53 protein-coding genes, 5 pseudogenes and 1 riboswitch (1 of these 59 running past the window's edge) are annotated in these 57,671 nt (G+C 37.5%); of the genes and pseudogenes, 43 read left to right on the forward strand and 15 right to left on the reverse strand.

The window, feature by feature from the left end:
- Positions 1 to 44: 44 nt before the first annotated feature.
- The 5 genes and pseudogenes from JCM9140_RS23065 to JCM9140_RS07065 form a co-directional block, all read left to right on the forward strand.
- A pseudogene (locus tag JCM9140_RS23065) lies at positions 45 to 242 on the forward strand (response regulator transcription factor); the annotation flags it as partial.
- A 24-nt stretch (positions 243 to 266) separates the two neighbouring features.
- The gene (locus JCM9140_RS07050) at positions 267 to 1,658 is read left to right on the forward strand and encodes a PAS domain-containing sensor histidine kinase (RefSeq protein WP_235715300.1); all 1,392 of its coding nucleotides are present in this window, start codon (positions 267 to 269) and stop codon (positions 1,656 to 1,658) included.
- A 1-nt stretch (position 1,659) separates the two neighbouring features.
- Entirely contained in the window at positions 1,660 to 2,988 is a 1,329-nt protein-coding gene (locus JCM9140_RS07055; protein WP_052002124.1) for a globin-coupled sensor protein, read from the forward strand.
- 114 nt (positions 2,989 to 3,102) lie between these two features.
- Entirely contained in the window at positions 3,103 to 4,824 is a 1,722-nt protein-coding gene (locus JCM9140_RS07060) for an ABC-ATPase domain-containing protein (protein WP_034744301.1), read from the forward strand.
- A gap of 158 nt (positions 4,825 to 4,982) precedes the next feature.
- Positions 4,983 to 6,443: an aldehyde dehydrogenase gene (locus JCM9140_RS07065; protein ID WP_034744304.1), complete on the forward strand. Its 1,461-nt coding sequence runs from the start codon at positions 4,983 to 4,985 to the stop codon at positions 6,441 to 6,443.
- A gap of 174 nt (positions 6,444 to 6,617) precedes the next feature.
- Here JCM9140_RS07065 and JCM9140_RS07070 read toward each other — a convergent pair whose 3' ends face one another.
- Positions 6,618 to 7,037 carry an ATP--cob(I)alamin adenosyltransferase gene (locus JCM9140_RS07070; RefSeq protein ID WP_034744307.1) on the reverse strand — a complete coding sequence of 140 codons (420 nt, stop codon included), beginning with the start codon at positions 7,035 to 7,037 and terminating at the stop codon, positions 6,618 to 6,620.
- 185 nt (positions 7,038 to 7,222) lie between these two features.
- Between JCM9140_RS07070 and JCM9140_RS07075 the strand changes: the two genes are divergently transcribed.
- The 3 genes from JCM9140_RS07075 (at position 7,223) to JCM9140_RS07085 (ending at position 10,697) form a co-directional block, all read left to right on the forward strand.
- Positions 7,223 to 8,416 (forward strand): MFS transporter, encoded by a 1,194-nt coding sequence (locus tag JCM9140_RS07075; protein WP_052002126.1) that lies wholly within the window; start codon positions 7,223 to 7,225, stop codon positions 8,414 to 8,416.
- Between the two features lie 171 nt (positions 8,417 to 8,587).
- The gene (locus JCM9140_RS07080) at positions 8,588 to 8,929 is read left to right on the forward strand and encodes an IDEAL domain-containing protein (RefSeq protein ID WP_034744310.1); all 342 of its coding nucleotides are present in this window, start codon (positions 8,588 to 8,590) and stop codon (positions 8,927 to 8,929) included.
- Positions 8,930 to 9,143: 214 nt separating this feature from the next.
- A complete protein-coding gene (locus tag JCM9140_RS07085; RefSeq protein WP_235715301.1) occupies positions 9,144 to 10,697 on the forward strand; it encodes an aspartate:alanine exchanger family transporter in 1,554 nt (517 codons plus the stop codon).
- Between the two features lie 254 nt (positions 10,698 to 10,951).
- Here the strand turns inward: JCM9140_RS07085 and JCM9140_RS23665 are convergent, their stop codons facing one another.
- Complete coding sequence (locus JCM9140_RS23665) at positions 10,952 to 11,092, reverse strand: hypothetical protein (protein ID WP_166485455.1); 141 nt, start codon at positions 11,090 to 11,092, stop codon at positions 10,952 to 10,954.
- Between the two features lie 175 nt (positions 11,093 to 11,267).
- Here JCM9140_RS23665 and JCM9140_RS07090 point away from each other — a divergent pair, with 175 nt between their 5' ends.
- Positions 11,268 to 12,983 (forward strand): putative bifunctional diguanylate cyclase/phosphodiesterase, encoded by a 1,716-nt coding sequence (locus JCM9140_RS07090; RefSeq protein ID WP_034744313.1) that lies wholly within the window; start codon positions 11,268 to 11,270, stop codon positions 12,981 to 12,983.
- Between the two features lie 104 nt (positions 12,984 to 13,087).
- Here JCM9140_RS07090 and JCM9140_RS07095 read toward each other — a convergent pair whose 3' ends face one another.
- On the reverse strand, positions 13,088 to 13,801 hold the full coding sequence (locus tag JCM9140_RS07095; RefSeq protein ID WP_034744316.1) for a lipase family protein: 714 nt from the start codon (positions 13,799 to 13,801) through the stop codon (positions 13,088 to 13,090).
- A 90-nt stretch (positions 13,802 to 13,891) separates the two neighbouring features.
- The gene (locus JCM9140_RS07100; protein WP_081727603.1) at positions 13,892 to 15,511 is read right to left on the reverse strand and encodes an outer membrane protein assembly factor BamB family protein; all 1,620 of its coding nucleotides are present in this window, start codon (positions 15,509 to 15,511) and stop codon (positions 13,892 to 13,894) included.
- A gap of 185 nt (positions 15,512 to 15,696) precedes the next feature.
- Here JCM9140_RS07100 and chbG point away from each other — a divergent pair.
- The 3 genes and pseudogenes from chbG to JCM9140_RS07115 all read left to right on the forward strand — a co-directional run bounded on the left by chbG (position 15,697) and on the right by JCM9140_RS07115 (position 19,540).
- Positions 15,697 to 16,400: pseudogene (gene chbG / locus JCM9140_RS25065) on the forward strand (chitin disaccharide deacetylase).
- A gap of 133 nt (positions 16,401 to 16,533) precedes the next feature.
- Positions 16,534 to 17,835, forward strand: coding sequence for an MEDS domain-containing protein (locus JCM9140_RS07110; protein ID WP_034744319.1), 1,302 nt, complete (start codon positions 16,534 to 16,536; stop codon positions 17,833 to 17,835).
- A gap of 238 nt (positions 17,836 to 18,073) precedes the next feature.
- Positions 18,074 to 19,540, forward strand: a complete 1,467-nt coding sequence (locus tag JCM9140_RS07115; RefSeq protein WP_034744322.1) for an alanine/glycine:cation symporter family protein — start codon at positions 18,074 to 18,076, stop codon at positions 19,538 to 19,540.
- A 98-nt stretch (positions 19,541 to 19,638) separates the two neighbouring features.
- Here the strand turns inward: JCM9140_RS07115 and JCM9140_RS07120 are convergent.
- Both JCM9140_RS07120 and JCM9140_RS07125 read right to left on the reverse strand, forming a co-directional pair.
- Positions 19,639 to 20,591: pseudogene (locus JCM9140_RS07120) on the reverse strand (L-lactate dehydrogenase).
- Between the two features lie 254 nt (positions 20,592 to 20,845).
- Entirely contained in the window at positions 20,846 to 21,841 is a 996-nt protein-coding gene (locus tag JCM9140_RS07125; protein ID WP_081727606.1) for a DMT family transporter, read from the reverse strand.
- Positions 21,842 to 21,968: 127 nt separating this feature from the next.
- Between JCM9140_RS07125 and JCM9140_RS07130 the strand changes: the two genes are divergently transcribed.
- From JCM9140_RS07130 to dsdA, 3 genes are all read left to right on the forward strand, one after another.
- Entirely contained in the window at positions 21,969 to 22,835 is an 867-nt protein-coding gene (locus JCM9140_RS07130; protein ID WP_034744324.1) for a LysR family transcriptional regulator, read from the forward strand.
- Between the two features lie 329 nt (positions 22,836 to 23,164).
- Positions 23,165 to 24,067 carry a fumarylacetoacetate hydrolase family protein gene (locus JCM9140_RS07135; RefSeq protein WP_034744327.1) on the forward strand — a complete coding sequence of 301 codons (903 nt, stop codon included), beginning with the start codon at positions 23,165 to 23,167 and terminating at the stop codon, positions 24,065 to 24,067.
- 45 nt (positions 24,068 to 24,112) lie between these two features.
- Positions 24,113 to 25,462: a D-serine ammonia-lyase gene (dsdA, locus tag JCM9140_RS07140; protein ID WP_034744332.1), complete on the forward strand. Its 1,350-nt coding sequence runs from the start codon at positions 24,113 to 24,115 to the stop codon at positions 25,460 to 25,462.
- Here dsdA and JCM9140_RS07145 read toward each other — a convergent pair whose 3' ends face one another.
- Positions 25,463 to 25,738, reverse strand: coding sequence for a DUF3006 domain-containing protein (locus JCM9140_RS07145; RefSeq protein ID WP_034744334.1), 276 nt, complete (start codon positions 25,736 to 25,738; stop codon positions 25,463 to 25,465).
- A 4-nt stretch (positions 25,739 to 25,742) separates the two neighbouring features.
- On the reverse strand, positions 25,743 to 26,882 hold the full coding sequence (locus JCM9140_RS07150) for an MBL fold metallo-hydrolase (protein WP_034744337.1): 1,140 nt from the start codon (positions 26,880 to 26,882) through the stop codon (positions 25,743 to 25,745).
- Positions 26,883 to 27,040: 158 nt separating this feature from the next.
- Here JCM9140_RS07150 and ltaE point away from each other — a divergent pair.
- The 8 genes and pseudogenes from ltaE to rbsK all read left to right on the forward strand — a co-directional run bounded on the left by ltaE (position 27,041) and on the right by rbsK (position 33,850).
- Positions 27,041 to 28,055: pseudogene (gene ltaE / locus JCM9140_RS07155) on the forward strand (low-specificity L-threonine aldolase).
- Between the two features lie 167 nt (positions 28,056 to 28,222).
- Entirely contained in the window at positions 28,223 to 28,891 is a 669-nt protein-coding gene (locus JCM9140_RS07160; RefSeq protein ID WP_052002128.1) for an SIMPL domain-containing protein, read from the forward strand.
- An 83-nt stretch (positions 28,892 to 28,974) separates the two neighbouring features.
- The gene (locus tag JCM9140_RS07165) at positions 28,975 to 29,892 is read left to right on the forward strand and encodes a DMT family transporter (protein ID WP_034744340.1); all 918 of its coding nucleotides are present in this window, start codon (positions 28,975 to 28,977) and stop codon (positions 29,890 to 29,892) included.
- A gap of 21 nt (positions 29,893 to 29,913) precedes the next feature.
- Entirely contained in the window at positions 29,914 to 30,357 is a 444-nt protein-coding gene (locus JCM9140_RS07170; RefSeq protein ID WP_034744343.1) for a GNAT family N-acetyltransferase, read from the forward strand.
- A 195-nt stretch (positions 30,358 to 30,552) separates the two neighbouring features.
- On the forward strand, positions 30,553 to 31,158 hold the full coding sequence (locus JCM9140_RS07175; protein WP_034744346.1) for a hypothetical protein: 606 nt from the start codon (positions 30,553 to 30,555) through the stop codon (positions 31,156 to 31,158).
- Between the two features lie 70 nt (positions 31,159 to 31,228).
- Positions 31,229 to 32,314: an FUSC family protein gene (locus JCM9140_RS07180; RefSeq protein WP_034744349.1), complete on the forward strand. Its 1,086-nt coding sequence runs from the start codon at positions 31,229 to 31,231 to the stop codon at positions 32,312 to 32,314.
- 53 nt (positions 32,315 to 32,367) lie between these two features.
- On the forward strand, positions 32,368 to 32,841 hold the full coding sequence (locus JCM9140_RS07185; protein ID WP_034744352.1) for an SMI1/KNR4 family protein: 474 nt from the start codon (positions 32,368 to 32,370) through the stop codon (positions 32,839 to 32,841).
- Between the two features lie 115 nt (positions 32,842 to 32,956).
- The gene (rbsK, locus tag JCM9140_RS07190) at positions 32,957 to 33,850 is read left to right on the forward strand and encodes a ribokinase (RefSeq protein ID WP_034744355.1); all 894 of its coding nucleotides are present in this window, start codon (positions 32,957 to 32,959) and stop codon (positions 33,848 to 33,850) included.
- A gap of 171 nt (positions 33,851 to 34,021) precedes the next feature.
- On the opposite strand, the gene JCM9140_RS07195 is transcribed toward rbsK, so the two are convergent.
- The gene (locus tag JCM9140_RS07195) at positions 34,022 to 37,225 is read right to left on the reverse strand and encodes a DEAD/DEAH box helicase (RefSeq protein WP_034744358.1); all 3,204 of its coding nucleotides are present in this window, start codon (positions 37,223 to 37,225) and stop codon (positions 34,022 to 34,024) included.
- A 246-nt stretch (positions 37,226 to 37,471) separates the two neighbouring features.
- Positions 37,472 to 37,618, forward strand: a riboswitch (FMN riboswitch).
- Between the two features lie 215 nt (positions 37,619 to 37,833).
- Between JCM9140_RS07195 and ribD the strand changes: the two genes are divergently transcribed.
- The 6 genes from ribD (at position 37,834) to JCM9140_RS07225 (ending at position 43,084) form a co-directional block, all read left to right on the forward strand.
- On the forward strand, positions 37,834 to 38,919 hold the full coding sequence (gene ribD / locus JCM9140_RS07200) for a bifunctional diaminohydroxyphosphoribosylaminopyrimidine deaminase/5-amino-6-(5-phosphoribosylamino)uracil reductase RibD (RefSeq protein ID WP_034744360.1): 1,086 nt from the start codon (positions 37,834 to 37,836) through the stop codon (positions 38,917 to 38,919).
- Complete coding sequence (gene ribE / locus JCM9140_RS07205; protein WP_034744363.1) at positions 38,920 to 39,579, forward strand: riboflavin synthase; 660 nt, start codon at positions 38,920 to 38,922, stop codon at positions 39,577 to 39,579.
- Positions 39,580 to 39,598: 19 nt separating this feature from the next.
- Positions 39,599 to 40,819 (forward strand): bifunctional 3,4-dihydroxy-2-butanone-4-phosphate synthase/GTP cyclohydrolase II, encoded by a 1,221-nt coding sequence (locus JCM9140_RS07210; RefSeq protein WP_052002129.1) that lies wholly within the window; start codon positions 39,599 to 39,601, stop codon positions 40,817 to 40,819.
- A 93-nt stretch (positions 40,820 to 40,912) separates the two neighbouring features.
- Complete coding sequence (ribH, locus tag JCM9140_RS07215; RefSeq protein WP_034744365.1) at positions 40,913 to 41,380, forward strand: 6,7-dimethyl-8-ribityllumazine synthase; 468 nt, start codon at positions 40,913 to 40,915, stop codon at positions 41,378 to 41,380.
- Positions 41,381 to 41,585: 205 nt separating this feature from the next.
- Positions 41,586 to 42,515, forward strand: coding sequence for a manganese-dependent inorganic pyrophosphatase (locus JCM9140_RS07220; RefSeq protein ID WP_034744367.1), 930 nt, complete (start codon positions 41,586 to 41,588; stop codon positions 42,513 to 42,515).
- A gap of 215 nt (positions 42,516 to 42,730) precedes the next feature.
- Entirely contained in the window at positions 42,731 to 43,084 is a 354-nt protein-coding gene (locus JCM9140_RS07225) for a GNAT family N-acetyltransferase (protein ID WP_034744369.1), read from the forward strand.
- Between the two features lie 18 nt (positions 43,085 to 43,102).
- On the opposite strand, the gene JCM9140_RS07230 is transcribed toward JCM9140_RS07225, so the two are convergent.
- Positions 43,103 to 43,627 (reverse strand): DUF309 domain-containing protein, encoded by a 525-nt coding sequence (locus JCM9140_RS07230; RefSeq protein ID WP_034744371.1) that lies wholly within the window; start codon positions 43,625 to 43,627, stop codon positions 43,103 to 43,105.
- Positions 43,628 to 43,772: 145 nt separating this feature from the next.
- Here JCM9140_RS07230 and JCM9140_RS07235 point away from each other — a divergent pair, with 145 nt between their 5' ends.
- The 3 genes from JCM9140_RS07235 (at position 43,773) to JCM9140_RS07245 (ending at position 46,124) form a co-directional block, all read left to right on the forward strand.
- On the forward strand, positions 43,773 to 44,525 hold the full coding sequence (locus tag JCM9140_RS07235; RefSeq protein WP_034744373.1) for a segregation/condensation protein A: 753 nt from the start codon (positions 43,773 to 43,775) through the stop codon (positions 44,523 to 44,525).
- A gap of 15 nt (positions 44,526 to 44,540) precedes the next feature.
- Positions 44,541 to 45,128 (forward strand): SMC-Scp complex subunit ScpB, encoded by a 588-nt coding sequence (scpB, locus tag JCM9140_RS07240; RefSeq protein WP_034744375.1) that lies wholly within the window; start codon positions 44,541 to 44,543, stop codon positions 45,126 to 45,128.
- 90 nt (positions 45,129 to 45,218) lie between these two features.
- Positions 45,219 to 46,124 (forward strand): superoxide dismutase, encoded by a 906-nt coding sequence (locus tag JCM9140_RS07245; RefSeq protein ID WP_034744377.1) that lies wholly within the window; start codon positions 45,219 to 45,221, stop codon positions 46,122 to 46,124.
- A gap of 24 nt (positions 46,125 to 46,148) precedes the next feature.
- Here the strand turns inward: JCM9140_RS07245 and JCM9140_RS07250 are convergent, their stop codons facing one another.
- The 4 genes from JCM9140_RS07250 to JCM9140_RS07265 are packed head-to-tail and all read right to left on the reverse strand — an operon-like array spanning position 46,149 to position 48,992.
- Positions 46,149 to 47,141: an alkaline phosphatase family protein gene (locus JCM9140_RS07250; protein ID WP_162232188.1), complete on the reverse strand. Its 993-nt coding sequence runs from the start codon at positions 47,139 to 47,141 to the stop codon at positions 46,149 to 46,151.
- Positions 47,142 to 47,149: 8 nt separating this feature from the next.
- Positions 47,150 to 47,713 (reverse strand): alkaline phosphatase family protein, encoded by a 564-nt coding sequence (locus JCM9140_RS07255; RefSeq protein ID WP_034744381.1) that lies wholly within the window; start codon positions 47,711 to 47,713, stop codon positions 47,150 to 47,152.
- Between the two features lie 17 nt (positions 47,714 to 47,730).
- Positions 47,731 to 48,411, reverse strand: coding sequence for a DUF421 domain-containing protein (locus JCM9140_RS07260; protein WP_034744383.1), 681 nt, complete (start codon positions 48,409 to 48,411; stop codon positions 47,731 to 47,733).
- 59 nt (positions 48,412 to 48,470) lie between these two features.
- Positions 48,471 to 48,992, reverse strand: coding sequence for a hypothetical protein (locus JCM9140_RS07265; RefSeq protein ID WP_034744385.1), 522 nt, complete (start codon positions 48,990 to 48,992; stop codon positions 48,471 to 48,473).
- A gap of 157 nt (positions 48,993 to 49,149) precedes the next feature.
- On the opposite strand from JCM9140_RS07265, the gene JCM9140_RS07270 reads away from it, so the two are divergent.
- The 7 genes and pseudogenes from JCM9140_RS07270 to JCM9140_RS07300 all read left to right on the forward strand — a co-directional run bounded on the left by JCM9140_RS07270 (position 49,150) and on the right by JCM9140_RS07300 (position 53,028).
- Complete coding sequence (locus tag JCM9140_RS07270) at positions 49,150 to 49,353, forward strand: DUF1657 domain-containing protein (protein WP_034744387.1); 204 nt, start codon at positions 49,150 to 49,152, stop codon at positions 49,351 to 49,353.
- A gap of 276 nt (positions 49,354 to 49,629) precedes the next feature.
- Complete coding sequence (locus tag JCM9140_RS07275; protein WP_081727608.1) at positions 49,630 to 50,070, forward strand: hypothetical protein; 441 nt, start codon at positions 49,630 to 49,632, stop codon at positions 50,068 to 50,070.
- A gap of 16 nt (positions 50,071 to 50,086) precedes the next feature.
- A pseudogene (gene spoVAC, locus JCM9140_RS07280) lies at positions 50,087 to 50,565 on the forward strand (stage V sporulation protein AC).
- A 1-nt stretch (position 50,566) separates the two neighbouring features.
- Entirely contained in the window at positions 50,567 to 51,583 is a 1,017-nt protein-coding gene (spoVAD, locus tag JCM9140_RS07285) for a stage V sporulation protein AD (protein ID WP_034744389.1), read from the forward strand.
- Positions 51,580 to 51,930 carry a stage V sporulation protein AE gene (gene spoVAE / locus JCM9140_RS07290; RefSeq protein WP_034744391.1) on the forward strand — a complete coding sequence of 117 codons (351 nt, stop codon included), beginning with the start codon at positions 51,580 to 51,582 and terminating at the stop codon, positions 51,928 to 51,930. Before spoVAD ends, spoVAE begins: the two co-directional genes overlap by 4 nt.
- A gap of 12 nt (positions 51,931 to 51,942) precedes the next feature.
- Positions 51,943 to 52,149: a DUF1657 domain-containing protein gene (locus tag JCM9140_RS07295; protein ID WP_034744393.1), complete on the forward strand. Its 207-nt coding sequence runs from the start codon at positions 51,943 to 51,945 to the stop codon at positions 52,147 to 52,149.
- 15 nt (positions 52,150 to 52,164) lie between these two features.
- The gene (locus JCM9140_RS07300) at positions 52,165 to 53,028 is read left to right on the forward strand and encodes a DUF421 domain-containing protein (RefSeq protein WP_034744394.1); all 864 of its coding nucleotides are present in this window, start codon (positions 52,165 to 52,167) and stop codon (positions 53,026 to 53,028) included.
- A 1-nt stretch (position 53,029) separates the two neighbouring features.
- Here JCM9140_RS07300 and JCM9140_RS07305 read toward each other — a convergent pair whose 3' ends face one another.
- Positions 53,030 to 53,743 (reverse strand): DUF421 domain-containing protein, encoded by a 714-nt coding sequence (locus tag JCM9140_RS07305; protein ID WP_034744396.1) that lies wholly within the window; start codon positions 53,741 to 53,743, stop codon positions 53,030 to 53,032.
- A gap of 173 nt (positions 53,744 to 53,916) precedes the next feature.
- On the opposite strand from JCM9140_RS07305, the gene JCM9140_RS07310 reads away from it, so the two are divergent.
- From JCM9140_RS07310 to JCM9140_RS07325, 4 genes are all read left to right on the forward strand, one after another.
- Positions 53,917 to 55,065 carry a D-alanyl-D-alanine carboxypeptidase family protein gene (locus JCM9140_RS07310; protein WP_034744398.1) on the forward strand — a complete coding sequence of 383 codons (1,149 nt, stop codon included), beginning with the start codon at positions 53,917 to 53,919 and terminating at the stop codon, positions 55,063 to 55,065.
- A complete protein-coding gene (locus JCM9140_RS07315) occupies positions 55,058 to 55,651 on the forward strand; it encodes a nucleoside recognition domain-containing protein (protein ID WP_034744400.1) in 594 nt (197 codons plus the stop codon). Before JCM9140_RS07310 ends, JCM9140_RS07315 begins: the two co-directional genes overlap by 8 nt.
- A complete protein-coding gene (locus JCM9140_RS07320; RefSeq protein ID WP_034744402.1) occupies positions 55,652 to 56,188 on the forward strand; it encodes a spore maturation protein in 537 nt (178 codons plus the stop codon).
- A gap of 258 nt (positions 56,189 to 56,446) precedes the next feature.
- On the forward strand, positions 56,447 to 57,671 hold the 5' portion of the coding sequence (locus tag JCM9140_RS07325) for a chloride channel protein (RefSeq protein WP_034744403.1). Its footprint extends 68 nt past the window's final position; 1,225 of the gene's 1,293 nt are visible here — the first part of the coding sequence; the start codon lies at positions 56,447 to 56,449; its stop codon lies beyond the right edge, outside the window.

The following is a 57,671-nucleotide window of genomic DNA, read 5'->3' on the forward strand; positions in this document are numbered from 1 at the left end:
GGAGAATGATCGACAGTCATCAAATCAAACTAACAGCTTAAAAATTAACAGAGAGAGAACTAGAAGTGTTAACGTTCATTGTAAAAGGGTTTTCTAATAAAGAAATTGCAGAGCAACTTTTTATTAGTGTTAAAACAGTTGAAACCCACAAATCAAATATTATGGTGAAACTTGAATTAAAGACGAGACCCGAGTTAGTAGAATATGCAGTGAAAAAGGGACTTTTAGTGTATGAAGCGTAATAGCGAAAAGCAGGTGAAATAATCGTGAATCAACAACAATACACACTTAAGGAAGAGGAACCTCATCTTGTTGTAGATCAAGGCGGTCTTATCCAATCAAGCAATATAAAGTGTGGAGAGCTATTTGGGTATTCATGTATGGAAGTCATGGAACAACCCATTACAATGCTCATTCCTGAATTTGCATCAGGAGGAAAAGACTCTTCTGCTTATAATGGGAAAATCGGAATTACAAAAAATGGTGCACCAATTGTTTTAAGCTACCATGTATACCCCTTTTCTTTAATCGATATGTCGTTTTATATGGTTGTGATCAAGAATCAAATGGAACGTTCGACAGAGAATCAGTTATTAGTTCAGTCTCAGATAAAACTTACTAATTTAGAGAAGGTGTTACAGCAATCGTTAGGTGAACTATATGATTTGAAATTTGCGATTGATGAATCTTCAATTGTTGCGATTACGAATCCTAAAGGCATTATCACATATGTAAACGATAAATTTTGTGAGATTTCCAAGTATAGTAAAGAAGATTTAATCGGGCAAACTCATCGAATGATTAATTCTGGACATCATTCTTTTCAATTTTTCCAAGAATTATGGAAAACGATTTCAGCTGGTCGTGTGTGGAAAGGTGAAATAAAGAACAAAGCAAAAGATGGCTCTTATTATTGGGTTGATACGACGATTGTCCCTTTTTTAAGAGGCGAAACCCCTTACCAATATTTAGCCATCAGAAACGAAATTACGAAAAGGAAAAAGGTTGAAGAGCAGCTGAAGAATCTACTAACGAAAGTCATTAACTTACAGGAAGAAGAGAGGAGATTTTTGTCGAGAGAGCTGCACGATCAAATCGGTCAGAAGCTTTATAGTTTACTCATTCATGTGAATTATTTAAAGTCCACTACTAGTGAAAATACAGTTATAGATCAGGTGGAAGCTGATATATCCAATTTAATTGAAGATATTCGAGAAATTTCATGGCAACTGAGGCCGTCCGTTTTAGATGATTTGGGCTTGATACCAGCAATACGATCATTTATTACTCGATTTTCTAAGTTTTACCATATAAAGGTAACTTTTACGAGCGCGGTTTCAAGAAGACTGGAACCCTATATTGAAACAACGATCTATCGCATTGCACAAGAAAGCTTAACAAATATTAGGAAATATGCTGACGTGAAAGAAGCCTCCGTTCACATTGGAGAAGACGACAATGACTTATTCATGACAATAATAGATAAAGGAAAAGGTTTTAATTTAGAAGAAATCAGTCGCAATGTTGGTTTAACAAGCATGGAGGAACGTGCTGATTCAATCGGCGCCAACTTAATAATACAATCGGAAGTAGGAAAAGGGACAAAAATTGAACTGAACATCCCTAAGTTTACATTGATTGAAAAAGGAGAGAAATAGATTGCTAATTCTTTCGTCAAAGAAAAAGAATGTCCTGCTTAAAGGAATTGAGGAAAAAAAAGACCATGTTAAAATTGATGTTTCCGATCCTAGGATCCTAGAACAAATCGACCTTATTAATTTTACGCTTAAGGATCTAGCTATTTGTGCACTAATTAAACCATTTATAGAAGAGAGTATTGATGACATCATTCATGATTTTTATCATACATTATTAAAACAACCAGAGTTAGAGAGAATAATAAAGGATAATAGTTCGGTTGAACGATTGAAATTAACGTTAAAGCAACATATACAAGAGATGTTTACTGGCGTTATTGATGATGAATATATTGCTCAACGACATCGTATCGCCTACGCTCATGTTCGAATTGGATTGCAGAGTAAATGGTATATGGCTGCATTTCAAAATTTACTTCGCTCGGTTATTAACAAACTATCCGTTGTTATCCGAAACCAAACAGAGATGGAAAGAATCATTTTAGCAACAACAAAAATATTCAACCTTGAGCAGCAATTGGTTCTTGAATCATATGAAAAAGAAACCGATCGCATTCGTGAACAATCCGCATTAGCTTTGCAACAAGGGAGGATGGATATTGCTTCAAGAATCAGTAGTTCTTCAGAAGAACTTGCTTCGATTTCAGAAGAGACCAATGCTTCTTTAGAGGAAATCACATCGAATGCAATTGAAATAAAAGAGATTATAACAGATAATAATCAATCCCTCTCTCAAGTTCAAGGAAATTCCACGGAAGGAAAAGAGAGATTAGAAGACCAAACGTCAAAAATGGATATCATTTCAAATCATATCAAAGTAATTAACAACGAAATGACCAACTTTGAAAGAAACTCAAATGAAATAAAAGACATTGTTGAAATTGTTCAAGGTATTGCGGAACAAACGAATCTACTGTCACTTAATGCTGCGATAGAGGCTGCTAGAGCTGGTGAACAAGGTAAGGGATTTGCCGTTGTAGCAAATGAAGTTAGAAAGCTCTCTGAAAACACATCGACATCTGTTGGGAAAGTGTCTGGATTAATTGAAAACAATACAAAGCAAGCAAAGGTTATTTCTGATCTCATTCTAGTTATTAATAATTTAATTGAAGAGGGGAATACAAATATAAAGGATACGAATCAATTTTTTGATATGATTCTAAAGGACATTGATGAGATTAATGTCAAAGGTCAAACGATTGGATCAAACATTGATACATTAATCCAAGTTCTAGAAGAAATAAACAAGGCTTCAGAAACGGTGACTGCTTCTGCAGACAAACTAGTAAAGGTAATTGAAGATTTAGAGGTGCAAGATCATTTAGCTTAAATTCAAGGGATGTGCAAAAGAGGATGTGAGTCTCTTTGTTGCATAGCCCTTTTGTTTTTGTCGTTATATACTTGTATGATGAAGAATGCGACCAATAGATAGGGAGGAAAATCTTTGAAGCGATTAAAAGAACAAATAAGAAAAATAGATCAAAAAGGATATAAGGCATATAAAGATTTACAAGGAACATACCAATTTGAACAATTTCAACTATCGATTGATTATGTACAGGGGGATCCCTTTGCGAGTCCCTCAAAAATCCGCGTTATAATTCCACGTGACCTAACAGTACTACATGAAAATTGGACAAGTAGCAAGTCTCGAAGAATTCGTTGTGAAGACCTTGTTGCAAGAAAAATTCAAGGAGCCTTAGAGAAAAATCGCAACCGAATAAAAGGAACCGGTAAAAGTGGGATGGTCTCAATTGATGCTCCGAATCAAAAAGTAATTGAAAGGACGGCCGTTCACATTTCGAAAGAGCAGATTACGCTCTGTTTGTCAGTTGGGTTACCTGCCAACGGAAGACGTGTTTTAGCAAAAGAAGCAGAAATCCTTTTGTTTCAAGTGATCCCTTCTGTAATCGAAAGATCTGTCTATGCATTAGAAAAAGGTGAGATCGAACAAGCTATTCAATTACAAGATCAACAACAATTTATAAGGGAATATTTACGCGAAAATGAGTTAGTTGCTTTCATTGCAAATGGATCGATTTTGCCAAGGGAAAGTGGTGTGAAGGATACGCCGCTTACCAAAAAGGTCGTTCCCTTTAAAAGCCCCGATTCATTGACGATCAAAATTGATGTTCCTCATTTACAAGATCCAATCAAAGGTATGGCGATTAAAAAAGGAATTACTTTAATTGTTGGTGGAGGCTATCATGGGAAGTCAACATTATTACAAGCGATTGAACAAGGTGTTTACGATCATATAAAAGGAGATGGAAGAGAATATGTCATTACAGATGATGCAGCTGTTAAAATCAGGGCGGAGGACGGCCGGAGTATCTCCAATGTAACGATTTCTCCTTTTATCAATAGATTACCATATGGAAAAGATACAGAGCGTTTTACAAGTGAAAATGCTAGTGGAAGTACGTCACAAGCAGCCAATATTATTGAAATGCTTGAGGCTGGAGCAAAAACTTTATTAATAGACGAAGATACGAGTGCAACCAATTTTATGATTCGCGATGCAAGAATGCAGGCATTAATATCAAAGGAATCGGAACCTATTACACCATTTGTAGATAAAATTGGTCTATTGAAAGATGACCTTGATGTTTCGACCATCCTTGTGATGGGAGGTTCCGGTGATTATTTTAATGTAGCCGATCGTATTATAAAGATGGAACAATATGTGCCAAACGATGTAACCGAAGATGCAAAAAAGATCGCAGCTTTAATACAAACGGATAGAAAAAATGAAGGTGGGACTCGATTTGGGTCTGTTAATGATCGTGTTGTCTTATCGAAGAGTTTATCCAGTCAAAAAGGGGCAAAACAAAAAGTAGCTGTACGTTCTATGCATTACATTCAATTTGGACATTCCGAAATGAATTTGCAGTACGTGGAACAAATTGTTGATGCGAGTCAAACAAGGATGATAGCAGAAAGTTTATTATATATTGAAAGAACCGGTATTCTGAATAAGAACATAACAGTCAAACAGTTGTTGTCTTTATTAGAAGAAAAGATTGAAAAGGAAGGATTATGCTTTGCTTCTATTCACTCAGGTCATCCTGGTGAGTTAGCAAAACCGCGAAAGTTTGAACTCGCCGCAGCATTGAATCGATTACGTAGTTTGCAGTGTGGTTACGAAGTAAGAAAGAACAGTTGAGATGGGAAACTGTTCTTTCTTTTTTTTACTAAAAAAATGAGAATATCGAGAAAAAAATCGATCTGTTGCCTATAGGAGAACTTTAGTGTTTTATATGGTACATCTATAAAGTAAGGTATACATAAGAAAGAAAACAAAACTAACTGGAGGGTATTGAAATGGACACAATAACAGTAACAGGTATCGACTGTAGACATTTTATTAATGGGAAATATGTAGATTCAGCTAATAGTAGAACGTTTCTTAACACAAATCCAGCAAATGAGAATATATTAGGATCTGTTGCTGAAGGTGGCAAAGAAGAAATTGACCTAGCCGTTGCCGCAGCTAAAGAAGCCTTAAATGGTCCGTGGAAGACAATGCCTTTAACAGAACGTTCAAACGTTCTTCGGAAAATTGGAGATTTAATTTTAGAAAGAAAAGACGAGCTTGCTCGTTTAGAGTCACTAGATACTGGAAAACCGATTTGGTTATCAAGCACGATTGACATTCCGCGTGCAGCTTACAATTTCCACTTCTTCGCTGATTACATGACAACGATGGGTACGGAAGCCTATCAGCACGATGACGTAGCCATTAACTATGCAGTTCGTAAGCCGGTTGGAGTTGTGGGCCTTATTAATCCATGGAACTTGCCAATGCTACTCTTAACATGGAAATTAGCTCCTTGTTTAGCAGCTGGAAACACTGCAGTTATGAAGCCGGCTGAGTGGACACCAATGACAGCAACGGTTTTAGCTGAAATTTGTAAAGAAGCAGGGGTGCCAGATGGTGTCGTTAATGTCGTTCACGGTTTTGGTCCGAACTCAGCGGGAGCAGCACTTACAGAACACCCGGATGTAGATGCCATTACGTTCACTGGTGAAACATCAACAGGAACTGCCATTATGAAAGCGGCCGCAAAATCACTAAAAAAGCTTTCTTATGAATTAGGTGGGAAAAACCCGAACATCATCTTTGCAGACTCTGATCTTGACGAAGTGTTAGAAACAACGATCAAATCAAGCTTCATTAATCAAGGGGAAGTTTGTTTATGTGGATCGAGAATTTACGTAGAACGTGCAGCTTATGACGAGTTCGTTGATAAGTTTGTTGCGAAAACGAAGGAACTTGTTGTAGGAGATCCGTTTGATGAAAAAACGAAGATTGGCGCTATGATTGGAAAGGAACATTACGATCGTGTTTTAGGGTTTCTTGATTTAGCACGTGAAGAAGGAGGGATTATCCGTACAGGGGGAGGACGTCCAGACGGCTTTGAAAAAGGGTATTATATTGAGCCGACAATCATTACTGGCCTTGATCGTGATTCGCGTTGTGTACGTGAAGAGATTTTTGGACCAGTTGTCACGGTTATCCCATTTGATACAGAAGAAGAAGTATTAGAACAAGTGAATGATTCTCACTACGGGTTGAGTGCTTCAATTTGGACGAACGATCTTCGTCGTGCACATCGTGTAGCGAACGAAGTAGAAGCAGGAATCATTTGGGTGAATACGTGGTTCTTACGTGACTTAAGGACACCGTTTGGTGGAATGAAGCAAAGTGGGATTGGTCGTGAAGGTGGAATGCACAGTTTTGAGTTTTATAGTGAATTGAAGAACATTTGTATCAAGCTGTGAGAAAACTAAAAATGAGAAAGCAGCACAGACCTATGCTGAGGTTTGTGCTGTTTAATGTCTAGAAGTTTATAAACAGGTTTTGATATTTAAAATCTTAGCCAATGCCTAGAAAGTTCCTGCTTGGTGTTCCTTCGTTTTACGCAATTCTTTTACTAATCAGAAATTGTTTTTAGTTTAAAAAACACTAAGAGCGGAAAGTGCGCAAAGATCGTCCTGTTCTTGTGACCCCCCAGACACTCCGATACCACCAATAAGATCTTCTCCATCATAAATGGGTTGCCCACCTCCAAAAATGGTCATGCGATCGGTGTGGACCATTCCGTGTAATAAGGCGGGTTTGTCTTTAATTCGGTCATACCAATCAGCTGTTGATATACCAAATCCTACAGCCGTATATGCTTTATTCTGGGCTATGTTACTTGGAATTACCTTAGCACCATCCATTCTCATGAACCCAAATAAATTTCCGCCATCATCTACCACAGCAACACTTACCTTAATGTTTAACTCAACCGCTTTTTCAATGGCTTGGCCTATCATCTTTTCGACTAGCTGTTGAGAAAGTACACTTTTTTTTGTAAAGACATGCCTAATGACTCCTTTCTATACAAAAGCAAAAAAATATTGTTGATCCCCTTTTGTACCGTATAAAGGGAGAACGTCCTGTTTTGTAACGTAAAAGTACTATATCATACTAGATACGTAGAGGTAAGAAATGAATTGCATATGTAAGAACATCATGTATTCTTTCGTTTTTTGCTAGAAAGGTGATGAATGACTTGAACAAAAGATGGATCGTTTTTTTCGTTTCGTTAGTTGCATTCTTTGGCCCTTTTTCTCAGACGATTTATGTTCCTTTAATTCCAGAAGTTCAACAACATTTTGGTTCTACAGAATTAGTCGTGAATTTAACCATTTCAATTTACACATTAGTTCTTGCGCTTATGCAAATGGTTTATGGCCCTTTAGTCGATCGTTTTGGGCGAAAAAAGATCCTGATTCCAGCTATTTTGATTTACATTGTTGGTTCAATTGGTGCAGCACTTGCTCCATCTATTTGGCCTCTCATCTTATTCCGGGCTATTCAAGCTTCAGGAATTGCAGCTGGTTCGGTTGTTGCAACAACTGTGATTGGAGATTTGTTTGAAGGGAAAATGCTAGGCCGTTCAATGGGGACGTTTCAAATGTTTGTATCGCTTGGACCTGTACTAGGACCGGTGGTTGGTGGTTTGATTGGTGGATATACAACGTTTACAAATGTATTTTGGTTCTTATCATTTTTGGGAATTATGTTGCTTGTAGTAAATATTTATTTTCTAAAAGAGACAAAAACAAAGAAGACAACAGGTCAGCGTTTTCAGATTAGGGACTTTGCTACTATTACGAGTAATCAAATTGGATCTGCAATCGTATTACTAGCGTTTATTCAATATTATACGTATTATCAGTTTATCGTTTTTCTTCCACACCTGTTGCAAGAGCGATATTTGCTAACTGCCGTTCAAACGGGTGGTGTGTTTTTATTTTTAACATTAGCTGTTGTAATTGGAAATTGGAGTGGTGGTCGAGTACAAGAATATGTGTCAAAGTATAAACTTTTGCTAACGTCAACTACGTTCACCATTATAGCAACATTGTTCTATATAGCCATAGCTAATGTATCAATTGGTTGGTTACTTGTCTCTATATCTTTTTTTGGTTTATGTATGGGACTATCTTCACCTGTTCAAACAACCCTTTTGGTCAATACGTTTGTCGCAAAACGAGCAACAGCTATTGGTTTATATAATTTTTCACGCTATGGAGGAATGGCAGCTGGTCCAATTATTGGCACGATGTTATATAACTACCGTCCTTTTGCTGAATTTTATTTTTCAGCTTTTATCTATATATGTGTTCTTATATTTGCCATTCAAAAAATGAATAAAAAAGATAATGAAACAACGGAGAAAATTGAAAATATGAACGGGTAAACCAAACTTAGTTATAGAAGAATGAAGGAAATATGTCCATTAGCCCAGGAATTCATGGCAATCTTGAATATAATGATAATGCTCAAGGTCTTTGATGGTAGAGTCATTCCACATTTAGTCGAGAGAAGCAACCAGTGCCAAAATAGGTTTGACAAAGGTTGGTGAATAGCGGTGGACACAAGCAATAGTGAGTTCAAAGTAGGTGACTGGGTTAAAGGGAGAACAAGAAACGAGGAATGGGTTCACGGTTATCTAGAAAGTTTTGAACCTTATAATCCGTTGGTGCGTGTTAGAGTCATGTTTAGTGACAATAGTGGGTTTGTTGGAAGAACGATCCGAATTGAGAAAAGAGACATGGAAAAACAAGAGATGCTAACTTCTTATTCTGAAGGAGAGCTGTTGAATTTGATTGACCTAGCTTTGTCAACTAGAGATAAAGACTGGTTTATAGAACTTTCGGAAAAGCTAAAACGAAAACAAAACATTATCTCGTTTATCAAAAGAGGAATTTAGAATTCTCTTCTGAAATCCAACATGAATTAGAAATTGCCCATTAACGGCCTGCCCCTAATTTAGTGTCTGTCCTTCCATTCATTTTTACAATGTACTTTCCAAGGGGCAGTTTCATTCTAGTCAGTATTGTGAATTATTGAGCAAGAAAGAGCGTTTCTCGTACATTATTGGGTATAATAATAGTAAACTTTTTGAAAAAGTAGGGGGGAATGTGGTGAACTTGGTTATCTCACTCCTTGAAGAACCGCTGTTATTATTATTTGTTATTCTATTTTTAGGCTCTCTTCTTGGACAGGCTAAAATCAGAGGACTAAGCCTAGGAACATCCGGTGTTCTATTGGTCGCGATGATCTTTGGGCACTTTGGTTATGAAATTTCAGGAACGGTGCAAAATTTAGGCTTGAGCTTATTCATTGTTGCCGTTGGATTGCAGGCGGGTCCTCGCTTTTTCAGGATGATGCGTACAAGTGGTGTTGTTTTTGGCGTGATTGGTTTGATCATTGTTCTCATTGCAACGATTACAACAGTTATTATCTCATATCTATTTAATTTGTCACCGGCACTTAGCATTGGCTTAATGACTGGGGCTTTAACGAGTACACCTGGGCTTGCGGCTGCCTTACAAGCTACGAATGATCCATTAGCATCTGTTGGGTATGGGATTGCGTACCCTTTTGGGGTAATAGCCGTTGTTTTGTTCGTTCAGCTGTTACCGCGATTGTTAAAAATTGATTTGGTAAGAGATTTGAAAGAAACAGCTGACCCCGTTAAAACGGAAGGATCGCCAGAAGTAAGAACGATTGAAGTGACAAATTTGCAAATCAACAAACGAACTTTAAAGGAACTTGATTTTAAGAAGTACAAATCTGTTGTCATTAGCCGGGTTATTCGCGGTGACCGAAACATTATTGCATTAAATGATACGGTTATTTTAACGGGGGATCGGCTCGTTGCTGTAGGACTACCAGATGACTTAAAAAAGTTCTGTAGGGAAATAGGAAAAGAAGTTACATCTGATTTTACGAATTCAGATCATGTAAAATTAAAGAAAGTGATAGTGGACTCTGAGGAAATAATTGGCAAGACCATTAAGGAATTGCAGCTTAGAAGGATGTACGGAGTTACTGTAACACGGATTGAACGCGGCGGATTTGAATTTAATCAGAGACCAAAATGGCGTTTAGAAAGAGGCGATATTTTAAGTTTAGTGAGCAGTGAAGATCGCTTAGTTTCTGTTGAAAAGTTGTTTACGAAAAAAGCATTAACAGTAACGAATGTTCATATTTTTTCACTAAGCTTAATATTGTTAATTGGGATTCTTATTGGAATGGTTCCAGTTCATATTCCTTTCTTAGGTACTATTACACTTGGTGTAGCAGGGGGACCATTATTTGCTGCATTGCTGATAGGACACTTTGGGAGAATTGGTCCAATAAGAGCACGGTTTTTTCAACCATCCAATCAGGTTGTTCGTGACATTGGTTTAGTCTTGTTTCTAGCAGGTGCAGGAACTACGGCAGGACAAGGTATAGTTGATGTCATTCAACAGGAGGGTATGAGCCTACTTGTTGGTGGGGCTTTTATTACCATTGTTCCAATTGTAGCTGGCTTTTTCATTGCAAGAAAACTATTTAAGCTTAGCATGGTCCATTCCTTAGGAGCACTTTGTGGTGGATTGACCAGTACACCTGGGCTTGGTGCAGTCAATCAATTGATTGACTCTGAAGATCCTTCCATTGCGTACGCAGCTGCCTACCATTTGCCTTGATCTTTGTGGCCATTGCTGCGCAACTTTTGCCATTCTTTTTATAATCTTTTAATTAGATTTTTTTCTCTTGCTCACCCATATAGCTAGACTAATACAAATGACTAGAAACACTCCAAACGTAATAAGTAACAATGCATCAGCACTATCGATCATGATTGTAATCCTCCTAACATTGATAAGGTCTTTTTTATTTTTTAACAATAAGTTAGAAATATACAAGTGAAAAATAAGGTCGTTAATTAGTTAAGACGACCTTATTTTTCATGGGATTGAACTAAAAATCCATGTTTCTTTGCTAGCATTTTTTTAGCTTCATTGTAAGAAAGGCCTGATTGTGCGTTTAGGCGTTTTACCTCGTCGATATCTGTTCCTGATATCGCTTTATTTTTTCTCATCTTGATCACCTCTTTTTTACTTTACGTAAAAAATTACTGAATTAAACGTTTCATACACATTTTGTACGTAATGACTTCAATAGATCCAGGAAAATACTGTGATCTTTATCACACCGGAAAACAATACCATATTGTACAATTAAAATCATATTTAACTGGGAAATGAGGGGACAATATGAGTTTGGAGGCTGAACTTAGTCATGCATTAAAAAAGTTGAAAGACATAGAATCGGCGCTGAATGAATCTTCAATTGTTGCCATTACGGATGAAAAAGGGATCATCCAATTTGCTAATGATAAATTCTGTGAAATTTCTAAATATAGTAGAGAAGAATTAATTGGAAAAACGCACCGGCTCATTAATTCAGGTTATCACGACAAGGATTTTATGAAAAAACTATGGGAAACGATTACAAAAGGAGAAGTGTGGAAAGGGGAGTTTCAAAACAAAGCGAAAGACGGTGCACTTTATTGGGTCGACACCACGATTGTTCCATTTTTAAATGAAGAAGGAGTTCCATATCAATTTGTCTCAATCCGTCATGATATCACACGTCGAAAAGAAATTGAAAAAAACATGCAATACATGGCCTATTTTGATCCACTTACATTGTTGCCGAATCGAAATAAGTTGAATAAGTGGGTCAGTGAAATAGATATAGGTAGAAAAATCGATGACCAAATAGCGATTGTATTTTTAGATTTGGATCGATTTAAGGCTATTAATGATCAATACGGTCACACAATTGGAGATCTGTTGCTAAAACAAGTTGGAGAACGCCTTAATAGTGTATTGAGCGAAAAAGATTTCATTACACGTCAAGGTGGAGATGAATTCGTTTTAATCCTTGACCAAATTGAGAGTAAGCAAGAAGTGCTTTCTGTTATACAAAACATAATCAATCAATTATCCTTCCCTTTTTATATTCGCAATCATAAAATTGAGGTTTCAGCAAGTATTGGTGTAAGTGTTGATTATGTTCGAAAGAGTCATAAGAATTATCAAGAATTTATTGAAGGTTTAATGAAAGAAGCTGACCATGCAATGTATAAATCGAAGCAACAAAATGGTAGCTCCTATAGTTTTAGTACACCAAAACAAAGCTTAGAGATGGAACGCTATTATTTGTTGCAAAGGGAAATGGAGCAGGCGCTTGATTTGAATGAATTTTTCCTTGTTTATCAACCGCTTGTTAACCTAGAAACAAACGTAACGGAAGGGGCAGAAGTCCTATTAAGATGGAATAATGCAAAATTTGGTTTTGTACCTCCAACGGAGTTTATCCCTTTATTAGAAGAAACAGGTCAGATTATATCTGTTGGAAATTGGATTCTTCGATCAGCCTGTAAACAGGTACAGGATTGGAAAGATCTTGGGTTTCCGTTGAAGAAGCTTTCCGTGAATGTATCACCAGTGCAATTTAGAGATCAAGAATTTGTAAGAGACGTAGAAGCTATTCTAAACGATACGAACCTTGATCCTTCCTGTTTAGAACTCGAAATTACAGAAGGAGTTCTCCTTAATGTGGAAGTTTCTCGAAAAGTATTGCTGCAACTTAAGGATCTAGGAGTGAACATATCCATTGATGATTTTGGAACAGGGTATTCATCATTAAGCTATCTCAAACATTTACCAGTTGATACGATAAAAATAGATAAATCGTTTATAAGTGAATTAGATTCCGACGGAGAAGTACTCGTTAATACCATTATTAATATGGGACACAATTTACATTTTACTGTGATTGCAGAAGGGATTGAAACAGAAAAGCAATTAACCTATTTGCAACAACAAAACTGCCAAAAAGGGCAAGGGTATATTTTTAGCAAGCCATTAAAAGCACAGGAGTTTCTTCGTTACTTGTTTCGTTTTGAAGCATTAACGAAGTGAATTGCTGTCCAAAAAGTGGCCCTTTTTTAAAAGTACGAACTTACTTATCCATAAAAATAAGAAGCTAACTTGGATCAACGTCAAGTTAGCTTCTTATTTTTTATTTAGAAGTCTTTTACTCCTTTTAAATAAGTATAAATACTATGATTGCCAGCAAGTGAATCTGTTTGAATGCCAAATGTGTAGGCATCTTTTATATGGTGATAACTATAAGTTTGATCGGTTAACGGACTGTAAATCGACTCAGGAGGCAATAGTGGTACTATATCGTAAACATTCACAAATCGGAAGCATTCATGAAGTGACTGATGAACATCCTTTGCAAATTTTGCATCTCCAACTCTCGGGCTCGCATAATTATAAAGAGATACGTTAAAGCCGTGTTTAGAGATGTCGTAAGCACATAACGTTGCTAAAGCAGCACCCAGACTATGACCTGTAACATAAATCGTTTTCTTTAATGGAATTTGATCCACCGTATCCAGAATTTCTTCACGGCATGATTCGTAAATTGAACAAAACCCTTCATGAACTTCATTTTCATCTTTCGTGTATGGAAAACTCATTTGTGCTACTTCAGCATCGACAATCCAATCTGGGTTTGAGTCTGTACCACGAAAAGCAATAATGACACTTTTCTTTGATTCGATAATAAATCCGAACCATTCTTTAAATCCGATGGCGTTTGCTTTGAAACTTTTTAGAAGAGAGAAGCCTTTTGGAATCGTAAAGTCACCTTCGTTTTCATATTGCATATATGTTTGTAAGCAGCAATTTCCTAAAAATAATGGAAGCTGTTTCTTAAAAGTTGTTGTCATATTGGTTCCTCCTGTTCATGCTGATACATTACCATATGTGCGAATCACCAATAACGACTCAAATAAGACGTGCTAATTTCCTACATTTCTTTATTGAATTACGACACAATGTATTTCTCCTCCACGATTTGCAACAACGATTTTGTTTTCGTATATAGCTGGAGTTGCTTCAATATTGGAATTAAGGTGAATTGTGTCTAGGATTTTTCCAGAGGATCCTTCGATAAAGTGGATGTTACCTGCTGATTCGGCTTGAACGATGTAAGACGTCCCCTCCTCGGAATATACATCAATAGGTGATGACCATGCATAATGATCTAATTCCCTCTTCCATATTTCTTCGCCTGTCTCTTTATTAAGAGCCACTAACAGACCACTTTGTAGGGTGTTATAGCGAGCAATCGAAAAAATGACGAGCTCACTTATATCATTTTTACCGATAATTGGCGTCGCTAGGACGCCTCCATTAACATCAGGTATGGAATAGGCGGGATAGTCTGTCTTCCACATGACTTTTCCTGTTAGGCCATGGATTTTTCGAATTAGAGCATTTCCTTTAGATCCTTGATGATCTACTTCTGTACCTGTATAAATCATCGGAATATCTTGTTCGGGTTCAATGACGATGGTTGCGTCGGTGTCATCTGTTTTTGGCAGAGCAAATATAGGCTGCATATCTTGTAAGTCTAAGGCAATAACACTACCACCATTATCTGCAAAATAGGCAATATTTTTATAAATGGAAACGGAATTTTCGATACCTTGGTACGGGTTACCGTCAATTTGGTAACTCCACTTAACCGTTTTAGGTTCTACTAATATGGTTCTGGCTTCTTTGTCAAATTGTGTGTGTAACGTGATTTTGTAAAAGAGACCATTTTCTCCTGCTATAATTAATTGATCTGTTTCACGATTAATCAGAGCTGACCCGTCAAAAGCTCCCCATTTTCGGTAAGCCTTTGAATCAATGCCTTCAATAAAGTGAAGCATCTCACCATTTAATAAGCTGAAAATTCGATACCCAATTGGTGAATGATCAGGTATGCCTTGACCTACATAAAGAAGAGGATAGCCACGAGGGTCAATCGTTACAGAGCCTTTGATGGGACCTCCAATATAAATAGAATCTCGTGTTTTCTTTCCTGTTTCTAAGTCTAAAAAGTAGACTGAACCATCTAATGAACCGTAAATGACTTCAACAAGATTGTCTTTCTTTTTAAATTCCTTATAGACGTTCATCATTTCAAGCATGTCTTGATCCCACTTTACAATGCTTGGCTGCCCCGTCCAACCAGCCCCACCACCCCATTTATGGTGAGAATTGGTTTGAAAGGTCCAACTGGATGCTAGTTCTAACGTTTTAGTATGAAATGTGCCATATGCTGGAGCAGTTCTTAAATGATTTCCTCTAAATGTATAAATTCCAGGTAATTCAGTGTAAGATTCAGGAAACAAGAAAGAATCTTCAACTACAGGAATCTCTGAATGGACTTGATAGGACAGGGTAGGAATTGGTTCTTTCTGCAAAATAATTGGCTTGTAAATATAAGCATCCCGAACAGATTTAAAAGGCTGATTTGTTAATCTGGTTGAATGATCTCTAGCTGAGATAAATGAATCTGCTAATATGGTAGTAGAAATAGAGGAGTGAGTGCAGCTTGTTAATAAGAAGGTGCAACTAAACATAATAAGAAAGAAAAAAGATTTCAAAAAGCTCCCTCGCTTTCTAGACGAACATTGTTACACATCCATCATATTCAAAATGATTTGAAAAAAATGGCGGAACATGTAAGCAAAAAAAATATTTTTACTTCGTTCAGGCTAGATGGCTAAATTGGTCTAGTATGAGAGTAGGGGATTGAGTGATAACCAAACGAAAAAGGAGGCTGATCAGTATGATTACTATCGTATGTAATGCTGACGATTTTGGGTATAGCAGAGGAGTGAATCATGGTATTATCGATGCTCACAAATATGGTGTGGTTAATTCGGCTACCATGATGATGAATATGCCTGGTACGGAGCATGCGATCTTACAAGCGAAAGAAAATCCAAGCCTACATGTGGGGATTCATCTCGTTTTAACATGTGGGATTCCGCTGAGCAAGGGGCTAAAAACGATTATAACCGACGAAGGGAAATTCTTTCGAAAACCAGATGTATTGTTTAATAGTGAGATGGATCTAAAAGAAGTTGAAAAAGAGTGGCGAGCGCAAATTGATCGATTTTATTCTTCTGGATTAAAGGCAAGTCATTTTGATAGCATCATCATGTACATATGAACGAAAAGCTAAGCGATTTATTTGAAACATTGGCGTTAGAATATAATGTGCCTGTTAGGACGTATCCTTTGCGTAAAAAAGCTCGACCATACACTGACTATTTAATTCTAGACTTTTATAAAGAAGGAGCGAGTATTGCAACTTTAGATCAAATAGTAAAGGAATCTAAAGACGGAGATCGAATTGAAATCATGACGCATCCTGCTTATATGGACACTCATATTTTACAATCGTCTTATAATATGGAAAGGATTTTGGAGCTTGATGTATTAACTACATGGAAGGTGCCGGCAAATGTAAATATGAAGCTAAGGTGACTAAATAAGTTGTAAGGGATAAACCTATGAATCTTGTATGTATATTCATCTTTTGTAAAATTAATTCACATTCTTTAATATTGTATTTAAATTATGATGTATAATAGGGGTTCACATTGAAAGGTGGTTAATCATGGCAGTACAAACTAGAGCGATCTCTCTTACAGAGAAGATTCAAATAAATGACGGTTCGCATATCCTTTATTTTTATGATTCGAAAGAGCAATATGTAGAAAATCTTTTATCGTTTATTTTCTCAGCTAAAATGATGAATCAACATGCAATCATTATAGAAAGCCTTGAAGTATATGAGATGTTGTTAGAAAAACTGGGAGATACATATGAAAATGAAGGAATTTCAGAGATTTTGCATTATAAAAACAATATAGACTTTTATCAAACTTATGGTGACTTTAAATTTGAGCGAGCTTTAGAGAGTTTTAAAGAAACTGTTCAGCCTTTCGTAGATAAAGAACTTTCGGTTCGAGTTTGGGGTAAGGTAGCATGGAACGATCTACTATATGATAAAGAAGACATGCATAGGTATGAATGTGAGTGTGATTTAACGGTCAGTGAAATTGGATACATGACCGTGTGTGTATACGATGGAAATGAAGTGCCGGCTTCTATTCAAACAGAAATGATGAGAAGTCATCCCTATTTAATGACGGATAAAGACTTAGTGAAATCATCATTATACAATCATAAAGATCACACCGTTTTCCCATCACTGGCAACACAAAAGAAAATTGAAACAGAACTTGATTTCTACCGACAAAAACTAGATTTTATTCATGTTATTGCACACGAAGTACGTAACCCTTTGACTGTTATCAAGTCATTTGCATCTATATTAAAATCGGAGTTGCCAGATCGTGATATCCAAGCGAAATTAAGTTTAATAGAAGATTATTCAGTCGCTATTGATCACGAAATTCATCATATTATTCAAACGGAACAAATGTTAACGGTTGATACATTCTGGAAAACTAAATTAATTAAAGCATTGCCCGCGATACAAGAAGTAGTAGAAGTCATGTCGGTTAAAGCGAGAACGCAAAATATCATTCTCCATTCAAATTTAGAAATACCATCCAATACAATTATGAATGGAAACTTAATGGGGATTAAATTGATCATTTCCAATTTACTGAGCAATGCTATTAAATATAGCCATGAAGGTGGAGCAGTTACTATTGATAGTTATATCAAGGATCAGCGTATACATATACATATTGTCGACCATGGGGTTGGAATGACACCGGAAAACTTAGAAAGGCTATATCAAAAATATCAAAAAATCAATCAAGAAATAGCAGGTCAGGGAATTGGTTTGTTTATGGTGTATCAAATTGTAAAGCATTTTAAAGGAGATATTGATATTTCAAGTGAACAAGGAAAAGGTACAGAAGTGAAGCTATCTTTTCCGGCATAAAGGATCTTTTTGATGACAAAATAGATAGATAGTCACTTAAATTGTTTCAAGTGAAGTGAGTTTTCAATGAATTATTGAATTCCAGCATCTCGATTAATAAAACTCGAGGTGCTTTTTCTACGTACTCTTCCGAATAACAATCATTTCTAAATTTTATATTGTTATATGACAATAGATCACCTATAATTCAAATTAGTAAGAAAATGTAAAAAAATCTGACATGTAAGGGGGAGTTTCTGTGAGTGATGTGATTAATTGGTTAAATGGAGTTCTATGGAGTACACCGATGATTATCTTCTGTCTTGGCGTTGGATTATTGTTTTCCATTCTCACGCGCTTTCTGCAAGTTAGGCGAATGAAAGACATGGTCCAGTTAACTTTTCGTGGGAAAAGTTCATCGGCAGGGATTTCGTCATTTCAGGCGTTAGCGATCGCACTTTCCGGGCGAGTTGGTACTGGTAATATAGCTGGTACTGCGACGGCAATTGCATTTGGAGGACCAGGTGCTGTTTTTTGGATGTGGATGATTGCTTTTATTGGTGCGTCAAGTGCTTTTATTGAATCAACTCTAGCGCAAATTTACAAACAAAAGCAAGATGGACAGTATCGAGGTGGTCCTGCTTATTATATTGAAAAAGGGATCGGTTTGAAGTGGTATGCCGTTGTTTTTGCTATTGCAACATTACTTGCAATGAGTTTACTGATGCCTGGGATTCAGTCTAATTCCATTGCAGTTGCTGTAGAAAATGCTTTTTCTGTTAGTACTTATGTTACAGGTATTATTTTAATTTTTATTATTGGTATTATCATTTTTGGTGGTGTTAAACGTATTGCGAATGTGGCTCAATACGTTGTTCCATTTATGGCAGTAGCCTATATTTTGCTATCACTTATCATTGTTTTGGTTAATATTACAGAGCTACCAGCAGTAATTGGTTTAATTTTGAGTAGTGCTTTCGGTGCTGACGCAGCGTTTGGTGGTATTATCGGCCTTGCTATTTCGTGGGGGGTAAAACGTGGGATTTACTCAAACGAAGCTGGACAAGGAACGGGTCCTCACGCCGCAGCAGCTGCTGAAGTTTCGCATCCTGCTAAACAAGGATTAGTGCAGTCATTCTCTGTCTATATTGATACACTTTTAGTTTGTTCTGCTACAGCATTTATGATTCTCTTTACTGGCATGTACAATGTAGAAAGTCCAGAGGGCGGATACATCGTTAACAACATTAGTGAAATTCCTGCTGGTGCGGGGTATACACAAGCTGCTATTGAATCCGTACTTCCTGGATTTGGAGCTTCTTTTGTGGCAATTGCTTTATTCTTCTTTGCTTTTACAACGATTATGGCGTACTACTATATGGCGGAAACAAATGTTGCGTATTTAATACGTGGCAAATATAAAAAGTACGGAATGTTCTTATTAAAAGTCATTCTTCTTGCAGCTGTTTTCTTTGGTGCAATTAGAGAAGCTGATTTAGCTTGGGCTCTAGGAGATGTAGGTTTAGGTTTGATGGTTTGGCTAAACTTGATCGCCATTTTAATTCTTGCGAAGCCTGCTTTAAGAGTGTTAAAAGATTATGAGCAACAGAAAAAAGAAGGAAAAGACCCTGTATTCGATCCAAAGAAATTAAACATCCAAAATGCTGATTATTGGGAGCATGAATACGAAGAGGATCAAAAAAATAATGATAAGCTTTCCGGGTAATTAAAACATTATGGAACAGGTGAAATAGAAAGTTTCGATTTTTTAGCTTAAATGTTTAAAAGCTTGCTATGATAGTGAATTCATAGCAAGCTCATTTATTATCTACTTTCTAGAATTGGGTTCATAGAATCTCTGAGGACCTTAACGGAGCGATCGAATTGAGCCTTTTCTAGTGTGTTTAGTTCAATTTCTATAATGCTTCGTATTCCATTACGATTAATAATGCTGGTACGCCAATGTAAATATCAGAATGACCATACTCCCCATTTAGGTAAGCTGATATTGGAAGGATACTGTTTTCATTTTGTAATATTGCTTTTGTGATCCGTACCAATGACATGCCTATTCCATAATAAGTTGCTCCTTTGCGATCAATGATATGGTAAGCGGCATCCCGTACATTTTCAAAAATTTCATTCAGAGCTTCCGTTTTATAATTTTTATTTTTTTCTATAAAGGTTTGAAGTTTATCAATACCAATTGTTGCATGACTCCATACAGGTAATTCTGTATCTCCATGTTCTCCGATAATGTAAGCGTGTATATTCCGTGGATCAATCTCAAAATAATCTCCTAACATATAACGTAACCTAGCTGAATCCAAAGTCGTACCAGAACCAATTACTCTCTCTTTTGGTAAGCCAGATTCTTTCCACGTTACATATGTCATAAGATCGACCGGATTTGTTGCGACTAAGAAGATTCCATCAAAGCCACTTTTCATAATGTTACCGACAATTTGCTTGAAGACCTTCGTATTTTTAGCAACCAAATCTAATCTCGTTTCACCAGGTTTTTGAGCTAAACCAGCGGTAATAACGATTAAGTCTGCTTGTTCACAATCAGCGTAAGTTCCGTTCCACACTTTCATAGCTGTAGGAGCGAAAGGAAGACCGTGATTAAGGTCCATGGCTTCCCCTTCAGAACGTAATTCATTTACATCTATAAGGACTAATTCTTCGGTAACGCCTTGATTTATTAATGAGTAGGCATAGCTGCAACCTACTGCTCCTGTTCCGATAAGAACGACGCGATTTACTTTTCCGTTCATTTAAAAAACCTCCTTCTTAAATAGCCCAAGAACTCTTTTGTCATTTTTTTCTACATGTAAAGTATAACACTTTCATGTGAATGATTTCACATACACTCGTGAAAAATATGTGAACTTTTTCACATGGTAAGGTGCTTGTTTAAAGTTAGTTAAACCACAAAAATTAAAATGTATTATTTATGGACGTGTTTTAATCGAGTAAATAAGAGAAGCAAGGATGGAGGGAAACCGCCATCCTTGCTTTTCTATTCTAACTATTTAACATAACTTTTTTCTGTACTTACTTTTCTAGTAAACTTTTCTTTCCAATGCCTTATTACAAAGACAGGAGTCCAAGCTCGGTTCTCTGGTTTGTTGACAACTAAAATACCAATAATTACAAATAGTAATGAAAGAAAGACGATTGGATTTAGTGTTTCTCCTAAATACCACGCGGATTGAATGACACCAAATACAGGGATAAGGAAGTAATACATGGAAATTTTGCCTACATTATTGTATTTCATGAGTGTATTCCATAAGAAAAATCCAGCCGCTGAAACAAAAGCCAAATAAAGAAGTAAGCCTAATGATTGTTTTGTTATAGTAAGTGGAACAAACCCTGACCCGACACTACCTACAGTAAGAAGAAAAAGGGAACCTAATAACATTTGATAGGTTGTTAAGTAAAGCGGATGTAGCTTTTTGGCTTTGTTTTTTGCTAAAATACCTCCCATTGCATTAGACATCGCTGCTATTAGTAAGGCAATGGCTCCGAAGCCAAACGAAAATCCAAGACTTCCATTGCCTGTAGCAAGAACGACACCGATAAAGCCAAATAGTAATCCAATCGTTTTTTGCCAATTTAGACGATCGTTTACATACATGAAATGGGCAATTACAATCGAAAAGAAAGTCGTTGAACCAGTAAGAATTGAACTTTCAATACCGCTAGTCATACTAACCCCGACATGAAGCATTAAATATTGCAAGGCTGTCTGAAAAAAACCAATTTGGATAATAGCAGGTAGTGATCCTTGTAAGTAGCGAATATGTCGTTGTTTTAAATAGAGAAATAAGAAAAGCAACAACGATGCGAGAAAAAAGCGATAACCAGCAAATAGGATTTGAGTATACGTGTCAGTGTCTTCAATCATGAACACCTCATAAGCTATTTTTATTAAAGGAAAAGAACTTCCCCATAAAAAACAAACAAAACAAGCGGTAAGAAGAATGCCGATTGGACTTGTGAAAAATAGTTTTGCATTCATTTTATTTCCCTTTCCTTTCTAGATGTTTTACTAAAAATGAGTATATATGGTGTGTTAAGATAAGGGAAATGAATGTTTTTGATCATCTGCATGAATTTTTTTCATGTTAAAGCAAGGAGAGAAGAAAGTGACGATTACTAGATTCGAAATATTTACTAAAGTAGTAGAACTTGGAGGGTTGACACGTGCTGGTGATGCCTTAAATTTAACTCAGTCAGCTGTAAGTCATGCCATCTCGAATTTGGAAAAGGAATTTGGTTTTCCTCTGTTAATCCGAAATCGTGGAGGGATAACGTTAACAAATGAAGGAGAACGAACGCTACGTTATATGAGAGAAATTTTGCAAATGAATGAACAACTTCAACAAGAAATTGCATCGATTCATGGGTTGGAAGTGGGAACAGTTAGAATTGGTACATTTACAAGTGTCTCAACGAATTGGTTGCCTGATATTATTAAACAATTTCAACAAAGCTTTCCTTCTATTAGGTTAAAGCTGTTTGAAGGGAATTATCACGAAATTGAATCGTGGCTAGCAAATGGAAAAATAGATTGTGGCTTTGTCACACTGCCATCGAATGATGCCTTTCATATTGTTCCTTTGAAAACAGACAGGATGTTATGTATCGTACCAGAGAATCATCCTTATGCCCATCAAGAGAGAATCATGTTCAAACAAATTGAACAAGAACCTTTTATAATGCAAAAGGTTGGAGGTAACAATGATGTACGGCGAATTTTTGATGAATATCAGGTTCAACCATCGATCACGTATGAACTGGCCGACGACCATGCCATCGTATCAATGGTTCAAAACCAATTGGGAATAAGTGTCCTGCCAGAACTTGTTTTACCTAGCAAACCTGAAGGGCTACGCCTATTAGGGTTAGAGAAAGAAAGCTTTCGCTTAATTGGGATTGCAACGTCTGTACAAATGGCACCCGCAACCAAAAGGTTTATTGATTGTGTGAAAACATGGGTAGACCAAACGTAGCGTGATTGTTTAGAAAATTTAAAATTGTAAATAAAACAAAGCTTTCATATAATATAGTCAAGCGTTAGTTATGTTTATAAAAGAAGAACATACGAAAGAGCGCCGCAAAGGACGCTCTCTTGTAGAAAGGAGAGGGAAATGAATCAGCGTGATGCTTGTCTAGGTGAGTGAAAAGGTCACACCAACTGTTAGCTGATCTAAGGTACCTCGTTTGGAGGTTAATACATCATATGTAAAGAAAGAAAAAATGAATAAGTAAGAGCGGAAGTAATGAAAGAACAAACGAATGTACTATATTTTACTACTATCCATTTTGGAGGATGACAAACATGCACTTTATTACATACGAATTGGAGAACAAATCCGTTGTAGGATTAAAAATAAACGATCAAGCCGTACACATACAAGCACTTGCTAAGCATTATGAAGAAGAGGAAATACCATCTTATTTAGAAAATATGAAAACGATCATTGAAGCAGGCGAAGAGGCTTTAGCATATATCAATCAGCTAAAGGAGTATTATGTAACAAATAAAAAAGTGCAGTCGGTTGTTTCCACTCATTTGGACGATGTTAAATGGAGAGCTCCAATTGAAAACCCTGGAAAAGTCGTTTGTGTTGGAAATAATTATATGGATCACTGCATTGAACAAAATGTTGAACCTCCTAAACAACCACTTATCTTCTCAAAATGGCCATCTTGTTTGATTGCAAATGGAGAAGAAATCGAATTACCGGAAGAGTCTAAACAAGTAGATTTTGAAGCAGAGTTAGCGGTTGTGATTGGAAAAAAGGGCAAACATATTTCTGAAGAAGAGGCAGTAGACTACATATTTGGTTATACAATCATGAATGATGTTAGTGCTAGAGATGTTCAATTTGGCGACGGTCAATGGGTGAGAGGAAAATCATTTGATACATTTGCACCTTTGGGCCCTGTATTAGTAAGCAAAGATGAAATTACTGACCCACAAAATTTGGATATTAAGTTGACGGTAAATGACACAGTTTATCAAGATTCAAATACGAAACAAATGATTTTTTCCATTCCATATATTATTGCCTATTTGTCAAAAGGATTTACATTTGAACCTGGTGACATTGTTGCAACAGGTACACCACATGGCGTTGGTGTATTTAGAAACCCTGCTGTGTTTTTGCAGAAAGGTGATGTGTGCTCAATTGAAATTGATCAAATAGGAACGTTACAGAATAAAGTGAATGAGGGATGACGAAAAGTTCTTAACATCAATCTAATAAAAAGGGGGTAAGATCACGTGAATCAGAAAGAAAAGCAAGAGTTAATCAAACAACACCCGTTGCTAGAAACATTAATACGTAAGGAACCTGTGTTCTGGCAGAACCCTTTGCTAGACTTTCAAGCTAGCTTGAAAGTCGCTAACAATGGGATCAATATGATTGAGGATGCTGCACGAAGATTTGAGCGTTTTCGCGCCTTTTTTTCAGCTGCTTACACAGAATATGAAAAGTTAGATGGCAAAGTGGAGTCACCTCTAGTTATGCTTCCTTATATGCAAAAGGCATTAGAAGAGGAGAGCGGGCAACGATTACTTGGCAAATTATTATTAAAAAGAGATGACCAGTTGCCGGTCGCCGGTTCGATTAAAGCTCGAGGCGGTTTTCATGAAGTATGTAAAATTGCTGAAGAGTTAGCATTTAAGCACGGCTTATTGCGAGATGAAAAGGACGATTATTCAAAGTTGCTAACTGAGGATGCGCGCTCTCTTTTTTCACAATATTCTATTGCTGTTGGATCAACTGGAAATTTAGGTTTAAGTATTGGGATATTAAGTAGGAAATTTGGGTTCAATGTTTCTGTTCATATGTCTGCAGATGCGAAATACTGGAAAAAAGAGTTGTTGCGAAACGAAGGGGCGGTCGTAAAAGAGTATAATACTGATTTTAGCAAAGCTTTGGAAAGTGGGAGAATTCGATGTCAATCTGAGACAAATTGTTACTTTATAGACGATGAAAATTCTGTCTCACTTTTTGCTGGTTATTCTGTTGCAGCTCTTCAGGTAAAAGAGGAACTTGCTCAAATGGACATTCATATCGACGACGACCATCCTTTATTTGTTTATCTTCCTTGTGGTGTAGGAGGTGGTCCGGGTGGAGTTACATTTGGATTGAAGCATGTGTTTGGGAAAGCTGTACATTGCTTTTTTGCGGAACCAACACATTCTCCTTCCATGCTAGTAGGTGTTATGACAAGAAAACATAGTGATGTTTCTGTACAAGATTTTGGGATTGATAACAAAACAGAAGCTGATGGTTTAGCTGTAGGAAGACCGTCTGCTTTTGTAGGGAAACGAATGGAGCCATTGTTAAGCGGGGTCTTTACGGTAGAAGACGACGAGTTGTTCCGCAAGCTTTCAATGCTTTATCAAACAGAGAACAAATTCTTAGAACCATCTGCGCTAGCTGGTATGAACGGTCCGATCTTAGTTGAGCAATCGGACTATCTAGCAAAACATGGTTTGCAGAACAAACGTAATGCTATTTCGCATCTTGTTTGGGGAACGGGTGGGAGTCTTGTTCCAACGGAGATCGTGAACCAACTGATTGAGAAAGGAAACTTACTCAACGCAAAAAAGACGAAAAGGTGATTATTCACCTTTTCGTCTTTGAAATCGGCTTTGTTTTTGGCTTGCTTTTACTTGTTGAAGCTTATCGGCGATTCCTCTTCGTCTTGATTTGGTTTCTGCTTCATCAATTTCAATAGTTTGGACAACTTCATCTTTGATTTCTAATTGAAACCAAGTGCCCACTTTACTGCCAGAAGGAAGTTTTGACTGATCAATAACTATTTCTTTCTTGAGACTTTCTACTAATATTACAGCCTTTTTTTGATCGACAATGCGGTCCATTACGCCTTTTACCATTTCATTATCCTCCAATACAAGCGATATTTTCTTCTAAAATGTCAGCTAATCTTCCTGGTCCGATTCCTTTAATCTTTTCTAAATCGTCTATCGTTTCGAATGGGCGTAAATCTAGTATTGTCGCTGCCCGTTCTGAACCGATATGAACGATGGCTTCTAGTTCTTCAAGATCAGCCCTGTTAATATCAATACAAGAGAGTCGAGGGCTTTCTTCTTTGGAAGCTGCCGATTGCCTGTTTTGCTCGTTAGCAACAAAGGGGTAATCTGTTTCGCTTGTGGTTATGGAATATGTTTTTCCATCTGTCGAAACGATTATCGTTCCATGAACGTATGTTACAAATAAGTCAATATTCGCCTCTTGAACTCTTGTTACTACTTCTTCGTGAGGATGCCCATATTGATTATCCTTGCCTGCAGAAATAACAGCAACTTCAGGGTTCACTTTTTGCAAAAAAGCAGGAATAGTCGATGTATTAGATCCATGGTGTCCAAGCTGTAAAACTGTTGCATCTAGTTCATGACCACGGTCAATCATCGCTTGTTCTGTTTGTTCTTCTGCATCTCCTGTAAAAAGAAAGGATACATCTCCAAATAAAGCACGTAAAGAAATGGAACCTTCATGAACGTCACCTGTGAGCTTAATAGGATTGATGATTTCTATCACCAGTGGTCCGATCTCATAAACTTCATTAGCACGTGGTTCATGATAATCTACGCCACTTTCAATAATAGATTCTAAAACTCTTTCGAATGTTTGCGAATTTGCTTCATCCCCCGACATCCATACTTCTGTCACATCAAATTGAGCTAAAAGTTGGTCTAACTGACCGATATGATCGGCGTGGGGATGTGTCCCGATTATGATATCTAGATGTGTAACTTCATGTTCTTTTAAGTAGGTAACAACATCGCTATCATTCCAATTACCAGCGTCAATTAGGATGTAGTAAGATTGTTCATTCTCGTAAAACTCAAGTAATGTTGCATCAGCTTGACCAACATTTATATAATGAACAAGCAACTCGCTTGGATGTTTAATTGCTTCAAGAGTGGTACCTTCTGTATCTGTCGAAGAAGAGGTTCCACACCCACTTAAAAATAGAAATATAATTAGATAGAAAATAATAGAAAATGTGTTACGCATACATACCTCCAATGGTGACTGATCAATCATCTCGGTTAATTATAACGAAGATTCCATAGTCCTGCATGTTTCATGTTAAAATGGAGAAAGTTCGTTTGAAATTTGTCTTTAAACCATATGTAATAAAGTCATAGAAAAAGGTAAATGAGGAGAAAAAGATGATTGATTTACGAAGTGATACGGTAACCAAACCAATAGAGGCTATGAGAAAGGCGATGTATGAAGCAGAAGTTGGCGACGATGTGTATAAAGAAGATTCAACTGTTAACAAGTTAGAAGAATTGGCTGCTGATATACTTGGAAAAGAAAAAGCTCTTTTTGTTACAAGTGGAACACAGGGGAATCAAATAGCTGTATTGACTCATTGTGTAAGAGGGAATGAAGTGTTGTTAGAAGAAAATTCTCATATTTTTTACTATGAAGGTGGAGCCATTTCTGCTTTTGCTGGTGTTCAAACACGTACGCTTCCTAGTAGAGATGGGGCGATGGACTCTAACGGTCGAGTCCGCTATACGTGGAAATGATATACATGAACCTGAGACTGGATTAATTTGTTTGGAAAATACTCATAATCGTGCAGGTGGCGCGATTGTGCCGGTCTCGAATATGGAGGCAGTTTATAAAGTTGCAAAAGAAAACCAAGTTCCGGTTCATTTAGATGGAGCCCGTTTATTTAATGCAGCTGTGGCAGAACGGAAATTGGTTAAAGACTATACACAGTATACAAGCACCGTACAAATTTGTTTATCAAAAGGACTAGGAGCCCCTGTCGGATCAATTATTGCAGGGAGCGAATCGTTCATAGAGAAAGCACGTAAATGGAGAAAAAGATTAGGCGGAGGGTTGCGTCAAGCCGGAGTACTCGCTGCTCCAGGTATTATTGCCTTAACCGACATGGTTGAGCGTTTAGAGGATGATCATATTCATGCAAAGCGTTTGGCTAATGGCATAAGAAACATAGAAGGTCTTTCGGTTATAAATAAAGTTGATACCAATATCATTTTAGTTGATACGTCAGAAAAAGGACTGTCATCAAAGGTCTACATCGAGCGCTTAAAAGAAAAGGGGGTGCGGGCTGTTTCTTTTGGTCCGACCACCGTAAGACTAACGACTCATCATCAAGTTACGAAAGAACAAATTGATAAAGTGTTATTCGTTATGCAAGGGATTTAATTTAGTAAAAGACACTAAAAACGTTGTGGGGTTCGGGTAAAGACCCATTTACAATGTTTTGGTGTCTTTTTTACTAATTGAATTTCGAAAAATTAAAGACTATGTATGTTACTAAAAGTAGAATTATATATATAGGTATAACAAAGAAAACGGAAGGCGGGGATCATATGTATAATGAATCTTTCATTCAACACCAGCCGCGTAATGCAACATTAAGTACTGGATTAAAAGTAATGGGAGAAGGGGTTGTAACGACAGCTCCAGACCAGGCTGAAATTTTATTAGGGGTGATAACAGAAGGTGCATCTGTAGAGGATACGCAGCAGCAAAACGCAACTGCAATAGCAAGAGTGGTTCAAACGATTACTTCGTTAGGAATAGGACAAGAGGCTATTCAAACATCCACTTATCGTGTTGATCCTCAATACGATTTTATTGAAGGGGTGCAGGTTTTTCGCGGTTATCGTGTTGTCCATCTATTACAAGTGACAATTGCTCAAATAGAGCTAGTTGGAACGGTAATTGATTCAGTTGTTCAAGCAGGGGCTAATTCGATTGCTTCCATTCATTTTTCAGTACGTGATTTAGATACTTATTACCAAAGAGCACTTGTACAAGCAATCGAACAAGCTAAAGATAAGGCTAGAGTCATGAGCAATGCGCTAGGAGTTTCCTTACAGCCAATTCCAATGCAAGTCATTGAGATGGATAAAACCATATCTAATCGAACTTCTTACCCCACAGTCTTATCTGCGCACACGAATGGAACGTCGATTCAAGGAGGAGAATTAACGATTTCTGCAATGGTCCAACTAGAATATGCGATTCAAACCTAATAACGAACCCAAAATGATGGATTGTCAACACTGACAATTACTGGTATTATTATCAGATTAGAAAAAATATTGGGGGAAGGATTGTGAGTCAAGCAAAGGTTTGGGTCCTGCTCGTTTTAGCTACGTTATTTTGGGCAGGAAATTATGTGTTTGGTAAATACGTTGTAGCTGAACTAACACCTGTATCAATTACTTTTTTGAGGTGGGTATTAGCTCTATTCATTTTATTGCCTATTGCTATTTTCGTAGAAAAACCAGATTGGAAAAAAGTGAAACAAGTCTGGCCTACTCTTCTTTTGTTAGGGCTTTTAGGGATCATTGGTTACAACATTATTTTGTACACGGCCCTAGGCTATACGTCACCAACAAATGCGGCTTTAATTAGTGCGGTTAATCCAGGATTAATTGTTTTGTTTTCCGTTTTCTTATTAAAAGAATCGTTGTCTAAAGTTCAGGTTATTGGATTGTTTGTATCTTTTTTCGGAGCGTTAATCATCATCACTCAAGGCAATATACTAGGGATATTTGAAATGAACTATAATCGTGGAGATTTGCTCATGGTTGGTGCTGTAATCGTTTGGACTTTTTATTCGATTATAGGAAAGCGTCTATTGATACCTCCTATAACAGCAACAGCTGTTTCTACGTTACTGGCTATGGTTGTGCTGGCACCGTTTGCTGTATGGGAAGGAATTGACCTATCGGCAGTGAGTTCTATTTCCATTTACGGAATATTGTACATGTTTCTATTTTCTTCTGTCTGTTCATTTGTTTTTTGGAATATGTCTGTTCGGAAAATTGGAGCGAGTCAAGCGGGGATTTTTTTAAATTTGATTCCTGTGTTCACAGCTCTCATTAGCTTAGCTTTAGGCGAAACGATTTTAGCTGAACAGATTATAGGTGGCTTATTTGTTTTCATCGGTGTTTACTTAACATCTGGGATGTTGTCCAAGCGAATGGAACAGGTAAAGAAGAAAAAAGAACTTTCTAAAGGGGCTTAATGGATAAAAGGAGTGAATAAGATGAAGGTTTACAAAGCGACGATGGAAGATGTCAAAGGTGTAGCGCACTTGTTTCATTTATACCGGGTGTTTTATGAACAACAATCTAATGTGGAAGAAGCAGAACGATATTTATCGGAACGTTTAACAAAATCAGAATCTGTCATTTTTGTTGCAAAAGAAAAGGATACATATGTAGGTTTTGTTCAACTCTATCCAACCTTTTCATCCGTTTCAATGACCAGAACGTGGATTTTAAATGATCTTTATGTCCTGCAAGAAGCCCGTAAAAATGGAATAGCCCAACTTCTTTTAGACAAAGTAAAACAGTTTGCGCTTGATACAGGAGCGAAATCGATACATCTTGAAACTGGACCTGATAATAAGATTGCTCAATCGTTGTATGAAAAAAATGGGTATCAAAAAGATAATATATATGTAAGGTATTCTTTACCATTGGCTTAAGCGAATATAGAAGCATCTCTTTCAAATGGAAGTGATGCTTTTTTTTGTTTTTTTGTAGCAAAAATGCTCGAAAATGATACGTAAAAAATGCAAGATAAAAGCGGGTTTCTTCTTGTTTTGTCATGTGCTTGATTACACCGTCATGTTCATAGTAGTCTTTTCATAGACTGCTAAGTTAAAGGGAGATGACTTCAAATGAATCGAATTCTAATTTCTATACTAGGTGTAATTGTAGCCGGTGTTAGTGTGTATTTCATAGCTTTTCAAAATGTGAATGAGCAGACAACAACTGAAATGGAACCAGAAAAGTTATCGAACGTAGTGGAAGTGGAAGAAAAAGAGGTTGACGTTGAGAAGGTCATAAAGGAGGAAGAAGAAAAACGGGTAGTGGCTGTTGCTTATCAAGAAAACCAAGAACAAATGGTGAAAGAGCTGATTGCCAAACATCATGATTATCTAAATCAATTAGCCGGTTGGGGAAATGTTGAAACCATTGATTTGAGCGCGCTAGATAGTGATGATAAGTGGCAGCAATTGCAAACTGACATTAAGTGGTTACTCGAAAGCGGATTTACTAATTCTTTAGTCGTGACAGATATGAAAAACGCGCAAGACTTTATGGAGGTAGCAAGTTCAGGTGATGCGAAATCGCTTCTGTATTTACATCGTATTTTTCATGATTTGGATGCAAATATAAACGACCAAAACGTCGATAAAATATGGGATGTTACCCATGCTTTTGGAAACAAATCGGAACAAGATCAATTGCTCACCTATTTGACTAGCGAACAGAATCAATAAGATTTGTCCTAGAAACCCTATATTAAATAGGATATGCTAGATATAGAATAACTAGCAGGTAGGGATTTCTATGAAACAGAGAAAAGCGTTTAAGCTATTTGGCGCTAGAATGGTAAAAACAGGGATTGCGGTTTTCCTCACAGCAAATATTTGTCATTTGTTGAATTTACCGGTTGTGTTTGCTGTTATTATCGCTATTGCAACGATTGAACCGACTGCATCTGATTCGATTCGAAAAGGTATGATTCGATTTCCAGCAGCTTTAATCGGTGCAGGACTAGCTATGATATTCACGTATTGGTTTGGTCAAACGCCGCTGACGTATACACTCGCGACGTTCCTAACGATTTATATTTGTATTAAATGCAAATTAGAACAAGGCGCTCTCATTGCAACCATAACAGCTGTAGCAATGATTTCAGTTACATATGATCATTATTTCCTAACGTTTTTGGAGAGAATTGGAACGACAACTATTGGTTTGGTCATTTCGACTCTTGTAAACTTGTTTATTTTGCCAGCTAATTTTTCTACTGAAATCAAACAGAGAAATGAACGCTTATACAAAGAAACGGCAAAACTTTTGAAAAAAAGGACAACCGAGCTAATTATGGAACAAAAAGCCGTTTCAAAAGAGTGTCAAAAAGAATATCAAAGGATAACACGTGAATTATCTAAATCATATCAATTGTGTCATTTTCAAAAAGAGGAATGGAAATATCATCGGCATACGTGGAAACAATTGCGTGCATTTGTGTATGAAACGAAGAAGTTAGATGTGCTTCAGCAAATTCATTATCATTTAGGGCATCTCATCTCCGTTCAAATTCGAGAAGCTCCGTTTTCAAGGAGTGACATAGCGTTGTTAGTCGACACGATTTCTTCGACTGTTCACTTTTTAGAATCTTCAGCAGCGGAACTCTCGGCTGATCATATCGAACGAATTCGAAAACTTGATCAGGAGTTTTGGCACTCAAAGGAAAGGGTCCATGTGACGGAATCTAAATATTACCATCACTTCACACCAGAAACCATACTGTTATTTGTAATTCTATCCATCCATGATGTACTTGAAGAATTAGAACGATATTCAAGACATCATAACGAAAAAGAGTATCAAATGGATCGACCTTCTGAAGCGCTTGATCATACTTAACGTGCTATAATAAACATAGAACAACAGCCTAGTCGTGTGGAGGAAGGAACATAATGAGCTTACAATTTTACGATGGGAGTCAATTTTGGAAATCACCATCAGAATATAAGCCTGGTCAAAGAGTAACAGAGGAAAAACGAACAGAAATCGAAAGTCTGTTAAACGTAGAATTGCCAGCAACATATATTCAATTAATGGAACAGCAAAATGGTGGAGAACTACTTTATCGTTACGTATTGTTTGAAGATGGAGATGCAGCGATTATCCCTTATTTCCATGAACTTGAACTGAAATCAGGAGTTGGACTATCATCTGTTTTTATAGAAGAGTTAGGGTTACCTAATGATCTTATTATGTTAACAGGGGATTTTCATTCTTGGCTTGCTCTTGATTACAGGCATGGAAAAAAAGAACCCTCTGTTCTTTATTTGTCTGAAGATGACCCCGCTAGTGGCGTTTGGAATGAACATCTAATAGCGAATACGTTTGATGATTTTCTAAAACAATTATTTAAAAAAGAAGGATAATAATGAACCATCTTTTCCATTTTGGATGAGATGGTTTTTTAACAATTGCCTCATTCAAAATGGGTTACAAGATTGATGAAGCATGGATAAATGACAAATGAAAAAGGAATGAAGTCTGTTGAAGAAAAAAGTGACTGTTATTGGAAGCATTAACATGGATTTAGTGACGACAACAAGAGTTAGACCCGATGTTGGAGAAACCGTTTTAGGAGAAACATTTTCAACCATTCCTGGTGGGAAAGGAGCAAATCAGGCAGTTGCAGCAGCTAGACTTGGAGCAGATGTTACACTGATAGGTTGTGTAGGAAATGATTTGTTTGGGCAACAGTTGAGGCAACATCTTCAACATGAGAACATTACTTTTTGTGAAGTCGCAAAACAAACGAACAAACATACAGGAATAGCTTCTATTACTATTAGTGATCACGATAATAGCATCATCGTCGTTCCTGGAGCAAACGCTGAAGTAACAGAAGAAGCGATTAAGCCTTATGTTAAGGTTATCGCTGAAAGTGACATGATCTTAATGCAATTAGAAATTCCGATACATACCGTTGAACATGTTATAAGAGTCGCAAGTCGTTCGAACGTTCCTGTCATTGTAAATCCTGCACCCTTTCAAATGCTATCAAACGATGTGATGGAAAAAGTAGCGTATTTGACACCAAATGAACATGAGGAAAAACGGTTAAAAAACCAAGGTGATTTCAAAGAAAAATTAATTGTCACAAAAGGTAGTGAAGGTGCAACAGTATGGAAAAATGGAGATAGCGTAAATATACCAAGTTATAAGGTTGAGGTCCTCGATACGACAGGAGCAGGAGATGCATTTAACGGGGCAATGGCTGTAGCGCTATCAGAAGGCAAGGAATTAATCGAGGCTTGCCAATTTGCTAACGCTGTAGGGGCATTAGCTGTCACAAAGTTAGGGGCACAAAATGGTATGCCTACCAAAAAAGAAGTGGAGCATTTTTTGATAGATAGGAAAAGAAGAGAGGACACCAAATAACGGATCTGGTGTCCTACAGTGAAGCAGTGCCCCAAGTGTGAGACTCCGCAGGCAAATGCTGAGGAGGCTCACCGGGCACCCGCGGAAAGCGGAGTGTCATTGCCCTGGGCAGTTAGGTACTTTTTCAGTGGTCTAGAACCTAAGAGTTCGAGGGTCTATTAAACAACATTTCTAGGATAAAGTGAGCAATTGTTTAATGTCCTCAGCACTTAAAGACTGTAGAGTTTCCTCACCAGGTTGGATAATGGAGTCTACAAGGGCTTTCTTTTTTTCGTGCATGGAAAGGATCTTTTCCTCAATGGTGCCATTTGCAATTAATTTAATCACTTGGACATTTTTTGTTTGTCCATAACGGTAAACACGATCAGCAGCTTGTTCTTCAATTGCAGGATTCCACCATGTATCGTAAAGAATAACGGTATCACCGCCAATTAAGTTCAGACCAGTGCCGCCTGCTTTTAGGGAAATTAAAAACAGCGATTTTTCTCCATTGTTAAATCGCTCTGCCATCTCTACTCGAGATTTTGGTGGTGTCTGGCCATCAATATAGTGATAAGTCCATCCTCTCTCATCAAAGCTTTTTCTAATTAAGCCGAGCATCGACGTAAATTGAGAAAAGATGACCATTTTTTGCTGTGCTTGTAAGCCCTCTTCTACATATTCTAGTAGACGGTCCATTTTTCCTGATTGATAGGTTGTCTGTGGGTCAATCAGGCTTGGATGGCAGCAAATTTGGCGTAATCTTGTTAGGCCAGCAAGAATCTCGATTCGTTTTTGCTGGAATTCATTGCTTTTAATGGCTTCATCTACATCATTTGTTAATTGTTTTACTTGAGCGACATACATTTTCTTTTGATCAGCACTTAAATCTGTATATTGAACAGATTCTTGTTTTTGGGGGAGTTCTGATAAAACATCGCGTTTCAATCTTCGTAATATAAAAGGACGAACTCGCTTCGAAATCGTTTCGTTCGATAACTCCTTGAATTGCTTTTTCGTTCCTAGCATTCCAGGTAAGATACTATGAAAAATGGAATAGAGCTCGTCTTGGTGGTTTTCAATGGGTGTACCGCTTAAAGCAAAACTACTGTTTGTTGGTAGAGTTCGGACAGCTTTTGTCGTTTTCGTTGCATCATTTTTAATTGCTTGTGCTTCATCTAAAATCATTGTAGAAAACATGCGTGAAGCATAAAGTTCATAATCTCGTTGGATTAAAGGATAAGACGTGATCAGTACGTCATATTCCTCTTCAATAAGCTCTTTTCTTGTCTGTTTGCTGCCTGCAACAACAGCAATACGTAAAGAAGGAGCAAATTTTTCAAATTCCTTCTCCCAGTTATAAATTAAACTAGCTGGAGCGATAATCAACGCCTGGAATTTTCCATGTGCTTCTTTTTCACTTTGAATAAAGGCAATTGTTTGCACCGTTTTTCCTAATCCCATATCATCGGCTAAAATTCCACCTAATCCAAAGCGCGAAAGGGTACGAAGCCAGCGGTATCCATTCAATTGATAGTCGCGTAGTTCGGCTTGGAGGCTATTGGGAACTGGCCAATCACTAAATTCAGGTGACTGAATATCAGATAACAATTGATGTAGTTGTTTTGATATTTTCGTTTGACCATTTTGTCGGTCAAGCTCAAACGCTTTATGCAATGGAATGGACATTTCTCTGTGTAAAGATTGTTTAGGTGTTGCGACTGTGTCAATCACCTGTTTAATGGAATCGAACCGACTGTGATTTAATTGAAGGTACGAACCGTTAGACAATTTGTAGTATTTTGCACTTGTTTGCAATGCATAGAGCACATCGATAATTTCTTCATCAGCAATTCCTTCCATTGAAAAGGTCACATCAAGCCAATTGTTTTCATGATTCACATCCAATTTAACAAAAGGAGACGTTGTTGGTGTAGCTATTACATTTCTGACTGCAGCTGTTGTATATACGTCCATTTTCTTTTGTAAAACTGGAAGATGCTCAAATAGAAAAGGGACAATCGATTCCCAATCTGTTAACGTGAGTGTTCCATCCGTAACCTCAAAATCAATTTGCTTAATGTGAGCGATAATGTCCTCTTCTTTTTGGACGTCTCGTGTAATGATTTTTTCATTCGTTTCTTGCGATTCTTTAAAAGGATTTCGAGTATGCTCTCCGTACTCAAACGAAACATTCCCTGTGAGTGTTCCATCTTGCAAGTCTAAATAAAATTTGGCCATAAGCGGTTTTGTTTCAATCGCATCATATAATTCTTCAGATAATTGGACCGTACCAACGGAAGAAAGTGAAGGAAGCACATATGAACAGAAAGCTTCTAATTGTTCCTTTGGAATCATATCAATTGTATCATTTAGATCTGCCTGTTCAGCTATTATGTGCAGATGTTTTGCTTGTTCATCCGTTAATTGATAAATGGTGTTTCCGTGTATGAGAATTCGTAAATCTTCACTCGCAAAATCAAATTCTGATAAATTAGGACTACTAAGGTGAACAGTGGAATCTTCCTCATTTGTTGATAAAGTGAAATGAAGAACGTGATTTTTTCCTAACTCTTTAATTTTAACGTCTTTCGATTGTAAACTTCCATCAATTGTAAGCAACAAGGGTTTTTCTTTTAATTGTTCTAACATTGGTAACAAGCTAACAGCGGGTATTTCGTAAGAGCGTTTTTGATTAGAGCGATAATAATAATAGTTGTCTTGATTGGCAGAGATGATTTCAGAGTACGTATATAGCTCATGTAATAGTTGTTTATCAATTTCAGAAACCTCGTGAATGAATGGATCATAGACAAAGTTTGCTGTAAATGTATAAGATTCATTTTTTACAAATGCCCTTAAAAAGTCATCCATGCTTTTGACGACGTAAAGCCGCTTCGCTCCGACTTTTAGACGAATTTCTACTTTATCTAATAATGGTAGATACGAGGAATGTGAGAAAAGAAGTTCATATTCAACGTCTAATCGTTCTTTTTGCCCTTTTACTCGTTTCGTATGAGAGAACACCTCTTGATACTTATCTAACATTTTACTTCTTTGTTTTGGTGGAGCAGAAGGAAAGGCTATAACAGTTCCTTTTTCCTCTTCCCATTCTTTTATCGCAAACAACATAGCAACGATATGCTTACATGCACCGGAATACGTAGCGGCAGCTTCGCATTCACACGAATATAAAATCGACTCAGGGCCTTTAATTGTAATTTCACATTCATACAGCAACGAACCGTCTATAAAAGCAAAATATGAGTTTGTTTCTTTTTCATAATCTAGATCAGCAACTCTTTCTAAGCGAAAGTAGTTAATTCCTCTATTAAACGTTGATTGATTTGATGCAATCGATAATATATAAGTAGCGGTTAACCACGGGTAAGACATGAATGATGTACCTCCTTAAAACAATGATTTAATCATAACACGAGTTAAGGAAGTGTACTATTTTTCTAGTTTGGGTCTATTATATAAAAATAAAACGTGTGTTAAAGGTGAATGGTGTGAGAATGTAATGGCTTTGAACCAAAAGTTAAATTTCTTGATTTATTCAAATTTAAGTGGTACGATTTTTTTAATCCAATGCTGTTTTTGAGATTTAATGTTGGAAGGTACTAGATTTATAATTGAATATGTTTCCTTCGGGGCTGGGTGGAAATCCCGACCGGCGGTGATGAAGCAAACGCTTCTTAGTCCGTGACCCGTTTCTTTTGATTAAGAGCGGTGGACCTGGTGAAACTCCGGGACCGACAGTGAAAGTCTGGATGGGAGAAGGAACGAAAAGGTACGAAGGTAAGGACTGTTATTTTCTTGTTTTTGAAAAATGTTCTTCGTTTAAAGGGAGTAGTCTATCCTTTTTTATGTACCTAGTAAACGACTATCTTTTTTTGTGGTACGTTTATTTCGTGACCAATTATTAACGCAAGCCCTGAGATGTACTACTCTCAGGGCTTTTCTGTTTGGAATATTGTTTGACATACTGCGAGGGATTTTTGATGAATGATGTTTACTATATGAAGCTGGCACTAGATCTTGCAAGGAGTACAAAAGGCCAGACATCACCTAACCCAATGGTTGGTTCTGTTGTGGTGAAAGATGGTGCCATTATAGGGATGGGCGCACATTTGCGTGCCGGAGAAGGTCATGCGGAAGTGCAGGCATTAACGATGGCTGGTGAAAAGGCAAGAGGTGCAACGATTTATGTGACGTTAGAACCTTGCAGTCATTATGGCAAGACTCCGCCATGTGCAGATTTAATTATTGAGCGAGGTTTGAAGAGAGTGGTTGTAGCAACAGGAGACTCTAATCCTGAAGTAGCTGGACAAGGCTTAGCTAAATTAAGAGAAGCTGGACTTGAAGTTGAATTTGGCATTTGTCAAGAAGAAGCGAATGAACTAAATGAAGTGTTCTTTCACTTTATGAAAAAACAAATTCCATTTGTTACGCTTAAATCGGCCACTACTCTTGATGGGAAAACGGCAACTGTAACAGGACAGAGTAAATGGATAACAGGTCCAGAGGCGAGAGAAGATGTTCATCGTTATCGTCACGAGCATGATGCCATCCTCGTTGGAATTGGAACCGTGTTAGCTGATAACCCGTCCTTGACAACAAGGTTACCAGCAGGAGGCAAAAATCCGATACGTGTAGTATTAGATCATACACTCAAAATACCAGTGAATGCGAACCTGGTTCAAGACCAAGAAGCCCCGACTTGGATTTTAACAACAGACAGCGCTTCACAAGTTAAACAAAATGAGTTAACACAATATGGAGTGTTGGTTGTAAGGTTACCAGATCTGTCTGTTGAGACGATTTTGTCCTTTCTTGGGACAAAAACCGTAACGTCTGTTTTTGTAGAAGGTGGTTCAGAAGTGAATGGGAGCTTCTTAGAAGCTCGAGCTGTTAATCAAGTAATTACTTATTTAGCCCCAAAATTGTTTGGAGGTAAGTTTGCACCTACTGCAATTGGCGGCAATGGTTTTGCTAAGGTTGATGAAGCGCTTGAATTAGATGTTAAAGAAGTGACAACGATAGGAAATGATATCAAAGTTGTTTCACGTCTGAAAGGAAGTGGATAAATGTTTACAGGAATTATTGAAGAAGTTGGTCATATTCAGGAGATGCGTTCAACGGGTGAGTCGATGATCATGAAAATTGGTGCATCAAACATTTTAGAGGATGTTCATCTTGGTGATAGCATTTCCGTTAACGGGGTATGTCTAACGGTCACATCCTTTACGTCCACTCATTTCACTGTCGATGTGATGCCAGAAACGGTTCGTGCTACTAGTCTCCAAAGTCTTGGGCGAGGTTCAAAGGTAAACTTGGAACGTGCGATGAGTGCAAAAGGTCGTTTTGGTGGCCATTTTGTTTCAGGCCACGTAGATGGAACAGGGACGATTTTGGCAAAAACTCCTGAACAAAATGCGGTTTATTATAGGATTGGAATAAACAGTAACCTTAGACATTACATGATTGAAAAAGGGTCAGTCGCTGTTGATGGTACGAGCCTTACGATTTTTGCAGTGGATGAAGAAAGCTTCACCATATCCATTATCCCCCACACGATTGAAGAAACGATTATTGGGACAAAAGGCGTTGGAGAAATTGTGAATATCGAATGTGATATGGTTGGAAAATACATAGAGCAATTTCTTTTGAGACGTTCTGAGGTAACACCGACAAAGTCACGTTCATCATTAACAGAGAGTTTTCTATCTGAACACGGATATAAATAAATAGAGGATGGTGAGATGGATGGCCAATAGCAAAGAAGAACCAATTGAATTTGATCCAATTGAAGAAGCTATATATGAACTCATGCAAGGGAAATGTGTGATTGTATGTGATGATGAGGATCGAGAGAACGAAGGGGATTTTTTGGCAATCGCTGAAAAAACAACACCTGAGATTATTAATTTTATGGTTACATACGGTCGAGGTCTTGTTTGTACGCCCATTACTGAGGAGCGTGCGAAAGAATTAGATTTAGTTTCCATGGTTGATCATAATACAGATCCTCATGGTACGGCTTTTACAGTTAGTGTTGATCATTTTTCAAACACGACGGGGATTTCTGCCAAGGAACGTGCAGACACAATTCTGGCTTTAGTCGATGAGAATGCGAAAAAGCATCACTTTAAGCGTCCTGGACACACGTTCCCGTTAGTCGCAAAAAATGGAGGGGTACTGCGTCGTGCTGGTCATACAGAAGCAGCAATTGACCTAGCTCGGTTATCAGGTGCCAAACCGGCAGGGGTTATTTGTGAGATTATGAATGAAGACGGTACGATGGCACGTGTTCCTGAATTGCGTAAAATTGCAGATGAACATGATTTAAAAATGATCACAATTAAAGATTTAATTAAATACCGCCATCGTAAAGATAAACTGGTAAAAAAAGAAGTTGAAATTAAACTACCTACAGACTTTGGTGATTTTCGTGCAATTGGATATTCTGATATTATTGAGGGAAAAGAAAGTGTTGCCCTTGTAAAAGGAGAAATCATTGAAGGGGAACCAACTCTCGTTCGAGTTCATTCAGAGTGTTTAACTGGTGATGTTTTTGGGTCACATCGTTGTGATTGTGGACCGCAATTGCATGCTGCTCTTGCTCAAATTGAGCAAGAAGGACGTGGGGTTCTACTATATATGCGTCAAGAAGGGCGAGGCATTGGCTTAATGAATAAGCTTAGAGCTTATCAGTTGCAGGAAGAGGGATTTGATACAGTCGAAGCAAATGAAAAGCTTGGTTTTCCAGCTGATTTGCGCGATTATGGGATTGGCGCTCAAATTTTACGTGATCTTGGAATTAAACAAATGCGTCTTTTAACAAACAACCCGAGAAAGATTACGGGGCTAAAAGGTTATGAGTTAGAGGTAGTGGACCGAGTTCCTTTACAGTTACCTCATAACAAAGACAATGAAAATTATTTACGAACGAAATCAGAAAAGCTAGGACATATGTTACACTTTTAAAGATAACACAGGGTAGACCTTTACCTTGTGATACATAACATAAAGGACAAGCTTCGCCAAACTAGGCATAACTTATTTGAGGAGGAATTAGAAATGGGACAGGTTTTTGAAGGACATTTAGTAGGAACAGGACTAAAAGTAGGGATTGTAGTTGGACGTTTTAATGAATTTATAACAAGTAAATTGTTAGGTGGTGCAGAAGATGCATTGAAGCGTCATGGGGTGAATGAAGCCGATGTGGATGTAGCATGGGTACCTGGAGCATTTGAAATTCCGTTTGCAGCTAAAAAGATGCTAGACTCAGGAAAATACGATGCAGTCATTACATTAGGTACCGTTATTCGTGGCACTACTCCACACTTTGATTATGTGTGTAATGAAGTGGCAAAAGGAGTAGGTTCTCTTGCTCTATCTACAGGGAAGCCGGTTATTTTTGGTGTGCTAACAACCGATACGATTGAACAAGCTGTGGAACGTGCTGGCACGAAGGCTGGGAACAAAGGTTGGGATGCTGCAACTGCTGCTATTGAAATGGCTAATTTAGGGAAAAGTTTTGAATAAGTAGAACAAAAGAGAGGTTCCTGAAAGATAAATCAAGATGTAGCTGTTGATTTTATTTCGAGTAACCTCTTTTTTTACATGATTTTGGTTCTTTATGTTTATTTTTGGTAGAATAATTGATAAAATAACGTTGGGTGTTAAAAACCACCTAAATAGATCAGGATTAAATGAATTAAAGGAATACATAAAAAAGGAGTAGAAAAACATGAGCAAAGTATTAATTTTTGGACACAAAAGCCCGGATACGGACACAATTACATCTGCAATTGTTTATGCAGACTTGAAAAACAAATTAGGTGTAGAAGCAGAAGCTGTACGTTTAGGTGAAATTAACGGAGAGACGAAGTATGCGTTAGATCATTTTGGTGTGGAAGTTCCACGTTTAGTCGAAACGGTAGCAAATGAAGTAGAGAACGTTATTTTAGTTGATCATAATGAGCGTCAACAAAGTGTATCAGATATCGATTCTGTTCGAGTTCTTGAAGTGATTGATCACCATCGTATTGCTAATTTTGAAACAAGTGATCCTCTCTACTATCGTGCTGAGCCTGTAGGGTGTACTGCTACGATCTTAAATAAACTGTACAAAGAGCATGGTGTGGCGATTGAGAAAAATATCGCTGGTCTTATGGTATCGGCTATTATTTCTGATTCTTTGTTATTTAAATCTCCAACGTGCACAGAGCAAGATATTGCAGCGGCTCGCGAGTTAGCTGAAATTGCAGAGGTTGATTTAGATCAATATGGTCTTGAAATGCTTAAGGCTGGAGCAGACGTTAGCAGTAAATCAGTGGCTGAGCTTATTTCATTAGATGCTAAAGAATTTACAATGGGTTCACATAAGTTAGAAATCGCTCAAGTGAATGTTGTTGATACTAACGACGTATTTTCACGTAAAGCTGAAGTAGAAGAAGCGTTAACAGGGGTTATTAGTGAAAAAGGATTGGATCTGTTTTTATTAGTCGTTACAGACATTCTAGAAAACGATTCAAAAATTTTAGCTCTTGGGAAATTAACTGACGCTGTAGAAAAGGCTTATAACGTAAAATTAGAAGATTCTACGGCTGTTCTAAAAGGTGTTGTCTCTCGTAAGAAACAAATTGTTCCAGGATTAGATACCGTTTTAGCAAAATAATTTCAAAGTTGGAGAGCACATGAAGTAAAATTCTGTGCTCTTTTTTTACAATACGGATCCTTTTTTATAGAATATGCATAGTATATATTGAACAAATAGCCTAAAAAAATGAAAAAAATTAAGTCATTTTTTTGTATTTTGTGGTAGAATATTGTTGGTGAAAGCGCATACGAAAAACAACTCATCACCTGAGTTAGAAATGTGAGAGGTCTACTATGCTTGTACCTTATAAAAGCCTTAATCAAAAAATTGCCATGGGTCTTCTTTCTTTTATGCCTAAAGAGAAAGAAATTAAACAACTAACGAAAACGATGGAACGCTATGAAAATGATCCAGATTGGAAGCTTTATTTATGGAAAGAAGACGATTTTGTAGGGGTTCTCGGCATCGTGATAACAGATGGTGAGGCTAAGCTGCAACACATATGTGTAAATCCATCTTATAGAAAAGAAGGTATAGGGAAAAAGATGGTGCAAGAATTAAAACGTGTGTTGCCGTGTGATTTGAAACCTACAACCGACACAGAAAGCTTTTTGCTTTGCTGTAAAGAAGGAGAGAAGAACAGATAATTTCTTCTTCTCTTTTTTTTATTGTTTTTTACTATTTTTCTTTAGAGCTAATTGTCGCTTTCTTTCTAGTATGACGTCCGTACGGTCTCGTAATGTATGTTTATGAATAAGCTCTGTTGGTATGTCTTTTTTTGTTTTCCACTCAAATCCCAATGTTTCGCAACGTTTTTGACAAGCGTGGATAACGTCTTTTGATAGTGGGAGTGCAATGTCATCAAATCTAACATCCGAATCTGAGGCACGTAGAATCTGAACGTCAAGTTGTTTTATAAGATCGAGTTTATTTAATCCTAACTGTTGAAGCTGTACAGTATTTTTTTCTAGAATAGAGCGTGCTTTTGTATACATCCTAATTGCCCCGTTCACATTACCTCTTCTATGGTGATACAGGCCAACAGCAATTTGAATAAGGCCAACCCAATGTGAGTCTCGTTTTTTGGGATCGTGTTCTTTCCAATATTCTTCAAGAATTTCGTGGCATTCAAAATAGTCTCTCTCGATATGAAAATAAATGAGATAATCTAAGTAAGCAGTTGGATACATGTAAATTCCCCTTTGTCCGTCATTACTTATAGTCTACCAAAAATATAGGTGTGAACGAAGTAGACATTGAAGTCTGTTCCAATTGTTATAAAAAGTATGATATAATCTCATCTAGCAAACATTACACAAAGCTAGTGGTGGTTAAATGAATCCTTACAGTGTGAAGCTTGATACATTTGAGGGTCCGCTTGATCTTCTCCTACACCTTATCAATCAGGCAGAGGTAGATATATATGATATTCCTGTTGCTGTGATTACCGACCAATATTTAGCATATATACACGCTATGCAGGATTTAGAATTGGATATAGCGAGTGAATACTTGGTCATGGCGGCTACATTGCTTGCTATTAAAAGTAACATGCTTCTCCCGAAACAAGAGGAGGAGCTTTTTGATGATGACTGGCAAATGGAAGAGGAAGAAGATCCGCGCGATGAACTCATGTATCGGTTAATCGAATATAAAAAATATAAAGAAGCTGCGTCAGAACTAAAAGAGAAAGAAGAGGAGAGAAGCCTTGTACACACTCGTCCTCCGGAAGATTTAGATCCTTATATTTCAGATGAAGAACGGCGTGATCTTGCAATAGCGGGGGTCTCATTGTTTGATATGCTCAGTGCTTATCAAAAATTATTGAAAAGGAAAGAATTAAAAGCACCTCGAATGACGACAGTGAAAAGTCAAGAATATGCGATTGAAGATCGAATGCAAGAAATTGTTAGCCAATTGAAAAATAATTTTAATGGGTTTTGTCATTTTAATGACCTTTTTCCAATCCCTGAAAAAGGACATATCGTTGTTAGTTTCTTGGCCGTACTGGAACTAATGAAGACGAAAACGATTCGTTGTGAACAAGAGAACAATTTTTCTGACATCATGATCTACAGCATTGAATAAGAAAGGAGTTCACAAATGACTCTTGAAGAGATTTTTGCAACAATTGAAGGATTATTGTTTGTTGTTGGGGATGAAGGGATGACGATTGAAGATATGGCGACGGTGTTAGAATTGGAAAGGGAAACGGTCCATGAGGCAATGCTGTCTCTACAATTGCAGTATCAAGATCAAAAACGTGGATTGCAAATTGTTGAAATGGCAGGGGCTTTTCGCTTAACAACAAGGCCTGAACATGCCCCTTATTTCAAAAAATTAGCTGTTTCACCATTACATTCTAGTTTATCGCAAGCTGCGTTAGAAACATTAGCTATTGTCGCTTATCGTCAGCCCATTACGCGAATGGAAATTGATGACATTCGCGGTGTTAAGTCCGATCGAGCTATTTATACCTTATCTACAAAGTTATTGATTAAAGAAGTAGATCGAGCCCCTGGTCCCGGTAGACCCATTTTATATGGAACAACGACATTCTTTTTAGATCACTTTGGTCTAAATACACTAGATGAACTACCACCATTACCAGAGAATATTGATGAGAATGCACTCGAAGACGAGGCGGATTTATTTTTCAAAAAATTTGAGGAGACCCTTGAAGCGGAGTAATCGTTTTGCTCTGCTTTTTTCTATATATACAAACACACAGATTACTGAAACTGACATAGTATAAACCGTTACTGCTATGTTAGAGGAGGAATGAGTGTGAACTCACATGAAAAAGCAATTTTTGATTGGGCAAAAGAAGTAAAAAACATTTGGAATCAATATGGTTCTAACATTGAATCGACTGTTAGTTATGACAAGATTAAGCCATTTACAACCTCATTAGTCACACTACTTAATGAATGTGAACAGTCAAATGAACAGCGTGCACATAAAGATGTTGATTTAGATGAGCTTGCGCTGGATGTGTATCAGCAGTGGTCGGAATTAGTACCAAATCGTTTAGAGGCTAACAAAGTCAACCTTGACCCTGTCCCGATTGGAGGACACAAACTGCCCCCATTGCCTTATTCTTATAATTCATTAGAGCCATATATTCTAGGAGAGATCATGAGACTCCATCATGAGAAACACCACCAAAGCTATGTAGATGGACTAAACAAAGCGGAAAAAGAGATGGAAAGATCCAGAAAGAAAGGCGATTTCGATCTAATTAAACATTGGGAGCGAGAGGCTGCTTTTCATGGAGCAGGACATTATCTTCATACCATTTTTTGGAATGTTATGAGTCCACGTGGTGGAGGTCAGCCAAGTGGGGAGTTAGCTTCACAAATAAATCGCGACTTTGGGAGCTTCAAGAAATTTAAGGAACACTTCTCAAAAGCAGCAGAAGCAGTCGAGGGAGTCGGATGGGCATTATTAGTCTGGTCTCCTCGAGCTCATCGTCTCGAAATTTTACAGGCAGAAAAACATCAAAACTTAACTCAGCAAGATGTCATTCCCCTTCTCGTATTAGATGTGTGGGAACATGCTTATTACCTTCAATATAAAAATGAGCGAAAAAAATACATTGATAATTGGTGGAATGTTGTCCATTGGCCTGAGGTACAAAAACGCTATCTTGAATCACGTGAGCTAAAATGGAAGACCTATAAATAAAAGTGAAGGGGGTGACCCCTTCACTTATTTTAGTAGTTGTATAAAAAAGTCTTTTAATGCTTCCATCCGTTCATCTTCTAACTCATGGTCACTTCCTGAAACGATCATGGAAGTGATGGTATCATTTTTATGAAGGCCACCATGTTCACCACCTTCATTATGAACAGGTGCTCCTTCTGATTTAAGTGTATAGCCCGGTTTAGCTGTGACGATCATTGTTTCTGAATGACTGTTTAAGGCTTCAAATAATTGATGAAATATATCTGGATAATCGTTATACGTAATCAATTGATTTGATTCATCTAGTTGGATGTCTGCAATCTGCTCATTTCCTTCTAGTGTCCAAGTTTGTTCATATCGATCTGACCAGTTGCCACCTTCCTCGATGCGTAAGTAACCTTCTGTGCCAACTTGATATAGAACAAGTTCTCCTTCGTCAAGCCAAGCAAGATGATCGATTCGTTTATCTTGATTTAATTTGCTTGCTACATCAAAGAACTGAATATCAGGAGTGATTGTATACAAATACGCTGAACGATGATTATTTGCAATTACAATGTCTCCACTACTTGGTTCATCCATTAACGGAGCAACGTGAAATGGATCAAGCAATGGTTCTAATTCAATGGCTACTTCTTCTTTTTTTTCTTTCAGCTGATCTTGGCCATGGTCTCCCATAATGACGAAGATGTTTTCTTCAAGAGCCTCGTCCCAACTATCGTAAGCGTTTAGAATGTTTTGCAAATACCCATCCGTTTTGGCAAAATATTCAGGGCTAACAGGTCCATTAAAATGCGCATCTTTATCATAGTCAGGAAAAAAAACCATTAAAAAATCAGGTTGCTCATTTTCTTTTATTAATTTGGCTGTAACTTCAGAAGAATAGGAATCGTTCAGTCCGAATTTTTGATAGATGCTGTCATCCAAGCTTTCTCCTTGTATTTTCTTTGGTTTCACTGCTTGACCAAAGGCAAGTAAATCAGGCCCTTTTGTTTTCATTTTATCCGGTAAATGCAACAAAGTCTTCATGTAACCGGGAACAGTAATCGGATGAGATTTCTCTCCGCGGTATACAAGTAAATTGATCGAACCACTTGTTTTTTTATTTCTTTTTTAACTTCCTCATAAATAGTGTCAACTTGAGGAGATAAATGATTTGTGTTTAAATGTACGAGTGTATTCATTAATGTATCATTAATGCCTAATTTCCAGTACTTTGATAATGTAGAACCGTAATCAACAATAACGTCTCCATCCGGATCATACCAAACCAAACCTGGGACTTGGTGCTCACCTACAGATGATCCTGTCATTAATGTACTTTCAATAGCAACGGACATAGATGGAAAAGGTGCTACGATATCATGATACACTTGTCCTCGATCAGCTAAATATGATAAGGCAGGAAGAGAGTTGTTTTCCATCCCAGCATTTAGAACAGCTTCAGTCATTGAATCAATGACGACAACGATGACATTTTTATCTTGAGAGTCTTCAGTTGATTGAATTAAAGAAGCACCCTCGGGACGTTCTTGTTGACACCCTAGTAACATACAAGCAAGAAGGGTGTATAAGATGATTTTTTTCATGTTTTCACCACCTACGTCTAGTATGTTTGAATTTCAAACCCTTTTCCTTTTTGCCAATCAGCAAAGAAAACTGCTGAAGGACCAGCGATACCTCGTTCTAACAATTCATCTGTTAACCAGCTTTTTTGCTTATTTAACTTCATTAATCCTTCCTCAATTATCTCTCCATCAAGAATAAGTAAAACAGGAAGATAAACAGTCTTCTCAGGAACATGTAACTCATGATTAACTGGGTGATCAACCGCGTGTTTCCGCATTACGTTCACAGCTCCATTTGTTTCAAGAATTCCATACTCAACTTCACGGACAGAAAAAACACCTTTATCACGTAAGAGGTGTAATAGTTGATCCAAATCTAATTTGTTCTTTTTTAATTCCTCGTATTGAATTTTCCCTTGAGATATGATGACGGAAGGTGTTCCTTCTAACCAAGGTCGAGATTTTCTCATTTTTTGAGTGATCATTTCGATTGTATAAATTAACGATCCCCATATGAAAACGGCATAGAGAACGTATTGAAGTCCAATATCTTTATCATAAATGGCATTTCCCACTAATTCTCCTAAAACAAGCGCAGAAATAAAATCAAAAGGTGTAAGTTGAGTAATTTGGTTTTTTCCGAGCACTTTCGTCATGACTAGTAGAGCAAAAAAACCGACAAATAGTTCTAACGTCAAGGAAACGAAGTTCGTATTCACACTGCTACCCCTTTGTTCGTGATCACATTATCACTTAGTGTAAACGAACAAAGGGATTTTTATGAAAAGGAATTTAATTGTGTTAACCACTGATCAAATTGTTGAACAAGCATTTTGGAGGAATGGTGAAGAAAACCGAGTTCTGTCTCTACTTCTTCTGGTTTGCCACGGAAGACCGTTTTAATCTTCCCGTCTTTTGTGAGCCAATGTGTTTGTAAATAGTCTTGATAAGCTGTCCAAAACTTGTGAAGAATGATTGCTTCCTCTGCGGAACAAACAGCAGAAAGTTCACTTGAAGAGAGGTTATGGTGGCGAGGAGTATGTTCAATTGCACTTGCATGGATAACGGATTGTTGTTTAGCTACAGCTTCCCGCACTTCATATGTAAGAAGCAGCACATGTGCTCTTTTTTCTTCTAATAACTTCTTTTCGAAATATTGATGGGAAGCACTTGAATGTGCCGTGAATTGTTCGATTTTCTGATTTAACTGGTTCATGTCTTTTGTTAATTTTAGTTGATTTCGTAAGATGAAGCATAATAAAAGAAAAGTGATGAAAAACAGAATAATAAAATAAAACATGCAATTGCCTCCTGACTTAATAAATACAGTGTAGCACAAAAATAATTGTCTCCTTTACATAAATTTGTTTGTCATATCCCTTGAGGAAAATCCTATGCTAAACGTTGAAGGGAATTCTCTTCAGTTAGTTGACACGAATCTTAGGAGGAAATAAAACATGACAGTAGCAGTTAAATTTAAACAAACTTTAGCAGGATTAAAAAGTGCCCAGGCAAGCCTTGAAACATTTGCGTTAGATACGGAAAATCAACAAGCAAAACAACTTTTTCAACAAGCTGCGCAACAAACACAAACGGTTATTGATGGGTTAGAGCCTCGCTTTCAACAAATTATAGAAGAAGAACCTCAATATAAGCAATAAAGGAAGCACTGACAAAAATTACTTCTCATAGATGAACGGTAATTAACTTAATCTAACAGTAATATCTCAGGAGGAGCTCTTCATACAGTAGCTTACTAAATATATGCTGTTAAGGTGAAGAAGTATCAGACCAGACTATTGTAGATGGAGTAAGCCAAGACTCCTACAAAAACTATGAGTAAGACAAAAACGTCATACTGTCTCAAGTAAGCCCTACTAATCGTAGGTTCTTACTTGAGACAGTTCCTATCTACATAGAAAAGGGGAGACTTAAAAATGAGAATGACAAAAGCAGGTATTTTCTTTTTATGTATCATACTAACTGGGTGTCAGAACTTAACGGGTGCCACACCAGACGTAAAACCAATGACTTTGTCATCCAATGCAGTTGTTGAACAAGATCAAGCCGATGAAGCCAAGGAAATTGTTTTATCAATGGAAGAAGTTGTTGAGATAAAAGGTGTATCCAATAATGATAATCGTATTTATCTAGCTCCTAGGGTCAAACATTTTGATCGCTTTCGTTTAAAAGAAATTCGAAAATCTGGTTATGATTCCGTAAAAAAACGTTTTCCAGAAGCAACCGTATTTTTATCAACCGACCAGAAAATCTATATGGAATTAGAAAAGTTAGAGACTGAGCTAAAAAACCAAACCATTAGTGAAGAACGTCTAAATAAACGATTAACCAAACTAGAAGAAATGATGAGAGGCTAAAAGGGGTGAAACATTTATGTCATCTAGCAAACAAAAAAATTTGACACCAGCTCAAAAAAAATACCAACAATTAGAAAAGAAACATGAAATAAAAAGACCAGTTGTGAAAAATTGCTTTAAAGCTTTTTTAGTGGGTGGGTTTATTTGTTTAATTGGACAAGGTCTTCATGTGTTTTATTATACTTTTTTTGATTTTACGCAACGAACAGCTGGGGATCCTACTGTAGCAACATTAATTTTTATTGCAGTTTTGCTTACGGGCTTTGGGGTTTATGATCATTTTGGGCAATTTGCTGGCGCTGGAACAGCTGTACCGTAACGGGATTTGCCAATTCGGTTGCATCGGCGGCCATTGAACATCGAACGGAAGGATATGTTTTAGGGGTTGGGGGAAATATTTTTAAACTTGCTGGTTCAGTCATTGTATTTGGTACAGTAGCCGCCTTCATTATTGCGCTTATTAAAACGATTCTCATCAATTGGGGAGGGTTGTAAGATGTTACAAGGTCACCAAACGTGGAAGTTTGAAAACAAACCGGTTATTGTATCGACAGGAACTGTCGGTGGTCCGTTTGAAGCAAAAGGGCAATTAACGGAAGACTTCGATTTACTTCATGATGATTTATGGATGGGGCAAGATTCATATGAAAAAGCTCAAAAAGTCTTAATTGAAGAATCAATTTCTAAAGCGATTGAAAAAGCAGAACTTCGTAACGAGGATATACAATTTATGTTTGCGGGAGATCTGATTAATCAAATTACTCCTTCTAGTTTTGCTGGGCGAACACTAGCTATTCCCTATTTAGGGTTGTTTGGTGCTTGCTCGACTTCGATGGAAGGGTTAGCGTTAGCATCATTCATTGTAAATGCGAAAGGAGCTGAGCGTATTATTGCTGCATCATCCAGCCACAATGCAGCGACAGAAAAGCAGTTCAGATATCCAACTGAATATGGAGGACAAAAACCACCAACTGCTCAATGGACGGTTACTGCAGCAGGAGCAGCATTAGTATGTAACGAAGGTGATGGACCAGTAGTAACATCAGCGACAATTGGAAAGGTCATTGATATGGGTTTATCTGATCCGTTTAATATGGGTGGAGCCATGGCACCAGCGGCAGCTGATACCATTGTTTCTCACTTCAGAGATTTAGATTTACCCGCCGATCACTATGATTTGGTTGTAACAGGAGACCTGGCGAAAATTGGGTTACCAACAGCAAAAGATTTAATAGAACAAAAAGGGTTAGTGTTACCTGAAGGAACGTTTCAGGATTGTGGCTTGATGATATATAAGGACAATCAGCCGGTTTTAGCCGGTGCAAGCGGGGCAGGATGTTCTGCGTCTGTCACTTACGGTCATCTATTAAATCGAATAAAAAAAGGGGAATTGAAACGAATACTAGTTGTGGCAACGGGAGCATTGTTATCACCAATGTCTTTTCAACAAAAAGAAACAATTCCATGTATTGCTCATGCCGTTTCTATTGAGGCTGGAGGTGAATCCCTTTGATTTTTATTAGTGCTTTTGTTGTAGGTGGACTTATTTGCGTCATTGGTCAAATTTTAATGGACGTTTTTAAACTTACCCCTGCGCATACGATGAGTACGCTAGTTGTTTCGGGGGCTGTTCTAGACGGAATTGGTTTATATGAACCCTTGATTGATTTTGCAGGTGCTGGAGCTACGGTCCCTATTACAAGTTTTGGTAACGCACTCGTACATGGTGCGATGGCTGAAGCTGAGCAAAGTGGAATCATTGGCGTATTAACAGGAATTTTTGAAGTAACAAGTGCGGGGATCTCAGCGGCAATTATTTTTGGTTTTCTCGCTTCACTTGTATTTAAATCAAAAGGATAAGGAGATAGAATCATGACTGTTGGCAGCAAAATACAAGGTTTACTTACCTCACTTCAATCAATCGATGCAACTTTAACATCTCTAGCTCTAAAAACGAAGGAACCGAAAGCACGTGAAGCTTTTCACCAAGGAGCTCTAAAAACGAGGACGGTTATTCAAGAAATTCAGAAAAGAAAAGGTCAAATTGAGTTTGAAGAACCGACATATCAACAAACGTAGAAGGGAGGATCTATCATGATGGGATGGGTTGAGGTTGCCTTAAGAAGTTTTGTTGGTTTTATTATTCTCATTGCAATCGCGAGAGTCTATGTTAGGAAACCAATTGGGGAAACCTCACACTTAGAGTTTGGATTAATCGCTACAGTTGCCATTATATTAGGTGTGGGTTCCATTCAACTTGCCGTTCCTCCAGCTTATTTACTTGTTGCAATCGTTATATGGGCTGGTGGTGCCATTGGAATTTCTCTATTTAGCTTAAATAATGCCTCTTTTCGCGCCGCTATTTATGGAAAAGGAATTCCAATTATGAAAGATGGGAAAATACTCGAGGATAACATGAAAAAACAGCATATAACTACTGATGAGTTGTTACGAAAGCTAAGAGGAAAGCAAGTGTTCCAAGTAGCGGATGTAGAATTTGCTGTGCTTGAAGGCAATGGAGAGCTGAACGTATTGCTAAAAAAAGAACAGCAACCGATTACGGCTAAAATGCTTGATCATCAAGTAGCACCAGCAAAGGAACCAGAGACCGTCATTATGGATGGGAAGGTACTGAATGAACCATTAGCAACTAGAGGACTAAATCAAGAATGGTTAAAATCGGAACTAGAAAAAATGAATGCAACGGTGGAGAATGTATTTATGGCTCAAATTGATGAATATGGCCAATTAACCATTGATCTTTTCAATGATGTAATGCAAGTTCCCCAACCTACTGAGCTTCCGATGCTTGAAGCAAACTTAAAAAGTGTAATTGCAGAGTTGGAATCATTTGCATTAGATACAGAAAATCCCCAAGCAAAACAGAGTTATAAATGGTGTGCAGAGCAAATGACCCATGTACATGACAATGTTGCTCCTTTTACAAAAGGATCGTAAATTAATGTTGAATTCTTTGATGTTTTTCATCTTTATAAGTAAAAGCAAGATGAAGCTTGCCCTCTTCATCCATTGTACAAAGAAAAATATTCTCAATACGAATGACCCCTTCGTTGTGCAAACGCTCGCGAAGGGTTTCGCTTGTTAACTGTACTTCTTTTAAAATTTCCTCTTGAATGACGCCCTCAATAATAACGGGATAGGACATTCCGCTACCTTTCTTTGTTAGCCCTAAGTCTTCTAGTGATGGACTTGATTTTTCAGGTAATTTTTGCACTGTTAGTTCGCCGTTTGCTTCAATGACAGCCAACCTTACTTCATTTATATCAAAGATATTTTTTTGGCGCAGCATTTGAAGGATATTATCAACAGTAAATTGAATCGTTTGCAGATTATCGACTAACATTTTTCCATCTTTTATGACCACAAGCGGTTCGAACGTAATTAGTTTTCCGAATTTACGTTTTTTAAAGGAAAATGTGGCCAGTAACTTTTGTAAAAAAGCAATAGCGACAATGGCAAAAGCCGTATGTATATGACTAACAGAAGGGTCTGCTAAATCGGCTCCAGTCACATTGGCTAATATAGCAATGATCAAAAAATCAAAGACAGGCATCTGTCCAATTGACCGTTTTCCCATGTATAAAGTCATTAAAAGTAAAAGCGGCAAGATAGTAACGATTCGGCCCAGAACACTGAGTAGATCAAGTAACATGATAAGCTCTTCCTCCTCTTCCTCATTGCCATTATTCTCCTATTTTTAATAAGATAAACTGTCATATCATTGGTTGTCCTGCATAGACTTGGCTAATAAGAGAAGAAAAAAGACAGGCGCATAACGTGTGTGCATCAGGAGTTTACATTAATGAGACAGGACGGGGATCGAAAATGAGAAAAAAACTTGCACTTATTTTTATTGCCTTATTATTAATGGGTTCGGGAATTCCGCTTCAAGCAAAAGCGGAGCAACGGAATTTTTCTGTCTCGGCTCAAGCCGCTGTCCTTATTGAGCAGGAGTCAGGACGTGTACTATATGGAAAAAATGAGCATGAGCCATTACGAATTGCAAGCATAACGAAAATCATGACGGCCATTTTAGCAATTGAATCAGGAAAAATGGATGAAATGGTCAAGGTTTCGACAAATGCAGAAGGAACAGAAGGTTCATCTATTTACTTACGCGCAGGAGAAAAAATCCCATTAAAGGATTTAGTATATGGTCTCATGCTAAGAAGTGGTAATGATTCAGCTGTTGCCATTGCTGAACATGTCGGAGGGAGTTTAGATGGTTTTATTTATATGATGAACGAAAAAGCTGAGCAAATTGGAATGGTCAATACGATGTTTCAAAACCCACATGGTCTTGATGATCATGAGGATCATTTCTCTAGTGCACATGATATGGCTCTTCTAACACAACATGCAATGGATAATGAGATGTATCGTGAAATTGCTTCAACAAAAAGCTATCGCTCTGATGGAGAACAAATACGAGTATGGCAGAATAAAAATCGATTGTTAACAGAGCTTTATGAATATTCGACTGGTGGAAAGACAGGTTATACCAAACGGGCAAAGAGGACGTTGGTTTCAACAGCCACTAAAGACGACGAACACTTAATTGCCGTAACATTAAACGCGCCAAGTGATTGGCATGATCATATGAATCTATTTAATTGGGCATTTGATACATTTGATTTGGAAGTTCTTATTGAAGAAGGATTGCTTGATAACATTGATGACGAATTTTACAAGAATCATGTGTATACACCGTATTCGTTTGAGTACCCTCTTTCACCATCTGAGCAAGAGTCCTTATCAAGCAAGGTAACATTATATCAGCCACCTTCTAAAGAGGAACGGGATGGATACATTCCGCCACAACCGGTTGGCAAAGTAGAGTTTTTTATTGGTAATGATGAAATAGGGCGAGTGCCACTTTTATATGACCCTCCAGAAGTGGAAGAGAAGACAGGATTCTGGACGCGTTTTCTTGACTTTTTTTCCTTTACTATAGGGGTGAGAACAAGTGATTAACAAAATATGGGTCGCGATGCTTGTAATTGGTATTGCCTTTGGAGCTGCTAATGGTCGGATGGAAGAAGTAAATGAAGCGATATTTGCTGGAGCTAAGGATGCAGTTACGATCTGTTTAGGATTAATTAGCATCCTTGTTTTTTGGCTCGGTTTAATGAGGATCGCTCAAGAAGGAGGACTGTTAAAAGCACTTGCCAAGATCATGCGACCAATTGCAACAAGAATATTTCCTGAAGTTCCACCAAATCATCCTGCAATGGGCTATATTTTATCCAATATGACAGCTAATTTGTTTGGATTAGGGAATGCAGCTACGCCGATGGGTATCAAGGCGATGCAACAATTAAAAGATTTAAATGGTGGACGAGATTCGGCAAGTCGCTCGATGATTACCCTACTTGCTATCAATACAGCAAGCATTACATTAATTCCAACAACCGTAATTTCCATTAGAATGAGTTACGGTTCTGTTTCTCCAACTGAAATTGTCGGAACAACTCTTATTGCTACCACTTGTTCAACAATTGGAGCTTTGATGATCGATCGGTATTTTTACTTTAGACGGGTAAGGAAGGGGCGTGCTTAGATGGAATGGATCACAGTCATTTCGATTTGGTTTATTCCTGTCTTAATCGCGTTTGTCCTTATGTATGGAACGTACAAGCAGGTACCCACATATGAAACGTTTGTTGAGGGAGCCAAAGAAGGGTTTGGAATGGCGATTTCTATTATTCCATATTTAGTTGGAATGCTGGTCGCCATTTCAGTTTTTCGTGCCTCTGGGGCAATGGATTTTATTATTGAGTTGATGAAGCCAGCACTACAAGCAATTGGCGTTCCATCTGAAATCGTTCCACTTGCTATGATTCGTCCTATCTCAGGAACAGGCGCGTTAGGTATGACATCGGACTTAATTGCAACGTATGGTCCGGATTCCTTTATCGGGCGCTTAGCTTCAACGATGCAAGGAAGTACAGATACAACATTTTATGTATTAACCGTTTATTTTGGGGCTGTCGGAATTAAAAAAATGGGAGATGCATTAAAGGTAGGGTTACTTGCGGATGTCGTAGGGGTTATTGCTTCGATTATTATTGTTACTTATGTGTTTGGAGCGTATTAAAGACAGGGTTCAATGTAAATTGAAACAAAAAAGTAGAACGTCATATAGCACTGTGAATTGCCGTAATAGGAGTCGTTACTCTTATTACGGCTTTTTTGTATCAATGATATTACGCCCTTTTTATGAATGGTAAGAGAAAAATATCAAACACTATTATTGTTATGTCAGTCCCTAATACATATCTTTTGTGTATAAGAATTCTAAATACAAGGAATTTAGAATCGGGGCTTTCATTCTATTTGAAATGAGGGAAGAAGAATGAATGATAAGCCTCCTTATAAAACATTACTTGTTACACTTTTTATCTGGGTTACCATTGCAGGAGTCATTGGATTGACCATAGGCTCGACAACAGCTTTGCTATTACATACAAACGATTTTCTAGGTTTAACTCGAAAAGAGAATAGTTGGCTAATTTTTCTTCTTCCGTTAGCTGGTATGGCAATTGGCTTTTTGTACATGCAAGCCGGAGAAAAATCAGGGAATGAACTGTATAAAGGAAATAACTTGGTCATAGAAGGAGTACAAGGCAAGAAAACCATGATCAGAAGGTTAGGACCATTGGTATATGTGGGGACATTTTTAACTGTATTATTCGGTGGATCAACAGGAAGAGAAGGAGCGGCGATCCAAATGGGAGGGAGTGTTGCCGAGACCGTTATACGTTTCTGTAAAATAAACGCAGTAGATACCAAACTATTATTAATGAGTGGAATTAGTGCTGGGTTCGGAACAGCATTTGGTGCACCTATTGCAGGTGCAGTCTTTGGAATGGAAATGACAGCGCTGGGGAAATTGAAATATGAAGCCATTGTTCCATGCCTTGTTTCAAGTATTGTTGGTCATTACACAGCTGAAAAACTGTGGGGAGTGAAACATGAATCATTTATAATCGAAACGGTTCCGACTATGTCTTTCCTTACGGTTTCAAAAGTTATTCTGCTAGCCATTTTGTTTAGCTTTCTAAGTGTTCTTTATTGTCAGGTAAGACATGGAATACAAAAGTATTCAGAAAAAATCACAAAGAAAAACCATGTTTTAAGAGCTTTTGCTGGGGGAATGATCATTGTAGCTTTAACGATGATCATTGGAACGGTACAGTATAACGGTCGAGGGATAGAGATGTTGGAACAAGCCTTTCATGAAGAGGTACCAGCCTTTGCTTTTCTGTTTAAACTTGTTTTTACAGCCGTCACACTTGGAACCGGTTTTGTTGGGGGAGAAGCTATACCTTTATTTTTTATGGGAGCAACATTAGGTAATAGTTTATATGGATTTGTTGATCTGCCGCTATCATTTCTTGCAGCGTTAGGTATGATTGCAACGTTCGTAGGAGGGGCAAATACGCCAATTGCAGCTTTTTTATTAGCAATTGAGATGTTTGACGGAAAAGCGATTGAGTTTTTCTTTTTAGCTTGCGTAACAAGTTATATTTTTTCAGGTCATCATGGATTGTGGCCGTCTCAAACGATTTATGAACCAA

Origin of the sequence: Halalkalibacter wakoensis JCM 9140 (genome assembly GCF_000513095.1) — a bacterium.
In the GTDB taxonomy this organism is placed as follows: Bacteria; Bacillota; Bacilli; order Bacillales; family Bacillaceae_D; genus Halalkalibacter; species Halalkalibacter wakoensis.

Excerpts from the sequence above, each read along its gene's own strand:
- JCM9140_RS07065 (WP_034744304.1), top strand. The coding sequence starts at position 4,983 with ATGGACACAATAACAGTAACAGGTATCGACTGTAGACATTTTATTAAT.
- JCM9140_RS23665 (WP_166485455.1), bottom strand. The coding sequence starts at position 11,092 with ATGAGAAAAAATAAAGCGATATCAGGAACAGATATCGACGAGGTAAAA.
- JCM9140_RS07090 (WP_034744313.1), top strand. The coding sequence starts at position 11,268 with ATGAGTTTGGAGGCTGAACTTAGTCATGCATTAAAAAAGTTGAAAGAC.
- JCM9140_RS07095 (WP_034744316.1), bottom strand. The coding sequence starts at position 13,801 with ATGACAACAACTTTTAAGAAACAGCTTCCATTATTTTTAGGAAATTGC.
- JCM9140_RS07110 (WP_034744319.1), top strand. The coding sequence starts at position 16,534 with ATGGCAGTACAAACTAGAGCGATCTCTCTTACAGAGAAGATTCAAATA.
- JCM9140_RS07125 (WP_081727606.1), bottom strand. The coding sequence starts at position 21,841 with ATGAATGCAAAACTATTTTTCACAAGTCCAATCGGCATTCTTCTTACC.
- JCM9140_RS07135 (WP_034744327.1), top strand. The coding sequence starts at position 23,165 with ATGCACTTTATTACATACGAATTGGAGAACAAATCCGTTGTAGGATTA.
- JCM9140_RS07145 (WP_034744334.1), bottom strand. The coding sequence starts at position 25,738 with ATGGTAAAAGGCGTAATGGACCGCATTGTCGATCAAAAAAAGGCTGTA.
- JCM9140_RS07150 (WP_034744337.1), bottom strand. The coding sequence starts at position 26,882 with ATGCGTAACACATTTTCTATTATTTTCTATCTAATTATATTTCTATTT.
- JCM9140_RS07160 (WP_052002128.1), top strand. The coding sequence starts at position 28,223 with ATGTATAATGAATCTTTCATTCAACACCAGCCGCGTAATGCAACATTA.
- JCM9140_RS07170 (WP_034744343.1), top strand. The coding sequence starts at position 29,914 with ATGAAGGTTTACAAAGCGACGATGGAAGATGTCAAAGGTGTAGCGCAC.
- JCM9140_RS07175 (WP_034744346.1), top strand. The coding sequence starts at position 30,553 with ATGAATCGAATTCTAATTTCTATACTAGGTGTAATTGTAGCCGGTGTT.
- JCM9140_RS07180 (WP_034744349.1), top strand. The coding sequence starts at position 31,229 with ATGAAACAGAGAAAAGCGTTTAAGCTATTTGGCGCTAGAATGGTAAAA.
- JCM9140_RS07185 (WP_034744352.1), top strand. The coding sequence starts at position 32,368 with ATGAGCTTACAATTTTACGATGGGAGTCAATTTTGGAAATCACCATCA.
- JCM9140_RS07195 (WP_034744358.1), bottom strand. The coding sequence starts at position 37,225 with ATGTCTTACCCGTGGTTAACCGCTACTTATATATTATCGATTGCATCA.
- ribD (WP_034744360.1), top strand. The coding sequence starts at position 37,834 with ATGAATGATGTTTACTATATGAAGCTGGCACTAGATCTTGCAAGGAGT.
- ribE (WP_034744363.1), top strand. The coding sequence starts at position 38,920 with ATGTTTACAGGAATTATTGAAGAAGTTGGTCATATTCAGGAGATGCGT.
- JCM9140_RS07210 (WP_052002129.1), top strand. The coding sequence starts at position 39,599 with ATGGCCAATAGCAAAGAAGAACCAATTGAATTTGATCCAATTGAAGAA.
- ribH (WP_034744365.1), top strand. The coding sequence starts at position 40,913 with ATGGGACAGGTTTTTGAAGGACATTTAGTAGGAACAGGACTAAAAGTA.
- JCM9140_RS07220 (WP_034744367.1), top strand. The coding sequence starts at position 41,586 with ATGAGCAAAGTATTAATTTTTGGACACAAAAGCCCGGATACGGACACA.
- JCM9140_RS07225 (WP_034744369.1), top strand. The coding sequence starts at position 42,731 with ATGCTTGTACCTTATAAAAGCCTTAATCAAAAAATTGCCATGGGTCTT.
- JCM9140_RS07230 (WP_034744371.1), bottom strand. The coding sequence starts at position 43,627 with ATGTATCCAACTGCTTACTTAGATTATCTCATTTATTTTCATATCGAG.
- JCM9140_RS07235 (WP_034744373.1), top strand. The coding sequence starts at position 43,773 with ATGAATCCTTACAGTGTGAAGCTTGATACATTTGAGGGTCCGCTTGAT.
- scpB (WP_034744375.1), top strand. The coding sequence starts at position 44,541 with ATGACTCTTGAAGAGATTTTTGCAACAATTGAAGGATTATTGTTTGTT.
- JCM9140_RS07245 (WP_034744377.1), top strand. The coding sequence starts at position 45,219 with ATGAGTGTGAACTCACATGAAAAAGCAATTTTTGATTGGGCAAAAGAA.
- JCM9140_RS07255 (WP_034744381.1), bottom strand. The coding sequence starts at position 47,713 with ATGAAAAAAATCATCTTATACACCCTTCTTGCTTGTATGTTACTAGGG.
- JCM9140_RS07265 (WP_034744385.1), bottom strand. The coding sequence starts at position 48,992 with ATGTTTTATTTTATTATTCTGTTTTTCATCACTTTTCTTTTATTATGC.
- JCM9140_RS07270 (WP_034744387.1), top strand. The coding sequence starts at position 49,150 with ATGACAGTAGCAGTTAAATTTAAACAAACTTTAGCAGGATTAAAAAGT.
- JCM9140_RS07275 (WP_081727608.1), top strand. The coding sequence starts at position 49,630 with ATGAGAATGACAAAAGCAGGTATTTTCTTTTTATGTATCATACTAACT.
- spoVAD (WP_034744389.1), top strand. The coding sequence starts at position 50,567 with ATGTTACAAGGTCACCAAACGTGGAAGTTTGAAAACAAACCGGTTATT.
- JCM9140_RS07295 (WP_034744393.1), top strand. The coding sequence starts at position 51,943 with ATGACTGTTGGCAGCAAAATACAAGGTTTACTTACCTCACTTCAATCA.
- JCM9140_RS07300 (WP_034744394.1), top strand. The coding sequence starts at position 52,165 with ATGATGGGATGGGTTGAGGTTGCCTTAAGAAGTTTTGTTGGTTTTATT.
- JCM9140_RS07305 (WP_034744396.1), bottom strand. The coding sequence starts at position 53,743 with ATGTTACTTGATCTACTCAGTGTTCTGGGCCGAATCGTTACTATCTTG.
- JCM9140_RS07310 (WP_034744398.1), top strand. The coding sequence starts at position 53,917 with ATGAGAAAAAAACTTGCACTTATTTTTATTGCCTTATTATTAATGGGT.
- JCM9140_RS07320 (WP_034744402.1), top strand. The coding sequence starts at position 55,652 with ATGGAATGGATCACAGTCATTTCGATTTGGTTTATTCCTGTCTTAATC.